The 54,637-nt window shown below is 71.9% G+C and carries 50 protein-coding genes and 1 pseudogene; 28 read left to right on the top strand and 23 right to left on the bottom strand.

Annotated features, from left to right (window positions below):
* The 3 genes and pseudogenes from IE249_RS37420 to IE249_RS15725 all read left to right on the top strand — a co-directional run.
* Positions 1-221 (top strand): annotated as a pseudogene (locus IE249_RS37420) (two-component sensor histidine kinase); the annotation flags it as partial.
* Between the two features lie 59 nt (positions 222-280).
* The gene (locus tag IE249_RS15720; RefSeq protein ID WP_189705434.1) at positions 281-700 is read left to right on the top strand and encodes a hypothetical protein; all 420 of its coding nucleotides are present in this window, start codon (positions 281-283) and stop codon (positions 698-700) included.
* Positions 700-984: a hypothetical protein gene (locus IE249_RS15725; protein ID WP_189705435.1), complete on the top strand. Its 285-nt coding sequence runs from the start codon at positions 700-702 to the stop codon at positions 982-984. The genes IE249_RS15720 and IE249_RS15725 overlap by 1 nt, the downstream gene beginning before the upstream one ends.
* Before the next feature lie 82 nt (positions 985-1,066).
* Here the strand turns inward: IE249_RS15725 and IE249_RS15730 are convergent, their stop codons facing one another.
* The 3 genes from IE249_RS15730 to IE249_RS15740 are packed head-to-tail and all read right to left on the bottom strand — an operon-like array spanning position 1,067 to position 3,171.
* Positions 1,067-1,639 (bottom strand): cob(I)yrinic acid a,c-diamide adenosyltransferase, encoded by a 573-nt coding sequence (locus tag IE249_RS15730; RefSeq protein WP_189705436.1) that lies wholly within the window; start codon positions 1,637-1,639, stop codon positions 1,067-1,069.
* 13 nt (positions 1,640-1,652) lie between these two features.
* On the bottom strand, positions 1,653-2,402 hold the full coding sequence (locus tag IE249_RS15735; protein WP_189705437.1) for an ABC transporter permease: 750 nt from the start codon (positions 2,400-2,402) through the stop codon (positions 1,653-1,655).
* Positions 2,389-3,171, bottom strand: coding sequence for an ABC transporter ATP-binding protein (locus tag IE249_RS15740; protein ID WP_189705438.1), 783 nt, complete (start codon positions 3,169-3,171; stop codon positions 2,389-2,391). Before IE249_RS15740 ends, IE249_RS15735 begins: the two co-directional genes overlap by 14 nt.
* Positions 3,172-3,251: 80 nt before the next feature.
* On the opposite strand from IE249_RS15740, the gene IE249_RS15745 reads away from it, so the two are divergent.
* From IE249_RS15745 to IE249_RS15760, 4 genes are all read left to right on the top strand, one after another.
* Complete coding sequence (locus tag IE249_RS15745) at positions 3,252-3,893, top strand: TetR/AcrR family transcriptional regulator (RefSeq protein WP_189705439.1); 642 nt, start codon at positions 3,252-3,254, stop codon at positions 3,891-3,893.
* 253 nt (positions 3,894-4,146) lie between these two features.
* Positions 4,147-4,995 carry a 3-hydroxyacyl-CoA dehydrogenase family protein gene (locus tag IE249_RS15750; RefSeq protein ID WP_189705440.1) on the top strand — a complete coding sequence of 283 codons (849 nt, stop codon included), beginning with the start codon at positions 4,147-4,149 and terminating at the stop codon, positions 4,993-4,995.
* A gap of 146 nt (positions 4,996-5,141) precedes the next feature.
* Entirely contained in the window at positions 5,142-5,465 is a 324-nt protein-coding gene (locus IE249_RS15755; protein WP_189705441.1) for an STAS domain-containing protein, read from the top strand.
* Between the two features lie 310 nt (positions 5,466-5,775).
* Entirely contained in the window at positions 5,776-8,529 is a 2,754-nt protein-coding gene (locus IE249_RS15760; protein WP_189705442.1) for a P-loop NTPase family protein, read from the top strand.
* Positions 8,530-8,620: 91 nt separating this feature from the next.
* Here IE249_RS15760 and nucS read toward each other — a convergent pair whose 3' ends face one another.
* Positions 8,621-9,292, bottom strand: a complete 672-nt coding sequence (nucS, locus tag IE249_RS15765; RefSeq protein ID WP_189705443.1) for an endonuclease NucS — start codon at positions 9,290-9,292, stop codon at positions 8,621-8,623.
* Positions 9,293-9,594: 302 nt separating this feature from the next.
* Here nucS and IE249_RS15770 point away from each other — a divergent pair, with 302 nt between their 5' ends.
* Positions 9,595-9,987 (top strand): SCO5389 family protein, encoded by a 393-nt coding sequence (locus tag IE249_RS15770; RefSeq protein ID WP_189705444.1) that lies wholly within the window; start codon positions 9,595-9,597, stop codon positions 9,985-9,987.
* Between the two features lie 80 nt (positions 9,988-10,067).
* On the opposite strand, the gene IE249_RS15775 is transcribed toward IE249_RS15770, so the two are convergent.
* The gene (locus tag IE249_RS15775; protein WP_189705445.1) at positions 10,068-11,096 is read right to left on the bottom strand and encodes an LLM class flavin-dependent oxidoreductase; all 1,029 of its coding nucleotides are present in this window, start codon (positions 11,094-11,096) and stop codon (positions 10,068-10,070) included.
* 234 nt (positions 11,097-11,330) lie between these two features.
* Here IE249_RS15775 and IE249_RS15780 point away from each other — a divergent pair, with 234 nt between their 5' ends.
* Positions 11,331-11,663 carry an Rv1322 family protein gene (locus tag IE249_RS15780; protein WP_189705446.1) on the top strand — a complete coding sequence of 111 codons (333 nt, stop codon included), beginning with the start codon at positions 11,331-11,333 and terminating at the stop codon, positions 11,661-11,663.
* Between the two features lie 31 nt (positions 11,664-11,694).
* Here the strand turns inward: IE249_RS15780 and IE249_RS15785 are convergent, their stop codons facing one another.
* From IE249_RS15785 to mce, 5 genes are all read right to left on the bottom strand, one after another.
* Complete coding sequence (locus IE249_RS15785) at positions 11,695-12,567, bottom strand: ABC transporter permease (protein WP_189705447.1); 873 nt, start codon at positions 12,565-12,567, stop codon at positions 11,695-11,697.
* Positions 12,564-13,904 carry an ABC transporter ATP-binding protein gene (locus IE249_RS15790; protein ID WP_189705448.1) on the bottom strand — a complete coding sequence of 447 codons (1,341 nt, stop codon included), beginning with the start codon at positions 13,902-13,904 and terminating at the stop codon, positions 12,564-12,566. Before IE249_RS15790 ends, IE249_RS15785 begins: the two co-directional genes overlap by 4 nt.
* A gap of 192 nt (positions 13,905-14,096) precedes the next feature.
* Positions 14,097-15,032 (bottom strand): coiled-coil domain-containing protein, encoded by a 936-nt coding sequence (locus IE249_RS15795; RefSeq protein ID WP_189705449.1) that lies wholly within the window; start codon positions 15,030-15,032, stop codon positions 14,097-14,099.
* Positions 15,033-15,214: 182 nt separating this feature from the next.
* Entirely contained in the window at positions 15,215-19,063 is a 3,849-nt protein-coding gene (gene scy, locus IE249_RS15800) for a polarized growth protein Scy (protein WP_189705450.1), read from the bottom strand.
* Positions 19,064-19,297: 234 nt separating this feature from the next.
* Positions 19,298-19,738 (bottom strand): methylmalonyl-CoA epimerase, encoded by a 441-nt coding sequence (gene mce / locus IE249_RS15805; RefSeq protein ID WP_189705451.1) that lies wholly within the window; start codon positions 19,736-19,738, stop codon positions 19,298-19,300.
* A 149-nt stretch (positions 19,739-19,887) separates the two neighbouring features.
* Between mce and IE249_RS15810 the strand changes: the two genes are divergently transcribed.
* Both IE249_RS15810 and meaB read left to right on the top strand, forming a co-directional pair.
* Positions 19,888-21,096 carry an acetyl-CoA C-acetyltransferase gene (locus tag IE249_RS15810; protein ID WP_189705452.1) on the top strand — a complete coding sequence of 403 codons (1,209 nt, stop codon included), beginning with the start codon at positions 19,888-19,890 and terminating at the stop codon, positions 21,094-21,096.
* A 71-nt stretch (positions 21,097-21,167) separates the two neighbouring features.
* Positions 21,168-22,124 (top strand): methylmalonyl Co-A mutase-associated GTPase MeaB, encoded by a 957-nt coding sequence (gene meaB, locus IE249_RS15815; RefSeq protein WP_189705499.1) that lies wholly within the window; start codon positions 21,168-21,170, stop codon positions 22,122-22,124.
* A gap of 74 nt (positions 22,125-22,198) precedes the next feature.
* On the opposite strand, the gene IE249_RS15820 is transcribed toward meaB, so the two are convergent.
* From IE249_RS15820 to IE249_RS15835, 4 genes are all read right to left on the bottom strand, one after another.
* Positions 22,199-22,675: a MarR family winged helix-turn-helix transcriptional regulator gene (locus IE249_RS15820; protein ID WP_189705453.1), complete on the bottom strand. Its 477-nt coding sequence runs from the start codon at positions 22,673-22,675 to the stop codon at positions 22,199-22,201.
* A gap of 95 nt (positions 22,676-22,770) precedes the next feature.
* The gene (locus IE249_RS15825) at positions 22,771-23,526 is read right to left on the bottom strand and encodes an AIM24 family protein (RefSeq protein ID WP_373304393.1); all 756 of its coding nucleotides are present in this window, start codon (positions 23,524-23,526) and stop codon (positions 22,771-22,773) included.
* A 44-nt stretch (positions 23,527-23,570) separates the two neighbouring features.
* Entirely contained in the window at positions 23,571-24,221 is a 651-nt protein-coding gene (locus IE249_RS15830; protein ID WP_189705455.1) for an AIM24 family protein, read from the bottom strand.
* Complete coding sequence (locus IE249_RS15835; protein ID WP_189705500.1) at positions 24,221-24,853, bottom strand: AIM24 family protein; 633 nt, start codon at positions 24,851-24,853, stop codon at positions 24,221-24,223. Before IE249_RS15835 ends, IE249_RS15830 begins: the two co-directional genes overlap by 1 nt.
* A 140-nt stretch (positions 24,854-24,993) precedes the next feature.
* On the opposite strand from IE249_RS15835, the gene IE249_RS15840 reads away from it, so the two are divergent.
* Entirely contained in the window at positions 24,994-25,338 is a 345-nt protein-coding gene (locus IE249_RS15840) for a DUF3817 domain-containing protein (protein ID WP_189705456.1), read from the top strand.
* A complete protein-coding gene (locus IE249_RS15845) occupies positions 25,335-25,628 on the top strand; it encodes an MTH1187 family thiamine-binding protein (protein WP_189705457.1) in 294 nt (97 codons plus the stop codon). Before IE249_RS15840 ends, IE249_RS15845 begins: the two co-directional genes overlap by 4 nt.
* Positions 25,629-25,814: 186 nt before the next feature.
* On the opposite strand, the gene IE249_RS15850 is transcribed toward IE249_RS15845, so the two are convergent.
* Positions 25,815-26,804, bottom strand: a complete 990-nt coding sequence (locus IE249_RS15850; protein WP_189705458.1) for an ArsR/SmtB family transcription factor — start codon at positions 26,802-26,804, stop codon at positions 25,815-25,817.
* A gap of 71 nt (positions 26,805-26,875) precedes the next feature.
* Between IE249_RS15850 and IE249_RS15855 the strand changes: the two genes are divergently transcribed.
* The 4 genes from IE249_RS15855 to icmA all read left to right on the top strand — a co-directional run bounded on the left by IE249_RS15855 (position 26,876) and on the right by icmA (position 30,920).
* A complete protein-coding gene (locus IE249_RS15855) occupies positions 26,876-28,198 on the top strand; it encodes an MFS transporter (RefSeq protein ID WP_189705459.1) in 1,323 nt (440 codons plus the stop codon).
* Positions 28,199-28,209: 11 nt separating this feature from the next.
* Positions 28,210-28,719 (top strand): MarR family winged helix-turn-helix transcriptional regulator, encoded by a 510-nt coding sequence (locus tag IE249_RS15860; protein ID WP_189705460.1) that lies wholly within the window; start codon positions 28,210-28,212, stop codon positions 28,717-28,719.
* 88 nt (positions 28,720-28,807) lie between these two features.
* A complete protein-coding gene (locus IE249_RS15865; RefSeq protein ID WP_189705461.1) occupies positions 28,808-29,146 on the top strand; it encodes a DUF3817 domain-containing protein in 339 nt (112 codons plus the stop codon).
* 73 nt (positions 29,147-29,219) lie between these two features.
* Positions 29,220-30,920 (top strand): coenzyme B12-dependent isobutyryl-CoA mutase large subunit, encoded by a 1,701-nt coding sequence (icmA, locus tag IE249_RS15870; protein ID WP_189705462.1) that lies wholly within the window; start codon positions 29,220-29,222, stop codon positions 30,918-30,920.
* A gap of 125 nt (positions 30,921-31,045) precedes the next feature.
* Here the strand turns inward: icmA and IE249_RS15875 are convergent, their stop codons facing one another.
* Positions 31,046-31,666: a TetR/AcrR family transcriptional regulator gene (locus IE249_RS15875; RefSeq protein ID WP_189705463.1), complete on the bottom strand. Its 621-nt coding sequence runs from the start codon at positions 31,664-31,666 to the stop codon at positions 31,046-31,048.
* 210 nt (positions 31,667-31,876) lie between these two features.
* Here IE249_RS15875 and IE249_RS15880 point away from each other — a divergent pair, with 210 nt between their 5' ends.
* From IE249_RS15880 to IE249_RS15895, 4 genes are all read left to right on the top strand, one after another.
* Entirely contained in the window at positions 31,877-32,854 is a 978-nt protein-coding gene (locus IE249_RS15880; RefSeq protein WP_189705464.1) for a tetratricopeptide repeat protein, read from the top strand.
* Positions 32,855-33,502: 648 nt separating this feature from the next.
* Positions 33,503-34,138 carry a DUF6230 family protein gene (locus IE249_RS15885; RefSeq protein WP_189705465.1) on the top strand — a complete coding sequence of 212 codons (636 nt, stop codon included), beginning with the start codon at positions 33,503-33,505 and terminating at the stop codon, positions 34,136-34,138.
* Between the two features lie 133 nt (positions 34,139-34,271).
* Positions 34,272-34,826 (top strand): DUF6114 domain-containing protein, encoded by a 555-nt coding sequence (locus tag IE249_RS15890; RefSeq protein ID WP_189705466.1) that lies wholly within the window; start codon positions 34,272-34,274, stop codon positions 34,824-34,826.
* Positions 34,816-36,213, top strand: a complete 1,398-nt coding sequence (locus tag IE249_RS15895) for a hypothetical protein (protein ID WP_189705467.1) — start codon at positions 34,816-34,818, stop codon at positions 36,211-36,213. Before IE249_RS15890 ends, IE249_RS15895 begins: the two co-directional genes overlap by 11 nt.
* 126 nt (positions 36,214-36,339) lie before the next feature.
* Here the strand turns inward: IE249_RS15895 and pyk are convergent, their stop codons facing one another.
* The 3 genes from pyk to pta form a co-directional block, all read right to left on the bottom strand.
* The gene (gene pyk, locus IE249_RS15900) at positions 36,340-37,770 is read right to left on the bottom strand and encodes a pyruvate kinase (RefSeq protein WP_189705468.1); all 1,431 of its coding nucleotides are present in this window, start codon (positions 37,768-37,770) and stop codon (positions 36,340-36,342) included.
* Positions 37,771-37,868: 98 nt separating this feature from the next.
* Positions 37,869-39,086, bottom strand: a complete 1,218-nt coding sequence (locus tag IE249_RS15905; protein ID WP_189705469.1) for an acetate kinase — start codon at positions 39,084-39,086, stop codon at positions 37,869-37,871.
* 34 nt (positions 39,087-39,120) lie between these two features.
* On the bottom strand, positions 39,121-41,196 hold the full coding sequence (gene pta / locus IE249_RS15910) for a phosphate acetyltransferase (protein WP_189705470.1): 2,076 nt from the start codon (positions 41,194-41,196) through the stop codon (positions 39,121-39,123).
* A 236-nt stretch (positions 41,197-41,432) separates the two neighbouring features.
* Between pta and IE249_RS15915 the strand changes: the two genes are divergently transcribed.
* Positions 41,433-42,458, top strand: coding sequence for an ATP-dependent 6-phosphofructokinase (locus tag IE249_RS15915; protein ID WP_189705471.1), 1,026 nt, complete (start codon positions 41,433-41,435; stop codon positions 42,456-42,458).
* A gap of 76 nt (positions 42,459-42,534) precedes the next feature.
* Here IE249_RS15915 and IE249_RS15920 read toward each other — a convergent pair whose 3' ends face one another.
* Together IE249_RS15920 and IE249_RS15925 are read right to left on the bottom strand one after the other, a co-directional pair.
* A complete protein-coding gene (locus tag IE249_RS15920; RefSeq protein WP_189705472.1) occupies positions 42,535-43,245 on the bottom strand; it encodes a response regulator in 711 nt (236 codons plus the stop codon).
* A complete protein-coding gene (locus IE249_RS15925; RefSeq protein ID WP_189705473.1) occupies positions 43,242-44,897 on the bottom strand; it encodes a sensor histidine kinase in 1,656 nt (551 codons plus the stop codon). Before IE249_RS15925 ends, IE249_RS15920 begins: the two co-directional genes overlap by 4 nt.
* 153 nt (positions 44,898-45,050) lie before the next feature.
* Between IE249_RS15925 and IE249_RS15930 the strand changes: the two genes are divergently transcribed.
* Positions 45,051-46,460, top strand: coding sequence for a cation:dicarboxylate symporter family transporter (locus IE249_RS15930; protein ID WP_189705474.1), 1,410 nt, complete (start codon positions 45,051-45,053; stop codon positions 46,458-46,460).
* Positions 46,461-46,597: 137 nt separating this feature from the next.
* Here IE249_RS15930 and IE249_RS15935 read toward each other — a convergent pair whose 3' ends face one another.
* Positions 46,598-47,215 carry a TetR/AcrR family transcriptional regulator gene (locus IE249_RS15935; RefSeq protein ID WP_189705475.1) on the bottom strand — a complete coding sequence of 206 codons (618 nt, stop codon included), beginning with the start codon at positions 47,213-47,215 and terminating at the stop codon, positions 46,598-46,600.
* 115 nt (positions 47,216-47,330) lie between these two features.
* On the opposite strand from IE249_RS15935, the gene IE249_RS15940 reads away from it, so the two are divergent.
* From IE249_RS15940 to IE249_RS15960, 5 genes are all read left to right on the top strand, one after another.
* A complete protein-coding gene (locus IE249_RS15940; RefSeq protein WP_189705501.1) occupies positions 47,331-49,010 on the top strand; it encodes a DHA2 family efflux MFS transporter permease subunit in 1,680 nt (559 codons plus the stop codon).
* Positions 49,011-49,106: 96 nt separating this feature from the next.
* Positions 49,107-49,871 carry a DUF2127 domain-containing protein gene (locus IE249_RS15945; RefSeq protein ID WP_189705476.1) on the top strand — a complete coding sequence of 255 codons (765 nt, stop codon included), beginning with the start codon at positions 49,107-49,109 and terminating at the stop codon, positions 49,869-49,871.
* A gap of 47 nt (positions 49,872-49,918) precedes the next feature.
* The gene (locus tag IE249_RS15950; protein WP_189705477.1) at positions 49,919-50,347 is read left to right on the top strand and encodes a MerR family transcriptional regulator; all 429 of its coding nucleotides are present in this window, start codon (positions 49,919-49,921) and stop codon (positions 50,345-50,347) included.
* On the top strand, positions 50,344-50,676 hold the full coding sequence (locus tag IE249_RS15955) for a thioredoxin family protein (RefSeq protein ID WP_308434353.1): 333 nt from the start codon (positions 50,344-50,346) through the stop codon (positions 50,674-50,676). The genes IE249_RS15950 and IE249_RS15955 overlap by 4 nt, the downstream gene beginning before the upstream one ends.
* A 166-nt stretch (positions 50,677-50,842) precedes the next feature.
* Positions 50,843-53,065, top strand: a complete 2,223-nt coding sequence (locus IE249_RS15960; protein WP_189705503.1) for a HelD family protein — start codon at positions 50,843-50,845, stop codon at positions 53,063-53,065.
* 119 nt (positions 53,066-53,184) lie between these two features.
* Here the strand turns inward: IE249_RS15960 and glgB are convergent.
* The coding region (gene glgB / locus IE249_RS15965) for a 1,4-alpha-glucan branching enzyme (RefSeq protein ID WP_189705478.1) at positions 53,185-54,637 on the bottom strand (1,453 nt) is incomplete at its 5' end.

A 54,637-nucleotide genomic window follows, 5' to 3' on the forward strand; every position in this document is an offset into this window, starting at 1 on the left:
CCGGGCTCGGACTCACCCTCGTCGCCCAGCAGGCCGCGCTGCACCGGGGGAGCGTCACGGTGACCGACGCGCCCGGCGGCACCGGCGCGCGCTTCGAGGTGCGGCTGCCCTCGGGCGGCGGCGCGCTGCCCGTGCGGCGGGACTGGCTGATCGGCACGGCCGGAACCGCCCGGAGGGCCGGGGCAAACCGGTCACAGAGTTTCCCCAAAGACCGTCCCTAGCCTGCGATCGCGACGGGCGGACGACGGGCCGTCCCGCGACCGGACGGAGGACGGAAGAGATGCACGCACCACGACGGACACGCACGCTGCTGACGGCACTCGCCGTGACGGCGGCCCTGGCGGGCACCACCGGGGTGGCCGCCGCCGACAGCACCCCGGCCCCCGCGGCCAGTGCCGGCGCGCAGCACTCCGGTGACGGGGCGAAGGCGCTGTGCAAGCGCGTGCCCAAGCTGGACCGGCGGATCGACCGGGCCCTGAAGCGGCTGGACGCGGGGGCCGGCACGCGGGGCTCGATCTCCCGGCTGGAGAAGCGCGTCGACAACGCCAAGAAGGCCGGCCACACCGAGATCGCCACCTATCTCCAGGACCGCCTGGACTTCCGCAAGTCGCTGCGGAACAACCTGGAGAAGCGGCAGAAGGACCTCGCCGCCGTGAAGACCTGGTGCGCGGCGAACGGCGACGGCAAGGCGGCGGGCTGATGCGGGCCCGGTGGGCGGCGGGCACGGCGGCGTCGGTGTCGCTGCTCGTGGCGCTCACCGCGGGCTGCGCCCACCACACCGGAACGCCGGCCGAGGCGGCATCGTCGTCCACCGGGACCACCGGGACCACCGGGACCGCCGGGACCGCCGGCACCGGCGCGTCCTCCGCGCCCGCGCCGGGCGCGACGCCCTCGGGCTACGCCGACATGGAGAAGAAGGTGGACGCCGCCGAGTCCGCGGCGGCGGCCGCCGACAAGGACGCGACGAGCGACGCCGACCGCTGACGTGACCCGGCCTGACCCGCCTTGCGCCCCCGGTCCGCCGGGGGCGCGCAGGCGCCGGCCCGGCCCGCCCGGGGGCGCGGGGTCAGCGTTCGCCGCCCGGGACCCACAGCACGTCCCCGGTCTCTTTGTTGGCCGTGCGGGCCAGGATGAACAGGAGGTCCGAGAGGCGGTTGAGGTAGGTCGCGGTGAGGGGGTTCATCGTCTCGCCGTGGGCCTCGAGCGCGGTCCACGTCGAGCGCTCGGCCCGGCGGACCACCGTGCACGCCTGATGGAGCAGGGCCGCGCCCGGGGTGCCGCCGGGGAGGATGAAGGAGCGCAGCTTCTCCAGTCGCTCGTTGAAGCGGTCGCAGTCCGCCTCCAGCCGGTCGACGTAGAACTGCTCCACCCTGAGCGGCGGGAACTCCGGGTTCTCCACCACCGGCGTGGCGAGGTCCGCGCCCACGTCGAACAGGTCGTTCTGCACCCGGGTGAGGACCTTGACGATCTCCTCTTCGAGACCGCCCAGCGCGATCGCCGTGCCGATCACGGCGTTCGCCTCGTTGGCGTCGGCGTAGGCCGAGATCCGCAGATCGGTCTTGGCGACCCGGCTCATGTCGCCCAGGGCCGTCGTGCCCTTGTCGCCGGTCCTGGTGTAGATGCGCGTCAGATTGACCATGCGGCCAGCGTAGTTACGCCCCGGCCGTACGGAAGACACGTGTGCCCACGATCACGGAGAGCGCCGCGAAGCCGACGGCCACGAGGACGCCGTAGAGCATGTGCGGGCTCGTGTACCGGCCGACGTACGCGTCGCGTACCGCGTCGACCAGATAGCGGAACGGCACGAAGTGCGACAGCACGTCCAGCCAGCGCGGTGCCAGGCTCATCGGCAGCATCAGGCCGGACAGCAGCATGGACGGCATCGACACCATGTTGATCAGCGGGCCGAACTCCTGCGGGGTGCGCACCCGCATGCCGAGCGCGTACGACAGCGAGGCCAGCGACAGCGTGAGCAGGGCCACGAAGGCGAAGCCGATCAGGATGCCCGTCAGTGGCGCCCGCAGGCCCATCACCAGGGCGGCGAGCACCAGCAGCACCGCCTGGAAGACGAACACCGTGGCGTCCCGCAGCACCCTGCCGAGCAGGAGGGCCAGACGGCTGACCGGGGTCACGCGCATGCGCTCGACCACCCCCTGGCCGTTCTCCATGATGACCGCGAAGCCCGCGAACAGCGCCCCGAACAGCCCGAGTTGGAGCAGCAGACCGGGGACGAGCACCTGCCAGGAGCTGCCCCGGGCGCCCAGCGGCAGCCCGGTGAGCAGCGGGCCGAAGAACAGCAGGTAGAGCAGCGGGGTGAGCACCCCGAAGAGCAGCGCGAAGCGGGAGCGCAGGGACTGGCGGGCGTAGCGGCCGTAGATCAGGGCCGTGTCATGGAGCAGCATGCTGGGCGTCCTTCGGGGTCTGTCGTGCGCTGATGGCGAGGAAGGCGTCCTGGAGCGAGGCGTCGGTCGAGCCGCCGTGGCGCAGCTTCAGGGCGCTCGGCGTGCCCTCGGCCGCGACCACGCCCCGGTCGACGACGACCAGCCGGTCGCACAGGGCGTCCGCCTCGTCCAGGTAGTGGGTGGTGAGGAACACGGTGGTGCCGTGCTCGTCGCGCAGCCGGCGGACCAGGCTCCACAGGTCCGCGCGGCTGCCGGGGTCGAGGCCGATGGTCGGCTCGTCGAGGAAGAGCACGCGGGGGCGGTGGGTGAGGGCCATGGCGATGTCGAGGCGGCGGCGCTGACCGCCGGACAGGGTGCCCGTCTTCCGGCCGAGCAGCCCGGTAAGGCCCAGGCCGTCCGCCAACTCCTCGGCGCGCTCGCTCGCCCGGGTTCTCGTCAGGCGGTACATGCGGCCCTGGGTGACCAGTTCCTCCCGCACGGTGATCTGCGCGTCGACGCCGCCGGACTGGGCCACGTACCCGCACGCCTCGCGCACGCCCACCGGGTCGGAGGCCAGGTCGTGGCCCGCGATGGCGGCCGTGCCGCCGGTCGGCGCGAGCAAGGTCGTGAGCATCCGCAGGGTGGTGGTCTTGCCGGCGCCGTTGGGGCCGAGCAGGCCGAGGATCTCGCCCTCGGCGACGGTCAGGTCGATGCCGCGCACCGCCGCCACGGGCCCGTGCTTGGTCCGGAAGGTGCGGGCCAGTCCGGCCGCGCTGATGACTGCTGCCATGGCCCCTACAAAAACAGAGTCTCCACAATTTTGCAATGACCCCAAGTTTTCAGGAAGTCCAGGGAAGCTAGGATTCGGCCATGGCAGAGGGGCTCAGGGAACGGAAGAAGCGGCGGACCAGGCAGTACATCTCGGACGTGGCCACCGGGCTGTTCGTCGAGCGCGGCTTCGACGCCGTGACGGTCGCCGAGGTCGCCGAGGCCGCCGACGTCTCCGTGAACACGGTCTACAACTACTTCCCGGCCAAGGAGGACCTCTTCCTCGACCGCTCCAGCGGTGTCGTCGACCGGCTCGCGCGCTGGGTGCGCGGCCGCGACGAGGGGGAGCCGGCGGCGCGCGCGGTGCTGCGGGAGCTGCGTGGCGAGGTCGAGGCGGTCTCGCCCCGGGTCGGGCTGTTCTCCGGGTACGCGGCCTTCATGCGCGTCGTCGAGCAGGCGCCCGCGCTGCGCTCCCGGCTGTGGGCGATCGGCCAGGAGGTGCAGGCCAACCTCGAGGCGGCGCTGCGCGAGGAGACCGGCGCGGGGGACGGCGACCCGCTGCCGCAGCTGATGGCGGGTCAGATCGGCTGGGCGCACAGCACCGTCATGGCCGTCATCGGGCGGGAGATGGCCAAGGGGCGCAATCCGCGCGAAGTGTCCCGAGAGGCGCTGGACCTGCTCGACGACATCGAGGACCTGTTGAGCGAAAAGGTGCTCAACTACGCCGTCCGAGGCGCGGCGTGACGCCTGCGGGTGTGATGTCCGTCATCTGAGACGTGACGCGCATTACTTACTGGTCACACAGCCCCGCGCGGGCGCTAGTGTCCGCTCCAGAGCCGAACGTAAGCAGTGTGTAAGCGCTCACACCGCCGTCGCCGGCGCGGCCGCACGGCAGCCGCGCACTCGTACGACCACCGCACGGCGAACCGTTCAGCAGTCGTCCGCAATCGTCATCAGTCGTCCGCAATCGTCAGCACTCGTTCAAAGGGGAGTCGGAGTGGCACGGAAGCTCGCCGTCATCGGAGCCGGTCTCATGGGGTCCGGCATCGCCCAGGTCTCCGCGCAGGCGGGCTGGGACGTCGTCCTGCGGGACGTCACCGACGAGGCACTGAGGCGTGGCACGGACGGCATCAAGGCGTCGTACGACAAGTTCGTGAGCAAGGGCAAGCTGGCGGCAAAGGACGCCGAGGCCGCCCTCGCCCGCATCACCGCCACCACCGACCTGGACGCGGCCGCCGACGCGGACGTCGTCGTCGAGGCCGTCTTCGAGAAGCTCGAGGTCAAGCACGAGATCTTCCGCACCCTCGACAAGCTGGTGCGCGAGGACGCCGTGCTCGCCTCCAACACCTCCGCCATCCCGATCACCAAGATCGCGGCCGTCACCGAGCGCCCCGAGCGGGTCGTCGGCGTCCACTTCTTCTCGCCGGTGCCGATGATGCAGCTCGTCGAGCTCGTGCGCGGCTACAAGACCAGCGACGAAGCCCTCGCCATCGCACGGGAGTTCGCCGAGTCCGTCGGCAAGACCTGCATCGTCGTCAACCGGGACGTGGCCGGCTTCGTGACGACCCGTCTCATCTCGGCGCTCGTCGTCGAGGCCACCAAGCTCTACGAGTCGGGCGTCGCCACCGCCGAGGACATCGACCTCGCCTGCAAGCTGGGCTTCGGGCACGCCATGGGCCCGCTGGCCACCGCCGACCTCACCGGCGTCGACATCCTGCTGCACGCCACCGGCAACATCTACACCGAGACCCAGGACGAGAAGTTCGCCCCGCCGGAGCTGATGCGCCGGATGGTTGACGCCGGTGACATCGGGCGCAAGAGCGGGCAGGGCTTCTACAAGCACTGAGACCGCACAGCCCCTCACCGGCATCACCCGTCAGGGTGAATTCGGTATCGGTTCGCTTACAAGCAGCAACCGGACCGCCACACAAGCAGTCAGACGTTGCACAGCCACCGTCATGGAGCACGCCACCGCAGTCACGGGGAGCGCATATGTACATCAGGGGCGACCACGCCGAGCTGGTCGTCGGGGGCCGCCTCGACGTCCGCAGCGCGGCGGACGCCCGTACGGTCCTGCACTCGGCCGTCGACGGCGGTGCCGGAGACCTCGTCCTCGACCTGTCCGGGCTCGACTCCTGGGACGCCACCGGACTCGGCGTCATCATGGGCGCACACCGGCGCGCCGGCCGCTGCGGCCGGCGGCTGGTGCTGCGCGCGGTGCCTCCGCAGATGCAGCGCCTGCTGGTGGCCACCCGGCTGCACCGCATCCTCGCCATCGAGGGCGGCATCGGGGTCGAGTCCCTGCCCCGCGTCTGACCCCTCCTCACGGGCGATGGCCCCGCCGCCGGAACCGGTCGTTCCGTACAGGTGTGAAGCGGGCGACGCGGGAGACCCGGGCGGACGTCGTCGAAACGTACGACGCGTGCAATCCTCATGAGACTGTGACGTCTCGGACTGCGCGGTACCCCGGGCTGTCGTAGATACTGTGCGAAGGTTTAGGGTTCGGTCGCCCGCTGCCATGCAACCCTCGAGCGGGCCCGGACCAGAAGCGACAGCGCGGAGTGCGGCAAGGCCGGGAGGGGCTGGCCGGTGTCAGCACACGACGCTTTTGGGGGGCTTGGAACCTATGGACCCGAACACCCGGGAACCCGAGGGCATGGGCCATGACGGCGACGGCCACGCGCCGGGCCGCCGGCCGCCCAGGGAATCCCTCTCGGCCGACTTCGGACAGCACGCACCCGCGCTCGCCCGCACGGTGCGACTCGTCGCGGGCGACTTCCTGCTCACCGTCAACCCCGTGGACGGCAGCGAGATAGAGGCCTGCCCGCCCGGGGAGCGCCCCGAGCCGCCCCGAAAGTACACCGAGGCCGAGCGCGCCGAGCACGACCGCGCCGCCCGCCCGCCCGTGCCGCCGGGCCCGGCGCCGTCCGCCGAACCGCTCCTGGAGCGCCAGGACGAACGCGAGCAACTGGTACGGCTGCTCGCGCGCGGCCGCTCGGTGCGGCTCACCGGCCCCGGCGGCTCCGGCCGCACCAGCCTCCTCGACCTCGTCGCCGAGGACTGCTCCGATCTCGCCCCCGACGGCGTGGTCCGCCTCACCGGCTTCCGCCGCACCGCGACCGACGTGCTGCACGACCTCTTCCACGCCGTCCACAGCGCGCCCCTGCACCGGCCCGACCGCGCCGAACTGCTCGAGTACGTCCGTGAGATCGGCGCCGTCGTCGTCCTCGACGACCTCGAGTTCGGCGGCAGCGCCCTCGACGAACTCCTGGAGGCCACCCCCGAGTGCGCCTTCCTCCTCGCCGCCACCCCGGACGTGCCCGCGCCGTCCGCCGAGTCCGCCGTCGAGGAGGTCGTCCTCGGCGGACTGGACCGGGCCGGGGGAGTGGAGCTCATCGAGCGCGGCGTGGGCCGGGTGCTCACCGAGGAGGAGGCCAACTGGGCCGGAGACCTCTGGTTCGAGTCCGAGGGACTGCCCCTGCGCTTCGTCCAGGCCGGCGCCCTGCTGCGCCAGCACGACCAGCTCAGGGCCGCCACCAACGCCGTGGACGAGTTCGGCGTCTTCGAGGACGCGCCTCCCTCGGACGCCGTCGTCGACGGCGGCGAGGGCGACGACGTACCCCTGCCCTCGCTCGGCGAGGCCGCCGCGCCCGCCCCGCTGCTCGCCAAGCGGCTCAGCGCCTCCGCGCGCGCCACCCTGCGGTTCGCCGTGGCGCTCGGCGGCGAGGTGCCCCACCAGGCCCACCTGCCCGCGCTGGTCGGCGACACCCACGCCGACGCCGCCCTCGGCGAGCTGGCGAGCTGCGGCCTGGTCTCCCCGGTCGGCTCCCGCTACCGGCTCGCCGCCGGCGTGCTCGCCCAGCTGGAGGCCGCCGGATACGGCGACGACGCCGAGACCCAGGCAGAGGCCGCCGCCCAGCACTACGCCTGGTGGGCGGGACACCCCTCCGTCACGCCCGAGCGGGTGTGCGCCGAGGCGGACGCCGTGCTCGCCGCGCTGGCCGTGCTGGTGCCCGCCACCACGCCGGCCGGCGAGGACGAGGAGAGCACCGCGGTACTGCTCGCCCGCACTGCCGCGCCCGCCTTCGCCGCCGGCCTGCACTGGAACGCCTGGGAGCGCGCCCTGCGCTCCGGCACCGAGGCCTCCCGGCTCGCCGGTGAGGTCACCGAACAGGCCTACTTCCACCATGAGTTGGGCATCCTCGCGCTCTGCGGGGGCCAACTGGACCGGGCCCGCGCCGAACTGGAGGCCTCCATCGGGCTGCGCGGCGCCCTCGCCGACAAGCGCGGTACCGTCGCCGGGCGCCGCGCCCTCGCCCTGGTCGCCGACCGCTCCGGTACGGCGCCGGGGCTCGTCGCGGCCTTCGGCGCCATCGCGGGGGACGAGGTGCCCGACGCCCGCACCGAGGAGTCGGCCTCGCCGCCCGGCGGCACGCCCACCGCCTTCCCGGCGCTCCAGCCGCCCGCCGACACCTCCACGCTGGTCACCTACCAGTCGTCGTCCGGCGCCGCGGGTTCGTCGGCGGCGCCGTACGCCTCCTACGCGTCCGAGGCTCCGTCCAAGCACCGGGTCGGACTCAAGGGCCTCGCCCGGCGCAACATGGTCGCGGCCGGCGCGGGCGCGCTGCTCGCCGCGGTCCTCGGCACCGTGGTGACGCTGGGCGCCACCTCTCACAACGACGCCAACAACCCCTCCGACAACGTCGGTGTCAACCCCTCCGCCAGCCAGGGCCTCGACGACGGCAGCCTCGGCGCCGACACCCCCAAGCAGAGCGAGGACGCCAAGGGCGACACCGGCACAGCCACCAGCCGCCCCACCAACCCGGGCCCGGACGGCACGTACGGCACCTCGGACGACCCGCCGCCCCCCACCAAGGCCCGGCCGTCGGAGAGCGTCAAGCCGTCCGGCAGCAAGTCGTCGGGTTCCAAGTCGCCCAAACCGTCCGGCCATTCGAGCTCACCGGGTGGGACTACCGGTGGGACTACAGGAGGAAGCACCGGGGGTTCCACGGGTGGATCCACTGGCGGATCCACCGGCGGGTCGACGGGCGGAAGCACCGGGGGAACCACGGGCGGGTCCACGGGCGGGAGCACCGGCGGCTCGACGGGCGGCTCGACCGGTGGGAGCACCGGGGGAACCACGGGCGGGTCCACGGGCGGGAGCACCGGCGGCTCGACGGGCGGCACGTCGGGTGGTGACACAGGAGGTTCCACCGGCGGCACGTCGGGCGGGACCACCAGCGGCTCCTCCGGAGGGACTGGCGGGACGACGGGCGGCTCGTCGCCGACGACCAGCATCTCCGCGAGCGCTCCTTCGCCCAGCGGATCGTCGAGCAGCGCGGCGGCTCCCACGTCCTCCGGCCCGGCGGCGATTGCCTGAGCGCCTCACATCCGGCGGCCGGGGCCGGACCCGTCCCACGAGTTCGGCCCCGGCCGTGAAGACGCCGTGCGGGAAGACCGCCGCCCGCCGGTCAGAACAGGCGGAGTTTGTCGTCCTCGATGCCGCGCAGGGCGTCGTAGTCGAGGACCTGGCAGCCGATGCCGCGGTCGGTGGCGAGGACGCGGGCCTGGGGCTTGATCTCCTGGGCCGCGAAGACGCCGCGCACCGGGGCGAGGTGCGGGTCGCGGTTCAGCAGCTCGAGATAGCGGGTGAGCTGCTCCACGCCGTCGATCTCGCCGCGCCGCTTGATCTCGACCGCGACCGTCCCGCCGTTCGCGTCCCGGCACAGGATGTCCACCGGGCCGATGGCCGTCATGTACTCGCGCCGGATCAGCGTGTAGCCCTCGCCGAGCGTCTCGATGCGGTCGGCGAGCAGCTCCTGGAGGTGCGCCTCCACACCGTCCTTGATCAGCCCAGGGTCCACGCCGAGTTCGTGCGAGGAGTCGTGGAGGATTTCCTCCATCGTGATGATGAGCTTCTCGCCCGCCTTGTTGACGACCGTCCAGACGCCCTCCTCCTCGCCCGTGCCCTCCTTGAGGGTGCACGGCGGCGACATCCAGTTCAGGGGCTTGTAGGCACGGTCGTCCGCGTGGATCGAGACGCTGCCGTCCGCCTTCACCAGGATCAGACGGGGCGCTGACGGCAGATGGGCGGTGAGCCGGCCGGCGTAGTCGACGGAGCACCGGGCAATGACGAGACGCATGGTCGGCAACGCTACTCGACGCAACGCGCCGCGCGCGATTCGCCCGGACCGGCCGCCTCCGCGGACCACCGCGCGTCCCCTCCGGAGCGCCCCTTTTTTCCCTGGATCACCCGTGTTCACTTATGGCCGATTGTGTGCCCAACCCGCCCTGCCTGTACCTGCATTCGCCTGGTGGGCCCTCGTTCTGATGCTTACGGTAGTGACCGGGAGGTCGCGCTATGTGTACGCACCGTGTTCGGTATCGCGAACCTCCCTCACCTGTCCGGCAACCCCTGCTGTTCGGGGGTGCGAGAGGAGAACCCATGTCGCTCGACGTCTCACCGGCCCTACTCCAACAGGCCGAGCGAGGCGAGGTCGACGAGACAGACTTCGTCGACTGCGTCCGGACCTCCCTGCCCTACGCATGGGAGATGATCAGCTCCCTGGTGGCCCAGCTGAAGGTGGACGGCGGCAGCTTCGCCGACAACCAGACGCCCCCGCCGGACGAGCAGGCACGCGGTCAGCTGCTGCGTGCGCTCGCGAGTGACGCCATACGCGGTGCGCTGCAGCGGCACTTCGGTGTGCGCCTGGCCTTCCAGAACTGCCACCGCGTGGCGGTGTTCCCGCTGGACGCCTCGGCCGACGAGTCGCTGACCCGCTTCACCTCGGTGCGCAGCCAGCTGCTCAACCAGTCCCCGGAGCTCAGGGACTGCTGAGGCGGTGTTTCGCCCGCTTGCCGCTCCGCCCGCGGGAGGTGTTCAGTGCTGGGGCGGCAAGCCATTTCGTGACGCGACTCTCAGCCCAGATGGGGCAGGACCTCGGCGCCCAGCCGCCGTACGTTCTCCTCCGTCGCCGCGAGGTCGCCCGAGCCCTCGACTAGCAGGGCGAAGCGGGTGATCCCGGTCCGCTCGGAGGTCGCCGCGAGCCGGTCGGCGCACAGCCTCGGCGTGCCCACCGGGTGCAGCCCGCACAGCAGCTCGGTGTACGCCAGCGGATCGCGCATCGAACGGGCCCGGCCGTCCACCGTGACATGGGCGTCCAGCCCCTGTTTCAGCCAGCCCGGCATCGACTTGACCAGCGTCTCCACCGCGTCCGTGCGCCGGTCGGCGATCTGGCAGACGCCCGCCGAGACATGGGCGGCGCCCCGGATCTCCTCGGGCGAGCGTCCCGCGGCCCGTGCGCAGCGCCGCCACAGGGCGACCATCTCGGCCTTCTCCTCGTCCCCGACGTGCATGCCCAGCAGCATGGGCAGCCCGTGCTCGGCGGCCAGCCGGACGCTGGCGGGGGAGGTGCACGCGACGACGACCTCCGGACCGGTGGCGTCCGTCAGCGCCTCGCAGGGGCGGGGCACCACGGGGACCTCACGGAAGGTGAATCGTTCCCCCGAGGCGGAGACCGCCGGCTCGCGCAGCCAGCGCACCAGCAGATCGAGTGATTCCGGGAACCCCTTCTCGTACGCCTCGAGGCCGGTTCCGAAGACCTCGAGGTCCACCCACGGCCCGCCGCGCCCCACGCCCAGGCAGAAGCGGCCCCCGCTGGTCACGTGCAGCAGCGCCGCCTGCTCGCCGAGCGCCACCGGGTGGACGGTGGGCAGCACGCTGACCGCGGTGCCCACCCGCAGCCGCCGGGTGCGGCCGAGCAGCAGCGCGGCCAGGGTGATCGCCGACGGGCACGTGCCGTACGGTACGAAATGGTGCTCGGCGAGCCAGACCGCGTCCAGGCCGGCCTCCTCGGCCACCTCCGCCGTACGGACCGCCCGGTGCAGAGCCTCCCCTTGGCCCTGCCCCGGGAACTGGGCCGCCAGCACGAAACTTCCAACGCGCATTGCCTTTTCCTGCTTCCTTGGCTCCGACACGGAGCTCCCCCACCCGGCATAACCGGCCGACACGTGCCGAGGACACGGCCTGGCGAAGAGATTTCCGGATTGTCTGCGGAATGCCTCGTGGCGCAGGGGGACTTGTGGGGGTTGGTCGGTAATCGGTTCCTTGCGCCTACCCCGCCCCGCGCCGCGTACGCTGGACGCGGTCCCTGCTCCCCGAACAGCTCCGTGAGGTGTCCCGTGTCCCCGCGTCGCAACCGCCCCAAGGATTCCGGCTCGCCCGGCCGGAGCGCCGAGGACGACCCCGCGGGCCGCTACGGCGGCCTGCAGTCGTCGGAGAGCTGGCGGGGCGAGGACTGGAGCGTGCGCCATGTGGCGGGTGCGAGCGCCGAGGGCAAGACCTACCGCTGCCCGGGCTGCGACCAGATGATCCCCTCCGGCGTCCCGCACGTGGTGGCCTGGCCCGAGCACGCGGGCGTGGACGACCGCAGGCACTGGCACAAGGCCTGCTGGAACGCGAAGGACCGCCGCACCACGCGGGTGCAGCGGTCCCGTAACGCGCCGAGGTTCTAGCCGGGCGGGGCCCAGGCCCTGTCGTCGCGGCTCACACGTCCCGCTTCTGCAGCAGCGCCCAGGCGCCGGCGAAGGCGACGGCCGTCGTGCCCTGGATGATCCACAGCGGGTCCCAGCCCGAAGGGCCGGAAGTGGTCAGGGAGTTGGAGTAGAACACGCTCAGCTGGTTCGGGATGGAGTACTCGAACAGGGCCTGGCGCACCTTCTCCAGCGACCGCGCGAACATGAACAGCGCGATCACCAGCGGGGCGAGCACGACACCGATCATGATGGTGATGGCGCCCGCTGAGTGCCGCAGCACCGAGCCGATGACGAGCGAGAGCAGTCCGAGCAGCGCCATGTAGAGGCTGACGCCGACCGTCGCCTTGAACCACTCCGCGCCGGTGGGCTGACGCGCGTTCGTGCCGTCCAGCATCGCGGTCTGCGCCAGGGCGACCAGGGCCGTGGACACCAGGGACACCGTGAAGGCGACGAGGAAGAAGACGATCGACTTCGCCGCGAGCACCCTTCCCCGGCTCGGGCACGCGGTCATCGTGGTGCGGATCATGCCGGTGCCGTACTCCGAGGCGGTGGTCAGCACGCCGAGCGTGATGACGCAGATGCTGCCGAGCAGCAGCCCGAAGAAGCCCAGTGCGAGCGGGTTCTCGTCGCCGGTCAGCTCCGAGGAGGAGTTGACGACCACGGCTCCGGTCAGCAGCCCGATCCCGACCACGAGCAGGACGAACACCCCGAGCGTCCACATCGTGGAGCGCACCGACTTGATCTTCGTCCACTCCGAGGCGAGGGCGTGCCCGAGGTGCGTGCGCACGACCGGGATCGGCGAGGTGTACGTCGGGAACGCGGAACCGGGCGCCGCCTCCCAGGTCGGCGCTGCCTGCGGCATGGGGGGCTGGGGCGTGCTCATCGGGCGTCCTCGGGCTTGGTGGAGTCGGCGGCGGAGGCGGGCGCGGGGGGCGCGGCGGGCGCGGCCGGGGCCGCGGCCCGAGGAGCGGCGGGTGCCGCCGGGGGTGCGGCGGGCGCGCCCTGGGGAGCTGCCTGGGCGTACGGGTTCTGGCCGGGGCCGCCCGCGGCGGGAGCGCCGTAGGCGTTCGGGGCGCCCGCGCCTGGCGCCCCTGCGCCGGGGCCGCCCGCGGCCGGAGCGCCGTAGGGGCCCGCGGCCTGCTGGCCGGGCGCGCCCTGCGGCGGTCCCTGCGGGGGTGCGAACGGCTGGCCGCCCTGCTGCGGCGGCGGAGGCGCGTACCAGCCGGGCTGGCCCTGGCCCGGCACCGGCACCGGCGGCTGCGCGCCGGGCGGCAGGGGCTGCATCAGCCCGGCCTTCTGGTCGATGGTGGAGCGGTAGTCCACGGCGCCCTGCGTCATCCGCATGTACGCCTCCTCCAGCGAGGCCTGGTGCGGGGACAGCTCCCACAGCCGTACGTCCGCCTCGTGCGCGAGGTCGCTGATGCGGGGCAGCGGCAGGCCGGTCACCCGCAGCGCGCCGTCCTGCTCGGGCAGCACGTGCCCGCCGGCCTCGGTCAGCGCGGCGGTCAGCTTCTCGCGCAACTGGGGCTCGGTGTCCGGGGTGCGGACCCGGGCGAAGTCGGCCGAGTTCGCGGAGATGAAGTCCTTGACGCTCATGTCGGCGAGCAGTTGCCCGCGCCCGATGACGATCAGGTGATCAGCGGTCAGTGCCATCTCGCTCATCAAGTGACTGGAGACGAACACGGTCCGGCCCTCGGCAGCCAGCGCCTTCATCAGATTGCGCACCCAGAGGATGCCCTCGGGGTCAAGACCGTTCACCGGCTCGTCGAACAGCAGCACCTGCGGGTCGCCCAGCAGCGCGGCGGCGATGCCGAGCCGCTGGCCCATGCCGAGCGAGAAGCCCTTGGAGCGCTTCTTCGCCACGCCCTGCAGACCGACGACTCCCAGTACCTCGTCGACCCGGCGGGCGGGGATGCCGGAGAGCTGGGCCAGGCAGAGCAGATGGTTGCGGGCGGAGCGGCCGCCGTGCACGGCCTTGGCGTCGAGCAGCGCGCCGACCTGACGGGGGGCGTTCGGCAGCCTGCGGTACGGATGGCCGCCGATCGTCACCGTGCCCGCGGTGGGGTTGTCCAGGCCGAGGACCATCCGCATGGTCGTCGACTTGCCCGAGCCGTTCGGCCCGAGGAAGCCGGTGACGGCTCCGGGCCGCACCTGGAAGGAGAGGTTGTACACGGCGGTCTTGTCGCCATAGCGCTTGGTCAGGCCGACTGCCTCGATCATGCTCCGCACCCATCGAAAGGTTCACGTCAGGGCACACGCCCCCGTAAGGGTTAGGAGGATAACCGGGCGCTGACGGTTCCACCCAAAAGAAAGTAAAAGACGGAAGCCCCCGTCACGCGGGTGACAGGGGCTTCACGCGAAGCCGGAACCGCTCGGCGGACCGTGCGGCGGCGCGTGCCGTGCGTCCGGTGACTACCGGGTCTGCTGGGCCGGGACCCCGCGGGAGACCGGCTCGTCCTCGGCCGGCGTGCCCGCGGCGGCCACCGCGGCACCGGTGAGGGTCGCCAGCATCTCGCGCACATTGGTGAGCTGGGCGTTGATCGAGTCGCGGCGGTTGGTCAGGGCCGCCAGCTCGCGCTCGGACTCCGAACGGATGCGGTCCGCCTTGGCGTTGGCGTCCGCCACGATGTCCTCGGCCTGGCGCTGGGCGGTCTCCACCGTCTGGCGGGCGCGGCGCTCGGCGTCGGTGCGCAGCTTCTCGGCCTCCAGACGCAGCTGCTCTGCGCGGTGCTCGATCTCCGCGAGCCGCTTCTCGGCCTTGGCCTGACGGGACGCGAGGTCGCGCTCGGACTGCTCGCGGCGCTTGGCGAGGTTGGTCTCGAAGTCGGCTGCGGCCTGGGCGGCCTTGGCGCGGGTCTCCTCGAAGAGGGCGTCGGCCTCCTCCCGCTTGGACTGGGCGTCCTTCTGCGCCTCGGAGCGCAGCTGGGCCGCCTCGCCCTTGGCCTTCTCGACGATCCGGACGCCCTCGTCCTCGGCCTTGGCCTTGCGCTCCGCGGCGAACGACTCCGCGTCGTTGCGCACCTGCTGGGCCGCCGACTCGGCGAGCTCGCGGTGCTGCTCGGCCGCGCGCCGGGCCTCCTCACGCAGATCCTTCGCCTCTTCCTCGGCGAGACGCAGGATCTTCTCGACGCGCGCGCCGAGACCCGCGTACGACGGCTCGGCGTCGGTTACCTGGGCCTGGGCGTTCTGCGTCTCGAGGTGGAGCTCCTCGATGCGCTTCTCCAGGGCGGTGATGCGGGAAAGAGCGCTGTCACGGTCGGAGACGAGCTTGGAGATACGTTCGTCCACCTGAGCGCGGTCGTACCCACGCCGCACAAGCTCGAAGCCGTAGGGGGAAGTGTCGCTCATGGGGTTCCTGTCGAATGAGACCGGTGAGGTGATAGGTGGAATCCTAGGGGCCGAAGCGGTGTGTCATCGAGCGGATACGTGTTTGATCTGGAGAATGACACCTCTTTTGAGTGGCTGACCATCGGAGAGCTTGCCAAAGAGCCGGGCAAAGCCCTCCGAAAGACCGGAATCCGCCCCTCAGGCTAGCCGTCTGACGGCTTGCCACCCGAGCGGGGTGCTCCGACCGTCGCGCCCGCCTTGACGCCGCCGTCCTTCGCGGAGGCCGGGGCCTCGAAGGACTCCAGTGCCTCGAGGACGTCCTGGACGCGGGAGATCTCGGCGTTGATGTCCTCGCGCCGGCGCACCAGGATCTCCAGCTCGCGCTTGCCCTCCTCGACCGTGGCCCGGGCCTCGCGGATCGCCTCGGCCTTGAGCTCCTCGGCCTCCTTCACGAGGGTGGCCTTCTTCTGCTCGGCCTCCTTCAGCAGCCCCTCGGCCTTCTTCACCGCGGCGATACGCACCTTGCCCGCCTCGGAGTTGGCCTCCGAGACGATCTCCTTCGCCTTGGCCTGCGCCTTCGCCAGCTGCTCCTCGGCGGCCTTGATCAGCGCGTCGCAGCGGTCGCCGGTGGACTTCATCGTCTCGGCGGCCTCGCGCCGCGCCCGCTCGTGCAGTTCCTCGATCTCGGCGGTCAGCCGCTCGCGCAGCTCCTCGGCGCGCTCGCGGATCTGGGTGGCGTCCCGGCGGGCGCCGACGAGCAGCTCGTCCGCGTCCGTACGGGCCTTCTCCACCGACGCGTTGCCCTCGATGGTCGCCTCGGACAGGATCCGGTCGGCCTCCTTGCGGGCCGCGCCCACCATCGCATCGGCCTGCGACTCCGCGTCCGCCTTGGTCTTCACCGCGCTCTGCTGCGCCTCGGTGAGCAGCTTGTCGGCCTCGGCCGTGGTCTCGGTGATGAGGGTGTCGACCTGCTCGGCCGCCTCCGAGCGCCGCTTGTTGGCCTCCTTGCGGGCCTCGTCCAGCGTCCGCTCGGCCTCCTCGCGGGCGGCGGCCAGCGTGCGCTCCGCCTCCGCCTCGGCGTCGCCGCGCAGCCGCTCGGACTCGGCGCGGATCCGCTCGGCGTGCGCCTGCGCGGAACCGACCGCCTCGGCGGCCTCGGCACGCAGCCGTTCCGCGTCGCCGGTGGCGTCCGAGATGAGCTTCTCCGCCTTCGCGACGGAGTCGGCGCGCAGCCGGTCCGCCTCGTTGATCGTCTCCGTCTGCAGCCGCTCGGCCTCGGAGCGCGCCTCGCTGATGAGGGTGTCCGCCTGGGTCGCCGCGTCCGACCGGATGCGGTTGGCGTCCTCGCGGGCCTCCGCACGGGTGCGGGTGGCGTCCTGGTCGGCCTGGGCGATCGCGTCGGAGGCCTCGGTGCGCACCCGCTGGGCGTGCTCGGCCACGTCCGCGCGGATCCGCTCGGCCTCCGCGATCGCCTCGGAGACCGTGCGGTCCGCGAGCGACTTGGCGGCCTCGGTCTCCTCCTGCGCCTCGCGCCGCAGCCGGGACGCGTCCTCGCTCGCCCGCTCCCGCTCGGCGTAGGCGTCGGCGCGGACCCGGTCCGCCTCCTCGCCGGCCTCCCGGCGGGTGCGCTCCGCGGCGTGCTCGGCGGCCGAGCGCAGCCCGGTGATCTCCTCCTGCGCCTGCTCGTGCAGCCCGGCGACGGAGTCCCGTACCTGCTGGGCGTGCTGTTCGGCGGCCGAGACCATCTCGGTGGCGCGCCGGTCGGCCTCCTCCACCAGCCGGGTCGCCTCGGCCTGCGCCTCCTCCACGCGCTTGCGCGCCGAGGCCAGCAGCTCCTCGCTCTGCTCGCGGGCCCGCTCGCGCTCCTGGTCGGCCTCGGCGCGCGCGGCGCCGAGGAGTTCCTCCGCCTCGCGGCGGCGCCGGGCGGCCTCCTCCTGGGCGGCGGCCAGCGTCTCGGACGCCTCGGTGCCCAGGCGCTCGGCGGCGGCCTGCGCCTCCGCGCGCACCCGGTCCGCGGTGTCCTGGGCCTCGGCCTTGAGCCGCTCGGCCTCGGCCGCGGCCTCCGACCGCAGCCGTACGGCGATGGTCTCGCCCTCGGCGCGGGAGGCGGACGCGTCGGCCGCGGCCTCGGTGCGCAGCCGCTCCGCCTCGGCCTCGGCCTGCTGCTGGAGCGTACGGATGCGCTCGGCGGCCTCGGCGCGCAGCCGCTCGCCCTCCTCGCCGGCCTCGCGGCGGATCCGCGCGGCCTCCTCACGGGCGTCGGACAGCGCCTGCTCGGCGGCGCTCAGGCGCTGCTCGGCCTCGGTGTGCAGCCGGGTGAGTTCGTCGGCGGCCTCGGCCTGCCGGGCCTCCACGGCCCGCTCGGTCTCCTCGCGCAGCTCGCGCGCGGCGCGCTCGGCGTCGGCGCGGACCGCCTCGGCCTGCTCCTCCGCCTCCGCGCGGTGCCGCTCGGCCTCCTTGCGGGTGCGCTCCAGGGTCTCCTCGGCCTGGCGGCGCAGCGAGGTGGCCCGCTCGATGGCCTCGGTGCGGACCTTCTCGCTGTCGCCCTGCGCGGTCGAGCGCAGCTCGTCGGCGTCGGCCTTCGCCTTGGACAGCAGCTCCTCGGCGGACTTGGCCGCCTCCTCGATCTGCACCACGGCCTCGCGCCGGGCCTCGGCGCGGATCCGCTCACCCTCGGCGACCGCGTCGGCGCGCAGCTGCTCGGCCTCGCCGCGCAGCCGGCGGGCCTCCTCCTGCAGCTCGACCGTCTTGGCGCGGTACTCCTTGGTGTCGTCCTTGGCGGCGCCCTTGAGCTGGGCGGCGATGTCGTGCGCCTCGGCGCGCAGCCGGTCCGCCTCGGCCTCGGCCTCCCGGCGGATCCGCTCGGCCTCCTCGGCCGCGGCCTTCGTGGTGTTCTTGGCGTCCTCGGCCGCCTTGTTCAGCACGTCCTCGGCGGTCTTGGCCGCCTTGGACAGCTGGGTCGCGCTCTCCTCGGCCGTGATCGTACGGGCCTTCTCGGCGGCCTCCGCGACGATCTTCTCGGCCTCGGCGCGGGCGTCCGCGACCACCTGCTCGGCCTCGGACTTGGTGTTCTCGGCCTCCTTGGTGGCCTCCTCGACCAGCCGCGCGACCTGCTCCTTGGCGGTGCGGGTGCGCTGCTCGTTGGCCGACTCCGCGCTCGCCAGCGCCTTGGCCGCGGTCTCCTTGGCCTCGGTGACCAGCTTCTCGGCCTCGGTCTGCGCCTTGCGCAGCGCCTCCTCGGCCTCGGCCATGCGCTGCTCGGCGGCCCGGCTCAGCTCGGTGGCCTGGCGGCGGGCCGCGTCCGACTCGGTGACGGTGGAGGAGCGCAGCTGCTCGGCGTGGTCGGTGGCCTCCTGGGCCTGGGTGGAGGCGGCGTTCAGCAGACGCTCGGCGTCCGTGCGGGCGCGACGCAGAATCTGCTCGGCCTCCGCGCGGGCCGACTCGGCCTCGCTCTGCAGGCGCTGGCGTGCCTCGGCGGCCACCCGCTCGGCCTCCGCGCGGGCGGCGGCCATGGCCTGCTCGGCCTCCGCGCGGGACTCGTCGAGCAGCCGGCGCGCCTGCTGCTCGGTGCGGGCACGCAGCTGCTCGGCCCAGGCCACGTTCTCGTTGACGTGGGACTCGACGGTCTGGCGGCGCTCGGCGAGCTCCTGGTCGAGCTGCTGGCGCCGGGTCACCGCCTCCTGGTGCAGCTCGGACTGCAGGCGCGCGGCCTGCTCGGCGTGCTCCTGGAGGATCCGCTGGGTCTGCGCCCGGGCCTGGCTCAGCTCGCGCTCGGCGTCGGCCCGGATCTGGTCGGCCTGCATCTGCGCGTTGCGAAGCAACTGCTCGGCCTGGTAGCCGATGTCCGCGCTGTCGTAGGCGGGCCGGGTCATGATGGTGCGGCGCGCCTCGTGCAGCTTGGCGCGCAGCACCTCGACCTGGTAGCCGAGGTCCTCGGCGTGCTGGATCGCCTTTTCCCGCTCGGTCTTCAGCCGATCCATCTCGGCCTCGAACCGAGAGAGGTGGTCGACGTCAGCCGCCGGCTCTCGCTCCTGGCGTTCGTAGCCCCGCACTGCGCGGTCCCATCCGTCCCCTGGTCGCAAGCCTGTCCAAACGAGCTCCGTCCATCCGCCGAACGGGGCCCCCGGGGAATGGTGTCAGATCAACGGCGGAGCATGGGCTGCTGCCCCGACGCTCGTCCCCCGAAACCCGGACCCCGGCACGGTCCGGCCGAAGGACGGCAGGACCCGGCCGCCCCCGCTTCGGGGACGACCGCCCCCAACCCTACCGGCCCTTATGTACGAGGGTCAGTGCTCAGCCGACTCAACAGGCGCTGAAGTGACCAGTTCTGTCAGGACGCCGTGACAATCCTTGGGGTGCAGGAAGGTGATCCGTGACCCCATGGAGCCGCGTCGCGGCTCCTCGTACAGAACGCGTACGCCCTTGCCGCGGATGTCCGCGGCGTCGGCGTCCACATCCGCCGTACCGAATGCGATGTGGTGGACGCCCTCGCCGTTCTTGGCGAGCCACTTGGCGACGGTGGAGTCCTCGCGGGTCGGCTCGAGAAGCTGCAGGTAGGAGGCACCTCCGTCGGACGTCTCGTTGATCTTGAGCATGGCCTCGCGCACGCCCTGCTCCTCGTTGACCTCGGTGTGGAACACCTCGAAGCCGTATGTGGCCCGGTAGAACTCGACGGTCGCGTCGAGGTCGTGGCAGGCGATCCCGATGTGGTCGATTCGCGTCAGCATGGATTCAGTGCAGCGCTCCGCGGGTGGTTACGCAACGTGCGCGCGATCACACCGACGGCCCGATGACGGCACCGAGTGCCATCAGTACATTCGAAGTAAACCCTCGTTCACTCCTCGGCCTGGGCAGGCCGGTAAGGGGATCGCAGCTCATGTCTTCTGGAAATTCCGGCACGAACACCTCGGTGATCGTCGCGGGCGCGCGCACGCCCATGGGGCGGCTGCTGGGCTCGCTGAAGTCCTTCTCGGGAGCCGACCTCGGCGGCTTCGCGATCAAGGCCGCCCTCGACCGTGCGGGGATCGGGGGCGACCAGGTGCAGTACGTGATCATGGGTCAGGTGCTGCAGGCCGGGGCGGGGCAGATCCCGGCGCGTCAGGCCGCGGTCAAGGCCGGCATCCCGATGAGCGTCCCGGCGCTGACCATCAACAAGGTGTGCCTGTCCGGCCTGGACGCGATCGCGCTGGCCGACCAGCTGATCCGCGCCGGCGAGTTCGACGTGGTCGTCGCCGGCGGCCAGGAGTCGATGACCAACGCGCCCCACCTGCTCCCCAAGTCCCGCGAGGGCTTCAAGTACGGCGCGATCGAGATGCTCGACGCGATGGCGTACGACGGCCTGACCGACTCCTTCGAGGGCATCGCCATGGGCGAGTCCACCGAGAAGCACAACACCCGCCTGGGCATCGCCCGCCCGGAGCAGGACGAGATCGCCGCGCTCTCCCACCAGCGGGCCGCCGCCGCGCAGAAGAACGGCATCTACGAGGCCGAGATCACCCCGGTGGAGATCCCGCAGCGCAAGGGCGACCCGGTGCTGTTCAGCAAGGACGAGGGCATCCGCGGCGACACCACCGCCGAGTCCCTGGGCAAGCTGCGTCCGGCCTTCGCCAAGGACGGCACGATCACCGCCGGCTCCTCCTCGCAGATCTCCGACGGCGCCGCCGCCGTGGTCGTGATGAGCAGGGCCAAGGCCGAGGAGCTGGGCCTGGACTGGATCGCCGAGATCGGGGCCCACGGCAACGTGGCCGGTCCGGACAACTCCCTGCAGTCCCAGCCGTCCAACGCCATCCTGCACGCCCTGAAGAAGGAGGGCCTGGAGGTTTCCGACCTGGACCTCATCGAGATCAACGAGGCGTTCGCCGCCGTCGCCGTGCAGTCAATGAAGGACCTCGGCGTGTCCACGGAAAAGGTGAACGTGAACGGCGGCGCGATCGCCCTCGGTCACCCGATCGGGATGTCCGGCGCCCGTCTGGTGCTGCACCTGGCCCTGGAGCTCAAGCGACGGGGCGGCGGTGTCGGCGCGGCCGCGCTGTGCGGTGGCGGCGGCCAGGGCGACGCCCTGATCGTCCGGGTGCCGAAGGCCTGAGCGCCGGGTAGCACCCCACCGACCCCTTTCGTACGCCGACCGCGTACGCGGATCACGTGAACGGAGCTGTGATGCAGGACGTCTCCTCTCTGGTGGCCCAGGCCAGGGAAGGCCGGCCGCGGGCCGTGGCCCGGCTGATCTCCTTGGTGGAGGGGGCGTCCCCGCAGTTGCGGGAGGTCATGGAGGCCCTGGCCCCGCTGACGGGCAACGCCTACGTCGTCGGTCTCACCGGCTCGCCGGGCGTGGGCAAGTCGACGTCCACGTCGGCGCTGGTGACGGCGTACCGCAAGCAGGGCAGGCGGGTCGGCGTCCTGGCCGTCGACCCGTCCTCGCCCTTCTCCGGGGGCGCCCTGCTGGGCGACCGGGTGCGGATGTCGGAGCACGCCTCCGACCCGGGCGTCTACATCCGCTCGATGGCGACCCGCGGCCACCTCGGCGGCCTCGCCTGGGCGGCCCCGCAGGCGATCCGCGTGCTGGACGCGGCGGGCTGCGACGTGGTCCTGGTGGAGACCGTGGGCGTCGGCCAGTCCGAAGTGGAGATCGCCTCCCAGGCGGACACCTCCGTCGTCCTGCTCGCCCCGGGCATGGGCGACGGCATCCAGGCGGCCAAGGCGGGCATCCTGGAGATCGGCGACGTCTACGTCGTCAACAAGGCCGACCGGGACGGCGCCGACGCCACCGCCCGCGAGCTGAACCACATGCTGGGCCTCGGCGAGTCCCGCGGGCCCGGCGACTGGCGGCCGCCCATCGTCAAGACGGTGGCGGCCCGCGCCGAGGGCGTCGACGAGGTCGTGGAGGCCCTGGAGAAGCACCGGGCGTGGATGGAGGAGCGGGGCGTCCTCGCGGAGCGCCGGCGGGCCCGGGCCGCCCGCGAGGTGGAGACGATCGCGGTGACCGCCTTGCGCGAGCGCATCGGTGACCTGCACGGCGACCGCCGGCTCAGCGCGCTGGCCGAGCGCATCGTGGCGGGCGAGCTGGACCCCTACCGCGCGGCGGACGAGCTGGTGGCGGGCCTCACCGAAGCCTGAGCCCGGCAGCGAACGGCGGAAGGCGGAGTCCCGGGCAGGGGCCCCGCCTTCCGCCGTTTCGGGCGCTCACGCGCTCAGGCGCGTCCCCGCTGCCCCCGCAGATGCTCGGCGACGGGCTTGAGGGCCTTGTCGAGCTCGGTCAGCACCTCGGGCGCCAGCAGGTCGATGAAGTGCCTCCGCACGGACGCCACATGGTGCGGCGCGACCTTCTGCATGGTCTCCATGCCGTGCTCGGTGAGGACCGCGTAGAGCCCTCTGCGGTCGGACTCGCAGTTCTCACGGCGCACCAGGTTCGCGTTCTCCATGCGGGTGATCTGGTGCGAGAGGCGGCTCTTGGACTGGAGGGTGGCGGACGCGAGGTCGCTCATCCGCATCCGTACGTCCTCCGACTCGGAGAGGTTCACGAGGATCTCGTAGTCGTTCATCGTCAGGCCGAACGGCTGCAAGTCCTTCTCGAGCTGGTACGTCAACAGCCTGTTGACCTCCAGGTGGGTGCGCCAGGCGCACTGCTCCGCATCGGTCAGCCAGCGCGTGGCCGTCTCGGTCTCCATGAATGAAGTCTACCTAAAAAGTTGAAAGGCGAACTAGTGAGGGGTGCTGTGACGGTGCGCACGCGTTCGAGCCGTCACACTCCGCAGACTACCGCTCACAGCCCGAAGCGACGCTGGAGGTCTCCCAGCTGTCCGGGAAGGCGCGGTGCGCCGGCTTGCTGTCCACGGCTTCCGGACACCCCCGCGCCGCCGGGCACGCCGGGCTCCTGCGGGAGTGCCCCGGAGGCCTGCTCGGCCATGAGGGATTCGCTCGACTGAAGCAGGACCGTTCCGGCTCCCACGAACTCGAACTGATGCTCCTCCCTGGAGGCCCCGCCGAGGCCCGTCATCGCACGTAGACCGCCCATTACGCCTGTCAGGTACCCATGGTCGTAGTGATGGCACGGGGAGGGGCAGTCGGCCCATCCGACGAGTGCCTGCGGATCCACCCGGATCGGGGGTTCCATGAACACCACCGGACCGTTAGATGCGGCCACGAACTTTCCGGTTCCGATGAGCGTCAGAAACCCCGGCACGATCGATTGCTTGAGCGCGAGACTTGGCTGAAAAGCGAGCAGGTTGCCCGAGCGAATGGTCAGATTGCCGTCGTCCAGGTCGTAGGAATTGACATCGAAGGCCCGGTCGGCGAGCAGCATCTTGCCCGAGCCCTCCGCCACGACCCAGTCGCTCGCGTGCAGAGGCGAATGGAACGACGTGCGCACCAGACGGTCCAGCCGGCCGTGCCCGACGCCGTTGAACTCGATCGCCCCGTAGTAGGCGATCATCTTCCCCTTCTGCAGGAACCACTGGCTTCCCTTGAGCTCCACGCAGAAGGTGTAGCTGTTGACGTTGTCGTCGGCCGGCAGCGTCATCGGGTCGTGCACCACTGGCCCGGCACCGGGCGGTCCCCACGCGTTCACAGCTTCTCCTCCGACGCCTGTACGTAGACCACGCCGCTGCCGCTCAGCTCCAGCTGGAAGGCCTCCCCGGAGCCGCGCCCCACCATGTCGCGCCACCCCAGCGCGGCGGACAGCCGGTTGCGCACGTCACCGTGATGGGCGACGTAGGCCTGGGGATCCACGTGGACGGGCCGCTGCGGTGTGATCGGCACCTCGAAGACCCCGCCGTGCGCCATCACCGCCACGGACCCGTGGCCCTGGAGCGTGGTCGTGAACAGCCCCTGGCCCGTGACCTGGCCGCGCACCATGCCCATGACCCCGCCCTGCGAGCCCATGAACATCGTCCCCTGCCGCAGCGTGCCCTCGAAGGCCAGCAGCCGGTCCGCCTCCACGTACAGGGTGTCACCCGTCAGGCCGATGACGTGCACATGGTGGCCGCCGTGCCCGAAGAACACGGTCCCGCTGCCCTCCACCGTCATCAGCGGGGTGGCCTCCCCGGCGACCCGCCGCCCGATCATGGACATCAGCCCGCCCTGACCCCCCTGCAGGCTGGGCGTGAAGGAGACCTCGCCCTTGTACGCGAGCATGGCCCCGCGCTGACTGAACAGCCGCTGTCCCGGCACCACGGTCGCCTCGACCATCTTCGAGTTGATCTCCCGGAATGCCATCACACGTCCCCCGCGAAGGTGTTCCGCTCGCTCGGCTGCACGTACACGAGCCCGTCCCCCTCGAACCGGATCTGGAAGGCCTCGCCGCCGCCCTCGCCCAGGAAGGTGCGGAAGGTCACACCGGACTGGAAGGTCTGCCGCAGGTTCCCCTGGTGCGCGATGTACGCGCCCGGATCGACGATCAGCGGGTACTGCGCGCTCACCCTCAGCACCACGGCCGGCCCGTCCGACATGATCGCCGCCTGCCCGTGCCCCTCGACGGTCGTGGTGAACAGCCCGTTGCCCTGCGAGGCCCCCCGCAGCCCCGTGAACGTCGTACCCGTGCGCAACCCCGCGTCCGTGGCCAGCAGATTGCTCGACTCGACGAACAGCTTCTCGCCCTGCAGCCGCACCAGATTGATCTCGGCGGCCCGGTCGGCGAACCAGCAGGTCCCCTGCCCGCGCACCTCCATCACCGTCATCTGCTCACCGGTGAGCCGCCGCGTCACCATCCCCCGCAGCCCCTCACCGCCACCCGTCAGTTTCTTGAAGGCCATCTGCCCGTCGTACGCGACCATCGAGCCGTTCTTCGCCTTGACGGCATCCCCGGTCATGTCGACGGCGAGCACCTTGCTTCCCTGAAGTCGGAACATCGCCACGCAGCGAAAGGTAGCGGCGCGCGGACGCCGCACACACCCCTGGGGCGGACCGCTCCGGGGATTTGCCACAATGGACCGGAAGTTTGTGCCTGCATTCACAAGCGCCCCCCTCCCCTCCCGACCGAAGGTGACCCGTGGACATCAAGACCGCCACCGCCCTCCGCCGCCTCCGCCTGGTCTCCGCCCCCGAGGCGGTGTCCTTCATCCTCCTGCTGATCTGCTCGGTCCTGAAGCGGACCACGGACTTCAACGCGGTACCCGTGATGGGCTCGATCCACGGCGTCCTGTTCGTCCTGTACGTCGCCTTCTGGGCCGACGCCTGGAACCGCGCCAAGTGGTCGCTCAGGACCGCCGCCCTCTACTTCGTCCTCTCGGTCCTGCCCACCGGCGGCTTCTTCGCCGAGCGCAAGCTCAAGCGCGAGGCCGAGGACGCGGTGATCGCCTCCCGCGCCCGCCGCGAGGGGATCGTGAACGCGTGATCGTCGCCTTCTCCGTGACCCCCCTGGGCGTCGGCGAGGACGTGGGGGAGTACGTGGCCGACGCCGTCCGAGTGGTCCGAGCCTCGGGCCTGCCCAACCGCACGGACGCCATGTTCACCTCGATCGAGGGCGACTGGGACGAGGTCATGCAGGTGATCGGACAAGCAGTGGCAGCAGTGGAGGCCAGAGCCCCCAGAGTCTCCCTGGTCCTCAAGGCGGACATCCGCCCAGGCGTGACCAACGCCCTGACCACCAAGGTCGAAACAATCGAGAGGCACCTCTCCGACTAGCGACGCGCACCCCCACCACCCGCACCCGCCATCGGACGGAAGCGGGGCGTGGGGGCGCGTCACAGCCCGCCGCGTACAGCGGTGCCGACGCCCACCAGGCACCCCGCAGATGTACGTCCCACATGCGGCGGGCCGGATGCGCCCCCACGCCCCCGACCTGCAACGCACCCGCGGCGCCCGGCACGCTCACCCGCCGGAGGCGACGAGCGCCATCCCCAGCGGCGTCCGCTCGTACAGCACCTGGTGCCCGTACCGCCGCGAGGTGAGCAACCCCGCTTCCCGCAGCACCGTCAGATGCGCGGACACGGACGACGCCGCGAGCCCCAGCCGATGCGCCAGCGCCGAAGTGCACGCCGGCTCGTCCAGCGCGGCCAGCACAGCCGCCCGCCCCCGCCCCAGCAGCCGTACGAGGACGTCCCCGGCCCCGCCCCCCGCCCCGGGCTCCGCCCACAACCCGGCCAGCCCGCGCGCCGGGTACACGACGGTCGGCTGCCACGGCGGATCGAACCCGCTGACCACGTCCGGCCAGGAGAAGACGCTCGGCATCAGCACAAGCCCCTGACCCCCCAGCTCCCGCCCGTACTCACCCGCGAGATCGACGGTCAGCGTCCGCCCGTCCCAAGCCAGCCGCCGGTCCAGCTCGGGCAGCAGCGCCCCCAGCCCCACCTCGGCCAGCCGCCGCGAGTGAAAGGCGACGTCGGCCTCGAGCAGCGCCCGCAACCGGGGCCACTCGGGCTCGACCAGCACCCGCCAGGCCGCCTCCATGAGCCCGGCCAGCTCCGCCACCGCCCGCCCCGGATCGGCGAGCAGCGCCCGCCCGCGCGCGGACTCGGCGGCCCCCGGCGTCTCGGCGAGCGCCCGGGCGATCTCGACCGCCGCCATGCGAGGATCGGCGGCCCGCACGGCGGCGATCTCCTCCTCGAACGTGGCCGCGGGCCCGATCGGCGGCGGCCCGAGAAAGTCGGGGTTGTACCCCCGCCGAGGCATGAGCAGCCACAGGGTCTCCAGATCCAGTCCGCGCGCGGCCCCCCGGATCCGCCGCAGCCAGTGCGGGTGATAGCCGTGCCGGTCGGGCCGCCCCAGCGTCCGCACGGCCTCCTGCGTCTCCCACAGCGGCGACACGGCGAACCGGCACCGCATCAGATCATCGTCCCCGAACCGCAGCCGAAAAGGCATGCAGCCACCCCCAACATTCGGCGAGAGCCGAAACACTACGCACGGACGCGCACCCCCACCACGCTGCACCCATGCAGGAAGCAGCACGGGGACAGGAAGCCGCAGCCCACCCCACCACGAACGAACCCCCCACCACGAACGAACCCCCCACCCGCCGCCCGGGCTACGCCCAGACCTTCGCCGTCCCGGAGTTCCGAGCCGTCTTCGCGGCCCACGCCCTCTCCCTCCTGGGCGTGATCGTCAGCGAGATCGCCCTCTCGGTCCTGGTGTACGACCTCACCGGCTCCCCCCTCCTCAGCGCCCTCACCTTCGCGCTCGGCTTCCTGCCGTACGTGGTCGGAGGCACCCTCCTCGCGGGAGTGGCCGACCGCTTCCCGGCCCGCCGGGTCCTGGTGGTCTGCGACCTGGTGTGCGCGGCCTGCGTGGCCCTGATGGTCGCGCCGGGCGCCGGCATCGGCCTCCTGCTGATCCTGCGCTGCGCCCTGGCCGTGGTCTCGCCGGTCTTCCAGGGCACCCGCATGGCCACGCTGGCGGACATCCTCGGCGACGGCGACCTGTTCGTCCTCGGCCGCTCCCTCCTGCGGATCGTCTCCCAGAGCGCGCTCCTGGTCGGCTACGGCCTCGGCGGCCTCCTCCTGACGGTCGTCACCCCCCGGCACGCGCTGCTGATCACCGTGGGCACCTTCGTGGCCTCGGCGGTCCTGCTCCGAGCGGGCACCGCACACCGCCCGGCCCGCACCGGCGCACAGGCCGGACAGGGCGGACAGGGCGCCCTGGTGGGCGACTCCCTGCGCGGGGCCCGCCGGGTCCTGGCCCACCCGCGCGTGCGCGCCCTGCTCCTGCTCTTCTGGATCCCCCCGATGTTCGCGGTCGTGCCGGAGGCCCTGGCGGCGCCCTACGCCGACGCGCTCGGCGCCGGCTCCACCGGCCTCGGCCTGCTGATGTGCGCGCTGCCGGTGGGCACGATCGCGGGCGAGCTGTACGCGGGCTCGCGACTGCGTCCGGCCACCCGCGAGCGGATCGCGCTGCCGCTGGTGTGCGCGACCCTGCTGCCGTACGTGGGCTACGCCCTGCGTCCTGGCCTGACCGCGTCGCTGCTCCTGCTGCTGGTCTCCGGCGCGGGCTCGGCGTACACGCTGGGCCTGGACCAGTGGTTCGTGCGGGCGGTGCCCGAGGAGCTGCGCGGACGGGCGATGACGCTGCTCACCGCCGGGCTCATGACGATCCAGGGCGTGGGCATGGCCCTGGCGGGCGTGGCGGCGCAGTTCGCGGGCGTACGGACCGCCGTCGCGGGGGCCGGAGTCCTCGGCACGGTGTGCTGCGCGCTGCTCGCCCTGGGTGCCCGGCGGACCGAAGGGCGAGACAGGGCTGACCACGATATGACCGACCGGTAGGGTCTGATGCCGTGCCGAAGCCCCTCAGTCTTCCCTTCGACCCCATCGCCCGTGCCGACGAGCTCTGGAAGCAGCGTTGGGGAAACGTGCCGTCGATGGCGGCGATCACCTCGATCATGCGCGCCCACCAGATCCTGCTCGCCGAGGTGGACGCGGTGGTCAAGCCGTACGGGCTGACGTTCGCGCGCTACGAGGCGCTGGTGCTGCTCACCTTCTCCAAGGCGGGCGAGCTGCCGATGTCCAAGATCGGCGAGCGGCTCATGGTGCATCCCACGTCGGTGACCAACACCGTGGACCGCCTGGTGAAGTCGGGCCTGGTGGCCAGGCGCCCCAACCCCAACGACGGGCGCGGCACGCTCGCCGTCATCACCGACAAGGGCCGCGAGGCCGTCGACGCGGCGACCCGCGACCTGATGGCGATGGACTTCGGCCTCGGGGCGTACGACGCCGAGGAGTGCGCGGAGATCTTCGCGATGCTGCGGCCCCTGCGGATCGCCGCCCACGACTTCGACGAGGACTGACCGCCACCGCGGCGGGCCGGGCAGCGCACCCCGGGCGTGGACCGACCCTGGGCAAGATCTCCCGGAACGGGCGGTTACGCTCGACTCCATGAAGAAGAGCGTGCTGACCCGCTACCGCGTCATGGCCTACGTCACCGGTGTGCTGCTGGTCCTGCTGACCCTCGGCGTGATCGCCAAGTACGGCCTCCACATCGACGGGGCGGCCAAGTTCACCACCGTGATCGGCATCGCGCACGGCTGGCTGTACGTGATCTACCTGGTCTTCGCCTTCGACCTGGGCTCCAAGGCGAAGTGGCCGGTCGCCAAGCAGCTGTGGGTGCTGCTGGCCGGCACCGTCCCGACCGCCGCGTTCTTCGTGGAGCGCAGGGTCAGCCGCGAGCTCGAGGGCCGTATCGCGGACACCGCGCCCGCGGTCGCCGAGGCGTAACGACTTCCGCCGTACGCACGCGTACGGCGGTCAGCCGTCGACATTTACTTGGACGTCCTAGTAAATTCGAAGCATGGACGCTGACGCCATCGAGGAGGGCCGCCGCCGCTGGCAGGCCCGGTACGACGCCGCACGCAAGCGCGACGCAGACTTCACCACGCTCTCCGGGGACCCCGTGGAGCCGGTGTACGGGCCCCGGCCCGGTGACACGTACGAGGGATTCGAGCGGATCGGCTGGCCGGGTGAGTACCCCTTCACCCGTGGCCTGTACCCGACCGGCTACCGCGGGCGCACGTGGACGATCCGGCAGTTCGCCGGGTTCGGCAACGCCGAGCAGACCAACGAGCGCTACAAGATGATCCTCCGCAACGGCGGCGGCGGGCTCTCCGTCGCCTTCGACATGCCGACGCTCATGGGCCGCGACTCCGACGACCCGCGCTCGCTGGGCGAGGTCGGGCACTGCGGGGTGGCGATCGACTCGGCGGCGGACATGGAGGTCCTCTTCAAGGACATCCCGCTCGGCGACGTCACCACGTCGATGACGATCAGCGGGCCGGCCGTGCCCGTCTTCTGCATGTACCTGGTGGCCGCCGAGCGGCAGGGCGTGGACCCCGCCGTCCTCAACGGCACGCTCCAGACGGACATCTTCAAGGAGTACATCGCGCAGAAGGAGTGGCTCTTCCAGCCCGAGCCCCATCTGCGCCTGATAGGCGACCTGATGGAGCACTGCGCGGCCCGCATCCCCGCGTACAAGCCGCTGTCGGTCTCCGGCTACCACATCCGCGAGGCCGGGGCGACGGCCGCGCAGGAGCTCGCGTACACGCTCGCGGACGGCTTCGGCTACGTCGAACTGGGTCTGAGCCGCGGGCTGGACGTGGACGTGTTCGCGCCCGGGCTGTCCTTCTTCTTCGACGCGCACGTCGACTTCTTCGAGGAGATCGCCAAGTTCCGCGCGGCGCGCCGCATCTGGGCCCGATGGATGCGGGACGTCTACGGCGCGAAGTCCGACAAGGCCCAGTGGCTGCGCTTCCACACGCAGACCGCCGGCGTCTCGCTCACCGCGCAGCAGCCGTACAACAACGTGGTGCGCACGGCGGTGGAGGCGCTCGCGGCGGTGCTCGGCGGCACCAACTCGCTGCACACCAACGCCCTGGACGAGACCCTTGCGCTCCCCTCCGAGCAGGCGGCGGAGATCGCGCTGCGCACGCAGCAGGTGCTCATGGAGGAGACCGGGGCCGCCAACGTCGCGGACCCGCTGGGCGGTTCGTGGTACGTCGAGCAACTGACGGACCGGATCGAGGCGGACGCGGAGAAGATCTTCGAGCAGATCAAGGAGCGGGGGCTGCGCGCCCACCCGGACGGGCGGCACCCCATCGGGCCGGTCACCTCCGGAATCCTCCGGGGCATCGAGGACGGCTGGTTCACGGGCGAGATCGCCGAGTCGGCGTTCCGGTACCAGCAGGCGCTGGAGAAGGGCGACAAGAGGGTCGTCGGCGTCAACGTCCACACCGGGTCGGTCACCGGCGACCTGGAGATCCTGCGGGTGAGCCACGAGGTGGAGCGCGAGCAGGTACGCGTGCTCGGCACCCGCAAGGCCGGGCGGGACGACGCGGCGGTGCGCTCCGCGCTGGGCGCCATGCTGGCGGCCGCGCGCGACGGCTCGAACATGATCGAGCCCATGCTCGACGCCGTACGAGCCGAGGCCACCCTGGGCGAGATCTGCGACGCCCTGCGCGACGAGTGGGGCGTCTACACGGAGCCGGCGGGCTTCTGACCCGACGAACACAAGGCGGGGCACCCGCGAAGCGGTGCCCCGCCGTGCCGCCGTGGGCGTGCCGCCGTGGGCGTGCCGCCGTGGGCGTGCCGCCGTGGGCGTGCCGCCGTGGGCGTGCCGTCGTGCTATGCCGAGGCGGCGCCCAGGCCGCCGAGCAGTACGCGGGTGAAGCCGCGGACCCATTCCTCGTCCGCCGGTTCGGCGCTGACCAGCGTGCGGTGGACGACGGCTCCCGCGACCACGTCGAAGATCAGATCGGCCGAGCGGGCCGCCTCGGCCGGGCCGGCCGGCGGGGGGAGTTCGCCGCGGGCCTCGGCGCGGGCGCGGCCCTCGAGAACCAGCCGTTTCTGGCGGTCCACGATCGAGGCGCGGATACGTTCCCGCAGCGCCTCGTCGCGGGTGGACTCGGCGACCACCGCCATCAGCCCGCTCCTGGCCTCCGGGCGGGCCAGGATCGCCGCGAACTGCAGGACCACGCCCTCGATGTCGGCGGCCAGGCTGCCCCGGTCGGGCAGCTCCAGCTCGTCGAACAGCTCGGCGACCGCGTCCACCACCAGCTCGGGCTTGCCCGCCCAGCGGCGGTACAGCGTGGTCTTGGCGACCCCCGCGCGCGTCGCCACGTCCCCCAGCGTCAGCCTGGACCAGCCCAGTTCCACCAGTGCCTGGCGCGTTGCCGCGAGGATCGCGGTGTCCGCGGCCGCGCTGCGCGGGCGGCCGGTACGGCTGGCGGGGGTGCGGCTCTGCATGTCTCGACCATAACCGGCGGGTTCTGTGCGGTCGTGAGGGAGATCACCGGCAAGTGGTGCCGGAGGCGACCTCCATGGCATTACGCTACGACACGTAGCGAAAGCTCGTGCCCGACCCGCACGGGCGACAACCACCAGGCGTGGGGTGGGGACCCGGCGCCGAACACATCGTTTTTTTCTTCATGCGCGCGGACGGGGGAGGATAGACGCATGCAGCCACGGAACATGTCCATGAGCGGAGTCGTCGACCTCGCCGCGGTGAAGGCGGCCCAGGAGGCCAAGGCGAAGGCGGAGCAGGCGCGCGCCGAGGCCGCCCGGCACGGCGGGACGGGCGCCGTCTCCCCGGCCGATCTCGTCATCGACGTGGACGAGGCAGGATTCGAGCGGGATGTCCTGCAGCGGTCCGCCGAAGTCCCCGTCGTCATCGATTTCTGGGCCGAATGGTGTCAGCCCTGCAAGCAGCTGAGCCCGGTCCTGGAGCGGCTCGCCGTCGAGTACAACGGGCGCTTCCTCCTCGCCAAGATCGACGTAGACGCCAACCAGTTGCTGATGCAGCAGTTCGGGGTCCAGGGCATCCCGGCGGTCTTCGCCGTGGTCGCGGGACAGGCCCTGCCCCTGTTCCAGGGCGCGGCCGGTGAGGAGCAGATCCGGCAGACGCTGGACCAGCTGGTGCAGGTCGCCGAGCAGCGCTTCGGTCTGACCGGCCTGACCGTCGACCCCGACGCCGAGCCCGGCGGCGCCGCCCAGGCTCCCGCCGACGTCCCGGCCGGCCCCTACGAGTCGCTGCTGAACGCGGCGGCCGAGGCCCTGGACGCCGGCGACCTGGCCGGCGCGGTCCAGGCGTACAAGAACGTGCTGGCCGACGACCCGGCCCATCCCGAGGCCAAACTGGGGCTGGCCCAGGCCGAGTTGCTCCAGCGGGTGCGGGACCTGGATCCGCAGAAGGTACGGCAGGAGGCGGCCGGGAAGCCGGCCGACGCGCAGGCGCAGATCGCGGCCGCCGACCTGGACCTGGTGGGCGGTCATGTGGAGGACGCCTTCGGGCGGCTCATCGACACGGTGCGGCGCACCGCCGGGGAGGACCGGGACGCGGTGCGGCTGAGGCTGCTCGAGCTGTTCGAGGTCGTCGGCGCCGACGACCCCCGGGTGACGGCGGCGCGCAGGGCTCTGGCACGGGCGCTGTTCTGAGCCGGACGGCGGCGGGTTCGCTGACCAGTCGCTAAACGTCAGGGCCTGTGATGCCCGAGTGAAAGATTGGCCGACGAGGCGTCGGAGCGGCCGCGCTTTACCAAATCTTGGTAATCGCGGCCGCTGTTACTGCCAGTAAGTCGAGGGCGTTGATCTGCCCGGTTCCATCCAATGATCAATAGTTTTGTCCTCCCCCTTTCTGCCACCGAGCGTCGCCGTTCGAGACCGTCGAGTCGTTCCACGGTTATCCGGCCGTTACTAGCGAGTAACGAACCCCCTTGTGCGGGCGGCGAGAATGCACCACGATCGGCGACGCTCGGTCCATTCCCGTAGCTCGACAGCCGGTCGGGTCACGGGGCGTCTGGGTCCCCACCGAGCAGGGACGGCGGCAGTGGCGCCGGCTCTTGGACAGGGGGGTCTTCGCCGGTCGGCGAAGCCTGTCCAGCAAGGTTGTGCGTGATGCGTGTCAGGCGCGACCAGTGGTTGTCGCTCGGGGGTGATCGCCGGTGATTCGGGCGCGGTTCGCGCCGCCGAGCGCAGGCGCTCTCCTTCCCGAGGACGTAGCACTTCTCCCATCCCTGCCCGGCTTCAGCCGCCGTCACGGGGGCTGGCCGAGACCAGGAGATGTACGTCCGAGAAGGAGGAAATATGGAGTCCCAGGTGCGTGGCGGGACCAGATGGAAGCGGTTCGCTGTGGTCATGGTGCCCAGCGTCGCCGCGACGGCAGCGATAGGCGTGGCCCTGGCGCAGGGTGCCCTCGCCGCTTCGTTCAGCGTTTCGGGTCAGTCGTTCAAGGTGACGGCCGACAAGCTGGTGGGCAACGGCTTCGCGCAGTACGGCGCGATCGACTCGGGGTACACCCTCGACGGCCAGAAGACGGCTCACCCGGTCGCGGTCTCGTCGTTCAAGAACGCCAAGATCAACAACATGTGCCAGTCGGTCGTCACGCCGAACGTGCCGTTCTTCGGCTCGGTCAGCCTGATGCTGAAGGCCGGCGGCGGTGACAAGCCGGTAGAGGCCGACAACCTCTACATCGACGTCTCCGACCTCAACGCCGACGCGACCTTCAACAACATCGACATCGGTGTTGCCGCCAAGGACGCCGCCAAGGGTCCGGGCATGAAGGGTGGCGGCGAGCAGGCCAACCCCTACGGGTTCGCCCAGCAGGCCGACTCGGCCACGCTCACCGACGTGAAGCAGACGGCGTGGGCGACCACCGCCGGAACCTTCAAGCTCAGCGGCCTGAAGATGTCGCTGTCGACGGGTACGCACGAGTGCTACTGAGCACTCGGTGACGGGCGGGGGAGCCTTGGGGCGCCCCCGCCCGTGCCACCTTTCGGCGGCGTCTTCACACACCCCCCACACCATCGAAGTACCACCCTCACCACAGCAAAGCCGTACCAGGGAGCTGTTTTCCATGAGCGCCGAGACTCCTGCCGTACCCGGCCAGTTCAGCCGCCGGAGGCTGCAGTTCCGCGCCTGGCGGGGCACGCGTCCGTTCTGGGCCGGTCTGTTCGTCCTGTTCGCCGGCTTTCCGATCATGTACTTCCCGTACGCGCACCTCCAGGTCGGCCACCTGACCCTGGCGATGGCGACCACCGCGGGAGCAGGGTCCCTGATCATCGGCGTACTGCTCGTCGTCCTCGGCATCAGCCTGTGGTTCCAGGCGCACATCCGGGTCTTCGCGGGTGTCGCGGCGATCCTGCTGGGCCTGGTGTCCATCCCCGTGTCCAACTTCGGCGGCTTCGTCGTCGGCTTCCTGTTCGCCCTCATCGGCGGCGCGATGGCCGTCGCCTGGGCACCGGGCGCGCCGCCCGCGCCGGAGCCCTCGGCTCAGGCCGGTACGGGCCAGGACGGCACCCCGGGGACCTCGCTGGACAAGGCGACGGACGCGGGCGCGGTGAGCGACTCGAACGACCTGTCAGGAACGAGCCCGGCCAACGGGGCGAACGGGAGGCACAGTGCCGGCTGACGAGGTGACCCACGGGACTGATGTGGACGAGTCCCGTGTGAGAACCGGGCCGCGCCACGCGGCACCCAAGAAGCCGCTGTTCACCAGGTTCCACATGCCGGCCGGCAAGGCGATGGCCATGGCGGCCATGCCGACCGCCGTCCTGATGGGGATGGGGTTCACGTCGACGCTCGCGCTCGCCGACAACAACAGCTCCTCGCCGTCGCCGGGCAGCACCCTCAGCGCGAAGGAGTACAAGGACTGCGTCGCGGCGCTGGACGGCGCCAACGACAAGTCCTCGTCCTCGCCGTCCGCCTCCGCGAGCGAGTCCGCGAAGGAAGGAACGTCGTCCCCGTCCCCCTCGGCGTCGTCCTCCTCCGAGAAGGGCTCCTCCTCCCAGAAGGGCTCCTCGGACAACGGCTCCTCGGGCAAGTCCTCTTCGCCGGATTCAGGTTCCGGCGACAAGGCCACCCCCGAGCCGTCCGCGACCGGTTCGGCGAGCAAGTCCGGCGGTTCGGGCTCCGGCGGCGACACCGCCACCCCGTCCGCGACCGCGTCCAGCGGCGGCGGGCTGCTGGACACCATCGGCCACACGATCGGTGACATCCTCACCGGCGGCAAGTCGGACTCCGCGTCGACCTCGTCGTCCTCGTCCTCCTCGTCCGCCGAGGCCACCCCGTCCGCCTCCGCCACCCCCTCGGCGAGCGCGACCAAGGACGCCTCCGGCGGGGACTCCTCCGGCACGGGCGCGGCCGGCACCGTGAAGGACACGGCCAACAAGGCCGGCGACACGGTCAAGGACACCGTCAAGGGCGCGACCGACACGGCCACCAAGGCCGCCAAGGACGCCACCGACACGGTCAAGGACACCGCCGCCACGGCCACCGCGAGCGCCACGCCCAGTCCGTCCGCGAGCTCCACCACGGACCCGAAGGACTGCCCGGCGGCCACCGACGCCGAGGGCGGCGTCGACAACAAGGTGCCGCTGGCGGACGACCCCTGGTACCTGGACGCCAGTTCGCTGACGCTCAAGGGCGCCGACTACAAGGGCATAGTCGAGGTCAGGACGGCCAACGGCACGGTCAAGAAGGTCCTGAAGTACGTCATCTCGAACGGCACCGACATCGGCGACCTGCACCAGACGGTGAAGGACAAGCAGGCCGGCAAGACCTACCACGTGCAGGCGTCCAAGGGCTCGACGTCCACCATCACCGGCGGCGACACGGTGATGTACACGGAGAGCATCTCGGGCAACCTGCTCGGCCTGATCCCGATCACGTTCAGCCCGGACAACCCGCCCCCGCTGAACATCCCGCTGATCTACTTCACCAAGGTCCACGTCGTCCAGGCGGGCCAGTTCGGCGGCAACCTGCACGTGCCCGGCATGCACGTGTACACGACCGACTGAGCGTCCGCGCAAGCCCGCACAGAGCCCGTACGAGCCTTTCCGGGAGCCGCAACACACCGAGGGGCGCCCCCTGCGACAGGGGGCGCCCCTCGGTGCCGTGCGTGCCCCGTACCGGGGCGGCGCGCGTCAGTCGCGCTCGCCGCCGCCGAGGTGGTGGACGCGGACCATGTTGGTGGTGCCGGGGACACCGGGGGGCGAACCGGCCGTGATGATCACCGTGTCGCCGGCCGCGAAGCGGTTGAGCTTGATCAGCTCCTGGTCGACCAGCTCGACCATCTCGTCGGTGCTGGCGACGAAGGGCACCACGTGCGACTCCACGCCCCAGCTCAGCGCCAGCTGGTTGCGGGTGGACTCGTCCGTGGTGAACGCCAGGATCGGCTGCTCGGCGCGGTAGCGGGAGAGCCGGCGGGCGGTGTCGCCGGACTGCGTGAAGGCCACCAGGCCCTTGCCGCCCAGGAAGTCGGCGATCTCGGCGGCCGCACGGGCCACCGAACCGCCCTGCGTGCGGGGCTTCTTGCCCGGGACCAGCGGCTGGAGGCCCTTGGACAGCAGCTCCTCCTCGGCCGCCTGGACGATCTTCGACATCGTCTTGACGGTCTCGATCGGGTACGCGCCCACGCTGGACTCGGCGGACAGCATCACCGCGTCGGCGCCGTCCAGGATCGCGTTGGCCACGTCGGAGGCCTCGGCGCGGGTCGGACGGGAGTTCGTGATCATCGACTCCATCATCTGGGTCGCCACGATCACCGGCTTGGCGTTGCGGCGGCACAGCTCGATGAGCCGCTTCTGCACCATCGGGACCTTCTCCAGCGGGTACTCCACCGCCAGGTCGCCGCGGGCCACCATCACGCCGTCGAACGCCATCACGACGTCCTGCATGTTCTCCACCGCCTGCGGCTTCTCCACCTTGGCGATGACGGGGACCCGGCGGCCCTCCTCGTCCATGACCCGGTGGACGTCGGCGACGTCCTTGGCGTCCCGGACGAAGGACAGCGCGACCATGTCGCAGCCCATGCGCAGCGCGAAGCGCAGGTCCTCGACGTCCTTGTCGGACAGCGCGGGCACGTTGACGGCCGCGCCGGGCAGGTTGATGCCCTTGTGGTCGGAGACCACGCCGCCCTCGATGACGATCGTCTTCACCCGCGGGCCCTCGACGTCCAGGACCTTCAGCTCGACGTTGCCGTCGTTGATCAGGACCTGGTCGCCGCGCGAGACGTCGCCCGGCAGCCCCTTGTACGTCGTGCCGCAGATCTGCTTGTCGCCCGGGACGTCCTCGGCGGTGATGGTGAACTCGTCACCCCGCTCCAGCTCCACCGGACCCTCGGCGAAGGTCTCCAGGCGGATCTTGGGGCCCTGGAGGTCGGCGAGCACGGCGATGGCCCGGCCGGTCTCCTTGGCCGCGGCACGGACACGGTCGTACCGGCCCTGGTGCTCGGCGTGCGTGCCGTGGCTGAAGTTGAAGCGGGCCACGTTCATGCCGGCTTCGATCAGCGACACGAGCTGCTCGTGGGAGTCGACCGCGGGGCCGAGAGTACAGACGATTTTCGAACGGCGCATGGGGGCGATCCTATCGGTTTGTTTCGCTGCGGAATATTCCGTCTGGCGGAAAATACAAATGGGCGGGTACGCGCTCAGTCGAGTGCCGGTGGAATTCCTCAGTCGCCCTTGTCATCCTTTCCGACCAGTGCGTAGGTCTGGCTCGCGATCTCCATTTCCTCGTCCGTCGGAACCACGGCCACGGCCACCCGCGCGCCTTCGGGCGAGATCAGCCGTGCCTCGTCGCCGCGCACGGCGTTCCGCCCGCCGTCCACCGCCAGGCCCAGCCCCTCCAGGCCCGCCAGGGCGGCCTCGCGCACGAAGTCCGCGTTCTCGCCGACCCCGGCCGTGAAGGCGACCGCGTCCACCCTCCCGAGTACCGCGTAATACGCCCCGATGTACTTCCGCAGCCGATGGACGTAGATCTCGAAGGCGAGCCGCGCCTGCTCGTCGCCCTCGTCCATCCGGCGCCGGATCTCCCGCATGTCGTTGTCGCCGCACAGGCCGTACAGACCGCTCCTCTTGTTGAGAAGAGTGTCGATCTCGTCCATGGACATTCCGGCAACGCGCTGCAAATGGAAGATGACGGCCGGGTCGAGATCGCCGGAACGCGTTCCCATCACCAGGCCCTCCAGCGGGGTGAGCCCCATGGAGGTGTCCACGCACCGCCCGCCCCGCACCGCCGAGGCCGACGCCCCGTTGCCCAGGTGCAGCACGATGACGTTGACGTCCTCCGGCGCCCTGCCCAGCAGCTCGGCCGTGGCCCGGGAGACGTAGGCGTGCGAGGTGCCGTGGAAGCCGTAGCGGCGCACCCGGAAGCGGTCCGCGATCTTCGTCTCGATCGCGTAGCGGGCCGCGGACTCCGGCATGGTGGTGTGGAACGCCGTGTCGAAGACGGCGACCTGCGGCAGGTCCGGGCGCAGCGCCATGGCCGTGCGGATGCCGGTGAGGTTGGCGGGGTTGTGCAGCGGGGCCACCGGGATCAGCCGCTCGATCTCGGTGAGCACCTCGTCGTCGATGACCGTCGGCTCGGTGAAGAACATGCCGCCGTGCACCACCCGGTGCCCGATCGCGGCCAGTTCGGGGGAGTCCAGGCCGAGCCCGTCCCTGGACAGCTCCTCCGCGACGGACTTCAGGGCGGCGTCGTGGTCGGCGATCGGCCCGTTCTGTTCCCGAGTGTCGCCCGAGGCGACGAGGGTGTGCTTCAGGCGGGAGGTCTGCTCGCCTATCCGCTCGACCAGGCCGACGGCCAGCCGGCTCCGGTCGCGCATGTCGAGCAGCTGGTACTTCACCGACGAGGAGCCGGAGTTGAGGACGAGGACACGGGTCGCGTTCACGGTGTGGAGGTCTCTCTCTACGACTTCTACGACGTCAGCTGGCGGGCGTGCGGGCCTGGATGGCCGTGATCGCGACGGTGTTGACGATGTCCTGCACCAGGGCACCGCGGGACAGGTCGTTGACCGGCTTGCGCAGGCCCTGGAGGACCGGCCCGACCGCGATCGCGCCGGCCGAGCGCTGCACGGCCTTGTAGGTGTTGTTGCCGGTGTTCAGGTCCGGGAAGATCAGCACGGTGGCCTGCCCGGCGACCTCCGAGCCCGGCAGCTTGGTGGCGGCCACCGACGGCTCCACGGCCGCGTCGTACTGGATCGGGCCCTCGATCATCAGGTCCGGCCGGCGCAGCCGCACCAGCTCGGTCGCCTCGCGCACCTTGTCCACGTCGGCGCCCGTGCCCGATGTGCCGGTGGAGTACGACAGCATGGCGATCCGCGGCTCCACGCCGAAGCGGGCCGCGGTGGCCGCGGACTGGACGGCGATGTCGGCGAGCTGCTCGGCGTCCGGGTCCGGGTTCACCGCGCAGTCGCCGTAGACGAGCACCTTTTCCGCCAGGCACATGAAGAACACCGACGAGACGATGGAGGAGTCCGGGGTGGTCTTGATGATCTCGAAGGCCGGCCGGATCGTCGCCGCCGTGGAGTGCACCGACCCCGACACCATGCCGTCGGCCAGGCCCTCCTGGACCATCAGGGTGCCGAAGTAGTTGACGTCCGAGACCACGTCGTACGCCAGCTCCACGGTGACGCCCTTGTGGGCGCGCAGCCGGGCGTACCGCTCGGCGAAGGCGTCGCGCAGCTCGGAGACGGCCGGGTCGATCAGCTGCGAGTCGGCGAGGTCGATGCCGAGGTCGGCGGCCTTCTTGCGGATGGCGTCCACCGGGCCGAGCAGCGTCAGGTCGCACACGCCCCGGCGCAGCAGCACCTCGGCCGCGCGCAGCACCCGCTCCTCGGTGCCCTCCGGCAGGACGACCCGCCGCTTGTCGAGGCGGGCCTGCTCCAGCAGCTGGTGCTCGAACATCATCGGCGTGACCCGGTCGCTGCTCGGCGCGGAGACCCGCTTGCTGAGGTCGGCGGTGTCGACGTACCGCTCGAACAGGCCGAGCGCGGTCTCCGCCTTGCGCGGGGTGGCCGCGTTGAGCTTGCCCTCCAGGGAGAACAGCCGCTCGGCGGTGGGGAAGCTGTTGCCGGACACCGAGACCACCGGGGTGCCGGGCGCGAGCCGGGCGGCGAGGGACAGGATCTCCTCGCCCGGCGCCTCGTTCAGCGTGAGCAGCACGCCCGCGATCGGCGGGTTGCCGGCGCTGTGCGCGGCCAGCGAGCCCACCACCAGGTCGGCGCGGTCCCCGGGGGTCACGACCAGGCAGCCCGGGGTCAGGGCCTTGAGCAGGTTGGGCAGCATGGCGCCGCCGAAGACGAAGTCCAGGGCGTCGCGGGCGAGCCCCGAGTCGTCGCCGAGCAGGACCTTGCCGTCCAGAGCCTGGGCGATCTGCGAGACGGTCGGCGCGGACAGGGCGGGCTCGTCCGGCACCACGAAGCACGGCACGGGCAGCCGGCCCGCCAGCCGCTCGGCGATCGCGTCCCGGTCCTCGCGGGCCACCCGGTTGGTGACCATGGCGAGCACGTCGCAGCCGAGGCCGTCGTAGGCGCGGTAGGCATTGCGGGTCTCGGCGAACACGGACTCGGCGGTCTGCTTGCGGCCGCCCACCACCGGGAGCACGGAGGCGCCGAACTCGTTGGCCATGCGGGCGTTGAGGGAGAGCTCGTCGGGGAGCTGGGTGTCGGCGAAGTCGGTGCCGAGCACCAGGACGACGTCGTAGTCCCGGGCCACCAGGTGGAAGCGGTCGACGAGGGCGGACACCAGCTCGTCCGTGCCCTGCTCGGCCTGGAGAGCGGAGGCCTCCTGGTAGTCCATGCCGTAGACGGTCGCCGGGTCCTGGGACAACCGGTAGCGGGCGCGCAGCAGTTCGAAGAGGCGGTCGGGACCGTCGTGGACGAGCGGGCGGAAGACACCCACCCGGTCGACCTGCCGGGTCAGGAGCTCCATGACGCCCAGCTCGACGACCTGACGGCCGTCGCCGCGGTCGATGCCGGTCACGTACACGCTGCGGGTCACGCTGGGCTCTCCGTTCGTCGGACGGTGCTCGGGTCCGGCGTCTGCCGGTGTGCAAAAAAGCCGGTGTGCAAAAAAATCGCCCACTGGGACGAGTGGAACCCTCTTGACAATACCCCCGGCGATGGATAAGGCGCCCGTCAAGTCCAGGCCTGGCCGGACCGCGCCAGGGTGCCCCGGGGACGTGAAACAATCGGACAGGATCACCGGTATCAACACTGAGCAGGAGACCTAGCGCGATGCGTATCGGAGTTCTCACGGCAGGCGGCGACTGTCCTGGGCTGAACGCGGTGATCCGGTCGGTCGTGCACCGAGCGGTCACCACGTACGGCGACGAGGTGATCGGCTTCGAGGACGGCTACGCGGGCCTGCTCGACGGGCGCTACCGCGGCCTCGACCTCAACGCGGTCAGCGGCATCCTGGCCCGCGGCGGCACCATCCTCGGCTCCTCCCGCCTGGAGCGCGACCGGCTGCGCGAGGCCTGCGAGAACGCCTCCGACATGATCCACGAGTTCGGCATCGACGCGCTCATCCCGATCGGCGGCGAGGGCACGCTGACGGCCGCGCGGATGCTGTCGGACGCCGGGCTGCCGGTGGTCGGCGTGCCGAAGACCATCGACAACGACATCTCCTCCACCGACCGCACCTTCGGCTTCGACACCGCCGTCGGCGTGGCCACCGAGGCCATGGACCGGCTGAAGACCACCGCCGAGTCCCACCAGCGGGTGATGGTCGTGGAGGTCATGGGCCGCCACGCGGGCTGGATCGCCCTGGAGTCCGGCATGGCGGCCGGCGCACACGGCATCTGCCTGCCCGAGCGCCCCTTCGACCCCGCGGACCTGGTCAAGATGGTCGAGGAGCGCTTCGCCCGCGGCAAGAAGTTCGCCGTCGTCTGCGTCGCCGAGGGCGCCCACCCCGCCGAGGGCACCATGGACTACGGCAAGGGCGAGATCGACAAGTTCGGCCACGAGCGCTTCCAGGGCATCGGCACCGCACTGGCGTACGAGCTGGAGCGGCGCCTGGGCAAGGAGGCCAAGCCGGTCATCCTCGGCCATGTGCAGCGCGGCGGCGTCCCCACGGCCTACGACCGCGTCCTCGCCACCCGCTTCGGCTGGCACGCGGTGGAGGCCGCCCACCGCGGCGAGTTCGGCCGGATGACCGCGCTGCGCGGCACCGACATCGTGATGGTCCCGCTGGCCGAGGCCGTCACCGAGCTGAAGACGGTCCCCAAGGACCGCATGGACGAGGCGGAGTCGGTCTTCTAGGAGTCCCGCCGGTCCTGCTTCCGCAGGTCCCGCCGGCCCTGCTTCCAGGAGTCCTGCGGTCCTGCCGGTCCCGCCGTCACCTCCCCGGCGTTCCGGCCGGCAGGTAGCGGTAGACCAGCTCCGGGCGGCCGACCTGGCCGTACAGGGGGCTGCGGTCGGCGCGGCCCGCGTCGACCAGGTGCTCCAGGTAGCGGCGGGCCGTGATGCGGGAGATGCCGACCGTCTCGGCCACGCCCGCCGCCGTCAGGCCCTCCGCGGCCTCCCGCAGGGCGGCCGTCACCCGGTTCAGGGTGGGCGCGCTCAGGCCCTTGGGCAGCGCGGCCGGGCCGGGGGCGCGCAGCGTGGCCAGCGCCCGGTCCACCTCGTCCTGGCCGCTCGCCTCGCCGACCGCCGCGTGGAACTCGGCGTACCTGACCAGACGGTCGCGCAGGGTGGCGAACGTGAACGGCTTCAGGACGTACTGCACCACCCCCAGCGACACCCCCTCACGCACCACCGCGAGATCCCGCGCCGAGGTCACCGCGATGACGTCCGCGTGATGACCGGCCGCCCGCAGCGAGCGGGCGAGCTGGAGCCCGTGCACGTCCGGCAGGTGCAGGTCGAGCAGGAGCAGGTCGACGGGGGTGCGCTCCAGCGCCCGCCGCGCCTCGGCGCCGGTGCGCGCCTTGCCCACGGCCACGAACCCCGGCACCCGGCCCACGTACATCACATGCGCGTCCGCCGCGACCGGGTCGTCCTCCACCACCAGCACGCGGATCGGCTGCCCCCCGGGCGCCGAGCCCGTCATCTCCTGCCTCCCGGCACCTCGGCCGCGGCTGCGCGCGGAGCCGGCTCAAGGGCGTCCGCCAGCGGCAGGCGGGCCTCGAAGACCGCGCCGCCCCCGGCGGCCTGCGCCACCGTCAGCGTGCCGCCGTGGCGGTGGACCGCCTGACGGGCGAGGGCGAGGCCCAGGCCGCGGCCGCCGGGGCCGGTGGGCTTGGTCGAGAAGCCCCGCTGGAAGACCAGGCCGGCGTGGGCCGGGTCCACCCCCGGACCGGTGTCGGCGACCCGCAGGACCAGCTCCCCGGCCTCCGCGCACGCCGTCACCGTCACCCGGGCGGGCACCCGGCCCTGCGCCGCGTCCACGGCGTTGTCGATGAGGTTGCCGAGGATCGTCACCAGGTCGCGCGGCGGCAGGGCGGGCGGGAGCAGTCCGTCGTCCAGGCCGCTGTCCTCGGACACCACCAGCTCCACACCGCGCTCGTTGGCCTGCGCGGTCTTGCCCAGCAGCAGCGCGGCCAGCACCGGCTCGCTCACCGCCGCGACCACCTGGTCGGTCAGCGCCTGGGCCAGCTCCAGCTCCGCGGTGGCGAACTCCACCGCCTCCTCGGCGCGGCCCAGCTCGATCAGCGACACCACCGTGTGCAGACGGTTCGCGGCCTCGTGCGCCTGCGAGCGCAGCGCCTGGGTGAAGCCGCGCTCGGAGTCCAGCTCGCCCATCAGCGACTGCAGCTCGGTGACGTCCCGCAGGGTCACCACCGTGCCCCGGCGCTCACCGCCCGAGACGGGCGAGGTGTTGACCACCACGACACGCGAGTCCGTCAGGTGCACCTCGTCCACCCGCGGCTCGGAGGCCAGCAGCGCCCCGGTCAGCGGTGCGGGCAGCCCCAGGTCCGCCACCGACGTCCCCACCACGTCCTCCTCCCTGCCCACGCCCAGCAGCTCCCGCCCGCCGTCGTTGATCAGCGCCACCCTGTACTGCGCGTCCAGCATCAGCAGACCCTCGCGCACCGCGTGCAGCGCGGCCTGGTGGTAGTCGTGCATCCGGCTGAGCTCGTCGGCGTTCATCCCGTGGGTGTGCCGGCGCAGCCGCGCGTTGATCACGTACGTGGCGACACCGCCCAGCGCGAGGATCCCCGCCGCCACCCCGAGCAGCGCCGTCACCTGGTCCTGCACCCGGTGGCTTATCGCCTCCACCTTGATGCCGGCGCTGACCAGGCCGATGATCCGGCGGCCGTCCCACACGGGCGTGACCGCGCGGACGGACGCGCCGAGCGTACCGGTGTACGTCTCGGTGAAGGTCTCTCCGTGCTGGGCGCGGTAGATGTTGCCGAGGAAGGGCTTGCCGATCTGCTTCTCGGACGGGTGGGTCCAGCGGATCCCCCCGGGGGTCATGATCGTGACGAAGTCGACCCCGGTGTCCTTCTGCACCCTGAGCGCGTACGGCTGGAGCTGTGCCGTGGGGTCGGCGGTGTGGATCGCGGACCGCACCGAGGGCGCGTCCGCTATCGAGCGGGCCACCGCCGTGGCCTGGCGGCGGGCCGACTGCTCGGCCTGGCCGCGGTCGCTGACGTAGGTGAACAGTGCGTATCCGGCCACGACGAACGCGAGCAGCACGGCCTGCATCGCGAAGAGCTGGCCCGCCAGGCTGCGGGGTCTCGGGAAGCCGGGTATGCGCATGCCGTCAGTCTGCCTCCCGGTTCTGGCGTGAACTAAATGAACGGAAGGGTGACCGCCCTCACACGGCGGGAGATAGTCACGGCATTCCCCGAAAACCCCCGGACGTGAGCCGCACGCCGGTGATGCCGACGACGTCGTCAAGGAGGGCCGCTCGTGAGCAGCGCAGCCGATACGGCACCCGCCGCACCCGCCGCAGGACCCGGTCCCGCAGCCAAGCGGGACCGCACCCACTTTCTCTACATAGCGGTGATCGCCGCGGTCGCCCTCGGCGTCCTGGTCGGGTTCGCCGCGCCGGACTTCGCCAAGGAGCTGAAGCCGATCGGCACCGGCTTCGTGAACCTGATCAAGATGATGATCTCGCCGATCATCTTCTGCACGATCGTGCTCGGCGTCGGTTCCGTGCGCAAGGCCGCGAAGGTCGGCAAGGTGGGCGGGCTCGCCCTCGGCTACTTCGTGGTGATGTCGTTCGTGGCGCTGGCCATCGGCCTGGTCGTGGGCAACCTGGTGCACCCCGGCAGCGGCATGCACCTGACCGAGGCGGTCAAGGGCGTGGGACACGCCCAGGCCCAGGCCGCGAGCGAGGGCCCGGTCGACTTCGTGCTCGGCATCATCCCGACCACGCTCGTGTCGTCCTTCACCGAGGGCCAGGTGCTGCAGACGCTGCTGGTCGCGCTGCTCGTCGGGTTCGCGCTCCAGGCCATGGGCCGCAGGGGCGAGCCCGTTCTCCGAGGGGTGGAGCACATCCAGCGGCTGGTCTTCCGCGTCCTCGCCATGATCATGTGGGCCGCGCCGGTCGGCGCCTTCGGCGCCATGGCCGCCGTCGTCGGCGAGACCGGCGTGGACGCCCTGAAGGCGCTCGCCACGATCATGCTCGGCTTCTACGTCACCTGTCTGCTGTTCGTGCTGGTGGTGCTGGGCGCGCTGACCCGGGTGGTGGCCGGCGTCAACATCTTCCAGCTGCTGAGGTACCTCGGACGTGAGTTCCTGCTGATCCTTTCCACGTCCTCGTCCGAGTCCGCGCTGCCCCGGCTGATCGCCAAGATGGAGCACCTGGGCGTGAGCCGCCCGGTCGTCGGCATCACCGTGCCGACCGGCTACTCCTTCAACCTCGACGGCACCATGATCTACCTGACCATGGCCTCGCTGTTCATCGCCGACGCCATGGACCAGCCGCTGTCCATCGGCCAGCAGATCACCCTGCTGCTGTTCATGATGGTCGCCTCCAAGGGCGCCGCCGGGGTCACCGGCGCGGGCCTCGCCACGCTCGCCGGCGCGCTGCAGTCGCACAAGCCGGCCCTGGTCGACGGCGTCGGTCTCATCGTCGGCATCGACCGCTTCATGAGCGAGGCCCGCGCCCTGACCAACTTCGCGGGCAACGCCGTGGCCACCCTGCTGATCGGCACCTGGACCGGGGAGGTCGACAAGGACCGGGTGCGGCTGGTGCTCGCGGGCGAGCTGCCCTTCGACGAGCGCACCCTCCTCGACGACGCCGAGGACGCGGGCACCGGGGCCGGCGTGCCCGGGCAGCGCGAGGACGGCGAGAAGGAACTCGCCAGGGCCTGACACCCCACCCGCTCCGGACGTCCCGCCCCGCCTGAACCGGGGCCGGACGCCCGGCGGTCCCCGAGCGGCCGGACCCACCTCTCCCGTGGGCCCGGCCGCTCGGCCTTTTCCTGCCCGAGGAGGCGTCCCGCGCCCGGTCAGTCGTCGAGTCTCGTCACCAGGGCGCCCGCGAGGGAGGCGGGGACCCCCGTCGCCGTCAGGACGGTGACCGCCGCCGAGCGGCCCGCCTCGGAGGGCGGCAGGAGACCGTCGTTCACGGCTTCCATCAGGGCGAACATGATCTGTTCGTGCACGTAGGCCAGTGCGGGCGCGGGGAGCGCGGAGCTGAAGACCCCCTTGTCCAGGCCGCGCTGGAGGAGTTCCACGGAGGACTTGCGGACCGGGGCGAGGCGCTCGCGGATGCCCTGCATGGTGACCGTGCGCTGGGCGAGCGCCACCAGCAGCCGGTAGCGGTCGGCGATGTGCCAGACGGCCAGCACCGAGCGGGCCACCGCCTCCGCCGGGTCCTCGACGCCCTCCCGGCCCGCCGCGTGGGCCGCGGCCAGCGCGTGCACCGCGTCGTCGACGAGGGTGCTGATCAGCGCCTCCCGGCTGGGGAAGTGCCCGTACACCGTGCGCCGTACGACACCCGCGGCGCGCGCGATCTGGTCCATGGACGCGTCGGGGTCGCGCAGCAGCTCGGCGAGGGCGACGTCGAGGATGCGGCGCCGGTTCGCGTCGGCGCGGCTGGTGTTACCCGTGGTCATGGCTGACATTGTGCCCTCCCTCGACTTGCACAGTGCTGTGCAGCGACGTACATTGCACATGGTTGTGCAACTGCACGCCACTGTGCAAGTTTCCGTCGTGAACCCGAGGAAGGCCACCCCTGCCATGCGACTCGTCGTCAACGAACCGGCCGGGCGGACGGACCGTCCCTACGCCCGGCGCTGGTGGGCGCTGCTCGTGCTCTGCCTGAGCCTGCTGATCATCGTGATGGCCAACACCGCCCTCACCGTCGCCGCGCCCGACATGACCCGCGACCTCGGGCTGTCCGGCGCCGACCTCCAGTGGGTGATCGACGGCTACACCGTGCCGTACGCGGCGCTGATGCTGCTGCTCGGCGCGATCGGCGACAAGTACAGCCGGCGCGGCGCGCTCGTCCTCGGGCTGGTGGTGTTCGGCGGCGGGGCCGTCTTCGGATACCTGGCGGACAGCGCGGCGACCGTGATCGCGGCCCGCGCGGTGATGGGCGTCGGCGCCGCGCTGATCATGCCGGCCACCCTCTCGCTGCTCGCCGCCACCTTCCCGCGCGCCGAACGCGCCCGTGCGATCACCCTGTGGACCGCCACCGCGGGCCTCGCGATCGCGGCCGGCCCGGTCGTCGCCGGCGCGCTGCTGAGGAACCACGGCTGGGCCTCGACGTTCCTGATCAACGTGCCGATCGCCGCGGTCGCCCTGGTCGCCGCCCTCGTCCTGGTCCCGCCGTCCCGGGCCGGCCACCACGACCGCATCGACCACGTCGGCGGCCTGCTCTCCGTCCTCTGGACCGGCTCCCTCGTCTACATGATCATCGAGGGCCCGCACTTCGGCTGGGACACCAAGGCGGTCACCGCCGCCGCCGTCGCGGGCGCGGGCCTCGTCGCCTTCGTCCTGTGGGAACTGCGCCACCCGCGCCCCATCCTCGACGTGCGCCGTTTCGCCGGCCGCCGCTTCGCCGGTTCCAACCTCGCCGTCGCCCTGTTCTTCCTGGCCGTCTTCGGCGCCTTCTACTACCTCACCCAGCACCTGCAGTTCGTCCTCGGCTATGACGCCCTCGCCACCGGCCTGCGCATGCTGCCCCTGGCCGGCGCGGTCTTCGCCGGCTCCGCGCTCACCGGCTACCTCACCCCGCGCGTCGGCATGAAGTGGACCGTCACCGCCGGCATGGTCGGCGGCACCGCCGCCCTCGCCCTGCTCACCCGGGTCGACGGCTCCTCCTCCTACGGCGACTTCGTGGCGCCGCTGGTGATCCTCGGCCTCGCGATCGGCCTCGCCCTCTCGCCCTGCACCGACGCGATCATGGGGGCCTTCCCCGAGTCCGAACTGGGCGTGGGCGGCGCGGTCAACGACACCTCGCTGGAGCTCGGCGGCTCGCTCGGCATCGCGATCCTCGGCTCGCTGCTGTCGACCTCCTACTCCCGCCACCTCTCCGACGCCACCGCCGGCAGCGGGCTCCCCGCGGGCGCCCTGTCCACCGCCCAGGACTCGGTGGGCGCCGGATACGCCGTCGCCCAGGGCATCGGAGTCAAGGCCCGCCAGCTCGCCGAGCAGGCCGCCCACACCGGCGACCCCCAGCGGGCCGCCCGGCTCAAGGAGCAGGCCGGGCAGCTCACCGAGGGCGCCCACCACATGAAGGACGCCGTCGGCTCGTCCTTCGCGGACGCGGTGGCCCACACCAGCCTGGTCGGCGCCGTGATCCTGGGCGTCGGCACGCTCGCCGTCGCCCTGCTGCTGCCGCGCGGCACCGCCACGGGGCCGGAGCCCGAGACGGCCGGGGAACAGCTGGAGCTGGTGGGCAGCGCGGCGAACTGAAACGCGCCGTCCGTCGTCTCTTACCGCGACGCACTACCGTGCCGTGCCGGAACGACCGGCGCGGCACGGCCGCAGGCACGTATGGAGGCACGGGGGATGGCGATCGACTGGGACAGGCGCACCTGCGCGCGCAAGGGGCACGTGACCTACGCCCCCGACGACCCCCGGCTGCGCATCAGGCTGCACGCCGACACCGCCCTCGGCGAGGTCTGGCGCTGCCTGCGCTGCGGGGACTTCGTGCTCGGCGAGCCGCACGGCTCGGGGCCCGCGCAGGACGCCCCGCTGGTGCCGCGCGGCAAGGTGCTGCGCGACCTGTTCATCCTGCGCTTCCTCGCGCTGGAGCGGGCCGTGCGCGGGGTGTTCATCGTGCTGGTCGCCATCGCGGTGTGGCGGTTCAGCAACAGCCAGGACGCGGTACGGCGGCTGTTCAACGAGTACCTCGACGTCTTCCGCCCCGTCTTCCGCCACTTCCACTACGACCTCGACCACTCGCCGGTCGTCGGCACCATCCAGAAGACCTTCGGCTACAAGCACTCCACCCTCCTCCTGGTCGCCTCCCTGCTGCTCGCCTACGCGCTGGTGGAGCTGATCGAGGCGGTCGGCCTGTGGTACGCCAAGCGCTGGGCCGAGTACCTCACGGTGGTCGCCACCGCCGCCTTCCTGCCGCTGGAGATCTACGAACTCACCGAGCACATCAGCCCGGTGAAGATCACCACCCTGGTCCTGAACATCCTCGCCGTCCTCTACATCGCCCTCGCCAAGCGCCTGTTCGGCCTGCGCGGGGGGCGCAAAGCCTTCGAGGAGGAGCGCCACAGCGCCTCCCTGCTGGAGGTGGAGGAGTCGGCGGGCGTGCTGGTCTGAAGCCGGCGCTTGCCCTGACGTCCGCGTCAAGGCCTACCGTCGTACGCATGCGAATCGGCGAGCTGGCCGAACGGGCCGGGACCACGACGCGGGCGCTGCGGTACTACGAGTCGCGGGGCCTGCTGCCCGCGCGGCGCGACGCGCACGGGCACCGCACGTACGACGAGCGCGACCTGCGGCTGCTGGCGCAGATCAGGACGCTGCGGGACTTCGGGTTCGACCTGGAGGAGACCCGGCCCTTCGTGGAGTGCCTGCGCGCCGGGCACCCGGAGGGCGACTCGTGCCCCGCCTCGCTCCAGGTCTACCGGCGCAAGCTCCAGGAGCTGGACGTGCTGATCGGCGAGCTGGGCGCGGTGCGGGCGCAGGTCGGCCTCCAGCTGGAGCGGGCCGAGCGGGCGCGGGCCGAGCTGGCCGCCGAGTCGCTGGTTCCGGGGGGCCCGGAACCCGTGTGCGAGCTGGGAGGGCGGGAGCTGTGATCAGGGCGAGCGGTGTGGACGAGGTGACCGACGCGGACTTCGGGGACCGGGTGCTGGGCTCGGACCTGCCGGTGCTGGTGGAGTTCACCGCCGACTGGTGTCCGCCGTGCCGGCAGATGGGGCCGGTGCTCAGCGCCCTGGCCGCCGAGGAGGGGGACCGGCTGAGGGTGGTCCAGCTGGACGTGGACACCAGCCCGGAGACGACCAACGCCTACAAGGTGCTGTCGATGCCGACCTTCATGGTGTTCCGGGACGGTGAGCCGGTGCGCTCGATGGTGGGCGCGCGGCCGAAGCGGCGGCTGCTGGAGGAGCTCTCCGACGTGCTCTGAGCCGGAATGCCGAAAGAAATCCCCCGGACGATTGCGTCCGGGGGATTTCTCTGCGTATATTCGGTGGTTCGCGACTTCCGGTAAATCGGGTCGCAAAGAAGCTCAGTGAGCACAGTATATCCGGGCGGGAGCGGAATTGTCAAACACCGAATTCACGGACCGCGAATTGCGGCGTGAGCAGGAATTCATCGACGGCCTGTACGCGCGCGTGGACGTCCTGCGCGGTGACACCGAGGCCGGCGTGAGCGACGCCCTCGCGCAGGGCAGCACGCCCATGCAGGCCCGGCTGGAGCGGGACATCATGGTGGCCGAGCGCTCCGGGCTGCTCGCCGCGCTGAACGCGGTGGACGGCTCGCTCTGCTTCGGCCGGATCGACCTCGCCGACGGCACCACCCACCACATCGGGCGCATCGGCCTGCGCGCCGACGACACCGAGCGCACACCCGTGCTCATCGACTGGCGGGCGGACGTCGCCCGCCCCTTCTACCTGGCCACCGGGCACACCCCGATGGGCCTCACCCGACGCCGGCACATCGCCACCGAGGGCCGCCGGGTCACCTCCCTGCACGACGAGATCCTCGACCTCGGCGACGCCACCCGCACCGGCCACGAGGACCCCACGGGGGACGCCGTGCTGCTGGCCGCGCTGAACTCCGCGCGCACCGGCCGCATGGGCGACATCGTGCGGACCATCCAGGCCGAGCAGGACGAGATCATCCGCGCGCCGCACCGCGGGGTGCTGGTGGTCGAGGGCGGCCCGGGCACCGGCAAGACGGCCGTCGCCCTGCACCGGGCGGCCTACCTCCTCTACGAGCACCGGGAACTGCTCGCCCGGCGTGCCGTGCTCATCGTCGGCCCCAACCCCGCCTTCCTCGGCTACATCGGCGAGGTGCTGCCCTCCCTCGGCGAGACCGGCGTGCTGCTGGCGACCGTGGGCGAGTTGTTCCCCGGCGTGCGGGCCACGGCCGCCGACACCCCGGAGGCGGCCGCCGTGAAGGGCCGAGCCGCCATGGCAGGCGTGCTCGCCGAGGCCGTACGGGACCGGCAGGCGCTGCCCGACCCGGTGATCGCCATCGAGCACGACCGCGAGGTGCTGATGCTCGACGACGGGCTGGTGGGCGTGGCCCGCGAGCGCACCCGGGCGGCGAAGCTGCCGCACAACGCGGCCCGCGAGCACTTCGAGGGCCACATCCTCAACACCCTCACCGACATGGTCGCCGAGCGCATCGGCACCGACCCCTACGACGGCTCCAACCTCCTCGGCGCCGGCGACATCACCCAGATCCGCGACGAACTCGCCGAGAACCCCGAGGTCTGGTCCGCCATCGACCAGCTGTGGCCGAGGCTCACCCCCGAGCGCCTGGTCGCCGACTTCCTCGCGGACCCGTACGGATACGTCAGCGACGAGGACGCCGCCGCGATCCGCCGCCCGGTGACCCGGGCCTGGACCGTCGCGGACGTGCCCCTGCTCGACGAGGCCGCCGAACTGCTCGGCGAGGACGACCGGGTGACCCGGGCCCGCGCCGAACGCGAACACGAGACCCAGGTCGCGTACGCGCAGGGCGTGCTGGACGTGTCCTACGCGTCCCGGACCTACGAGTTCGAGGACAAGGACGACGAGGACAGCGAGGTGCTGTCCGCGCACGACATCATCGACGCCGAGCGGTTCGCCGAGCGCCAGGAGGAGGCCGATCACCGCAGCGCCGCCGAGCGCGCGGCCGCCGACCGCACCTGGGCGTTCGGGCACATCATCGTCGACGAGGCGCAGGAGCTGTCCCCGATGGCGTGGCGGCTGCTGATGCGGCGCTCGCCGACCCGCTCGATGACCCTGGTCGGCGACCCCGCGCAGACCGCCGAGGCGGGCGGCGTCGGCTCCTGGGCGGGGATCCTCGAGCCGTATGTCGAGGACCGCTGGGAGCACACCCGCCTGGGCGTCAACTACCGCACCCCGGCCGAGATCATGGAGGTCGCCGCGGCCGTGGTCCGCGCCGAGGACCCCGCCTTCGAGCCGCCGAGTTCGGTGCGCTCCACGGGCGAACGGCCCTGGGCCCGCGCCACCGACGACCTGCCCGGCGCGGTCGCGAAGGCCGTCGCCGAACTCACCCCTGACGAGGGCCGGCTCGCGGTCATCGCCCCGCGCGACCTGCACCGCCGCCTCGCCGCCCGCCTGGACGGGGTCACGGCCGGCGCCGAGCCCGACCTGACGCGCACGGTCGTGCTCCTCGACCCGCGCCAGGCCAAGGGCCTGGAGTTCGACTCCGTCCTGGTCGTCGAGCCCGCCCGTTACGGCACCAGCGACCTCTACGTGGCCCTCACCCGGGCCACGCAGCGGCTCGGCGTCCTCCACACGGGGGCGCTGCCCCGGGCGATGGCGGACGCCCTGGCCTGACGCGGCGACCGGCCGCGCCGCCCGCGGGTCAGGGCCTTTCTTCCGGATCAGGCCGGCGCCGAGTTACCTCGCCTGCGTGCCAGACCCCGCGACCGGCGGCAAGATCCCGAAGAAAGGCCCTAGGCCGGCCTGAGCCACACCGTCGCCAGCGGCGGCAGGGTCAGCCGGATGCTCGCGGGCCGGCCGTGCCGGTGCTGCGGCTCCGGCTTGACCGGGTCCGGGTGCACCACGTCGCTGCCGCCGTAGCGGCCCGCGTCGGTGTTCAGCACCTCCAGCCACGCGGGCACGTCGTCGGGGACGCCGATCCGGTAGTCCGGGCGGACCACCGGGGCGAAGTGGGACACCGCCAGCAGCGGGGTGCCGTCGGCGTCGCGGCGCAGGAACGCGAACACGTTGTCGTCCGCCGAGTCCCCGGTGATCCACTCGAAGCCGTCCGGGTGCACGTCCCGCGTCCACAGCGCCGGGCTCGCGCGGTAGACGGAGTTGAGGTCGCGGACCAGGTCCAGCACGCCCCGGTGGTCGGCGGCGGCGCCGTAGTTCGGGTCGAGCAGCCACCAGTCCGGGCCGCGGGTCTCGGACCACTCCGCGCCCTGCGCGAACTCCTGCCCCATGAACAGCAGTTGCTTGCCCGGGTGGGACCACATGTAAGCCAGGTAGGCGCGCAGGTTCGCCCGCTGCTGCCACCAGTCGCCGGGCATCTTCGACACCAGCGAGCCCTTGCCGTGCACCACCTCGTCGTGGGATATCGGCAGCACGTAGTTCTCGCTGTAGGCGTAGACCATCGAGAACGTCATCTCGCCGTGGTGGTACTTGCGGTGGACCGGGTCCTGGCTCATGTACTGGAGCGAGTCGTGCATCCAGCCCATGTTCCACTTCAGCCCGAAGCCGAGGCCGCCGAAGCCGCTCGGGCCCCGGTGGTGGGTGGCCCGGGTGACCCCGTCCCAGGCCGTCGACTCCTCCGCCACGGTCACCACGCCCGGCACCCGCCGGTACACGGTCGCGTTCATCTCCTGGAGGAAGGCGACCGCGTCCAGGTTCTCCCGGCCGCCGTGCTCGTTCGGCGTCCACTGGCCCGGCTCGCGCGAGTAGTCCAGGTAGAGCATCGAGGCCACCGCGTCCACGCGGAGCCCGTCGATGTGGAACTCCTCGCACCAGTACAGCGCGTTGGCGACCAGGAAGTTGCGCACCTCGCGGCGCCCGAAGTCGAACTCCAGGGTGCCCCAGTCCGGGTGCGCCGCCCGCAGCGGATCGGAGTGCTCGTACAGCGGGCGGCCGTCGAACTCGGCCAGCGCCCAGGCGTCCCGCGGGAAGTGCGCCGGCACCCAGTCCATGATCACGCCGATGCCCGCTTGGTGCAGCGCGTCGACCAGGTACTTGAAGTCGTCCGGGTCGCCGAGGCGCGCGGTGGGCGCGTAGAAGCCGGTGACCTGGTAGCCCCAGGAGCCGCCGAAGGGGTGCTCCGCCACCGGCATCAGCTCCACGTGCGTGAAGCCGAGGTCCTTGACGTACGCCGGGAGCTGCTGGGCGAGCTGACGGTACGTCAGCCCAGGTCGCCAGGAGGGCAGGTGGACC

It is taken from the genome of Streptomyces anandii JCM 4720 (assembly GCF_014650655.1).
In the GTDB taxonomy this organism is placed as follows: domain Bacteria; phylum Actinomycetota; class Actinomycetes; order Streptomycetales; family Streptomycetaceae; genus Streptomyces; species Streptomyces anandii.

Bases quoted from the DNA above. Each gene is read 5' to 3' on its own strand.
- IE249_RS15760 (WP_189705442.1), top strand. From the start codon at position 5,776: ATGGACCCGAACACCCGGGAACCCGAGGGCATGGGCCATGACGGCGAC.
- IE249_RS15940 (WP_189705501.1), top strand. From the start codon at position 47,331: ATGCGACTCGTCGTCAACGAACCGGCCGGGCGGACGGACCGTCCCTAC.
- IE249_RS15920 (WP_189705472.1), bottom strand. From the start codon at position 43,245: ATGACGGGCTCGGCGCCCGGGGGGCAGCCGATCCGCGTGCTGGTGGTG.
- IE249_RS15735 (WP_189705437.1), bottom strand. From the start codon at position 2,402: ATGCTGCTCCATGACACGGCCCTGATCTACGGCCGCTACGCCCGCCAG.
- IE249_RS15935 (WP_189705475.1), bottom strand. From the start codon at position 47,215: ATGTCAGCCATGACCACGGGTAACACCAGCCGCGCCGACGCGAACCGG.
- IE249_RS15790 (WP_189705448.1), bottom strand. From the start codon at position 13,904: ATGATCGAGGCAGTCGGCCTGACCAAGCGCTATGGCGACAAGACCGCC.
- IE249_RS15720 (WP_189705434.1), top strand. From the start codon at position 281: ATGCACGCACCACGACGGACACGCACGCTGCTGACGGCACTCGCCGTG.
- icmA (WP_189705462.1), top strand. From the start codon at position 29,220: ATGGACGCTGACGCCATCGAGGAGGGCCGCCGCCGCTGGCAGGCCCGG.
- IE249_RS15880 (WP_189705464.1), top strand. From the start codon at position 31,877: ATGCAGCCACGGAACATGTCCATGAGCGGAGTCGTCGACCTCGCCGCG.
- IE249_RS15885 (WP_189705465.1), top strand. From the start codon at position 33,503: ATGGAGTCCCAGGTGCGTGGCGGGACCAGATGGAAGCGGTTCGCTGTG.
- IE249_RS15855 (WP_189705459.1), top strand. From the start codon at position 26,876: ATGCAGGAAGCAGCACGGGGACAGGAAGCCGCAGCCCACCCCACCACG.
- IE249_RS15875 (WP_189705463.1), bottom strand. From the start codon at position 31,666: ATGCAGAGCCGCACCCCCGCCAGCCGTACCGGCCGCCCGCGCAGCGCG.
- IE249_RS15825 (WP_373304393.1), bottom strand. From the start codon at position 23,526: ATGACGCTGCCGGCCGACGACAACGTCAACAGCTACACCTTCTGCGTG.
- nucS (WP_189705443.1), bottom strand. From the start codon at position 9,292: ATGCGTCTCGTCATTGCCCGGTGCTCCGTCGACTACGCCGGCCGGCTC.
- IE249_RS15725 (WP_189705435.1), top strand. From the start codon at position 700: ATGCGGGCCCGGTGGGCGGCGGGCACGGCGGCGTCGGTGTCGCTGCTC.
- IE249_RS15770 (WP_189705444.1), top strand. From the start codon at position 9,595: ATGTCGCTCGACGTCTCACCGGCCCTACTCCAACAGGCCGAGCGAGGC.
- IE249_RS15890 (WP_189705466.1), top strand. From the start codon at position 34,272: ATGAGCGCCGAGACTCCTGCCGTACCCGGCCAGTTCAGCCGCCGGAGG.
- IE249_RS15925 (WP_189705473.1), bottom strand. From the start codon at position 44,897: ATGCGCATACCCGGCTTCCCGAGACCCCGCAGCCTGGCGGGCCAGCTC.
- IE249_RS15820 (WP_189705453.1), bottom strand. From the start codon at position 22,675: ATGGAGACCGAGACGGCCACGCGCTGGCTGACCGATGCGGAGCAGTGC.
- mce (WP_189705451.1), bottom strand. From the start codon at position 19,738: ATGCTGACGCGAATCGACCACATCGGGATCGCCTGCCACGACCTCGAC.
- IE249_RS15835 (WP_189705500.1), bottom strand. From the start codon at position 24,853: ATGTTCCGACTTCAGGGAAGCAAGGTGCTCGCCGTCGACATGACCGGG.
- IE249_RS15740 (WP_189705438.1), bottom strand. From the start codon at position 3,171: ATGGCAGCAGTCATCAGCGCGGCCGGACTGGCCCGCACCTTCCGGACC.
- IE249_RS15785 (WP_189705447.1), bottom strand. From the start codon at position 12,567: ATGAGCACGCCCCAGCCCCCCATGCCGCAGGCAGCGCCGACCTGGGAG.
- IE249_RS15795 (WP_189705449.1), bottom strand. From the start codon at position 15,032: ATGAGCGACACTTCCCCCTACGGCTTCGAGCTTGTGCGGCGTGGGTAC.
- IE249_RS15745 (WP_189705439.1), top strand. From the start codon at position 3,252: ATGGCAGAGGGGCTCAGGGAACGGAAGAAGCGGCGGACCAGGCAGTAC.
- IE249_RS15945 (WP_189705476.1), top strand. From the start codon at position 49,107: ATGGCGATCGACTGGGACAGGCGCACCTGCGCGCGCAAGGGGCACGTG.
- IE249_RS15915 (WP_189705471.1), top strand. From the start codon at position 41,433: ATGCGTATCGGAGTTCTCACGGCAGGCGGCGACTGTCCTGGGCTGAAC.
- IE249_RS15950 (WP_189705477.1), top strand. From the start codon at position 49,919: ATGCGAATCGGCGAGCTGGCCGAACGGGCCGGGACCACGACGCGGGCG.
- IE249_RS15830 (WP_189705455.1), bottom strand. From the start codon at position 24,221: ATGGCATTCCGGGAGATCAACTCGAAGATGGTCGAGGCGACCGTGGTG.
- pyk (WP_189705468.1), bottom strand. From the start codon at position 37,770: ATGCGCCGTTCGAAAATCGTCTGTACTCTCGGCCCCGCGGTCGACTCC.
- IE249_RS15730 (WP_189705436.1), bottom strand. From the start codon at position 1,639: ATGGTCAATCTGACGCGCATCTACACCAGGACCGGCGACAAGGGCACG.
- IE249_RS15755 (WP_189705441.1), top strand. From the start codon at position 5,142: ATGTACATCAGGGGCGACCACGCCGAGCTGGTCGTCGGGGGCCGCCTC.
- IE249_RS15775 (WP_189705445.1), bottom strand. From the start codon at position 11,096: ATGCGCGTTGGAAGTTTCGTGCTGGCGGCCCAGTTCCCGGGGCAGGGC.
- IE249_RS15865 (WP_189705461.1), top strand. From the start codon at position 28,808: ATGAAGAAGAGCGTGCTGACCCGCTACCGCGTCATGGCCTACGTCACC.
- IE249_RS15810 (WP_189705452.1), top strand. From the start codon at position 19,888: ATGTCTTCTGGAAATTCCGGCACGAACACCTCGGTGATCGTCGCGGGC.
- IE249_RS15850 (WP_189705458.1), bottom strand. From the start codon at position 26,804: ATGCCTTTTCGGCTGCGGTTCGGGGACGATGATCTGATGCGGTGCCGG.
- meaB (WP_189705499.1), top strand. From the start codon at position 21,168: ATGCAGGACGTCTCCTCTCTGGTGGCCCAGGCCAGGGAAGGCCGGCCG.